Genomic DNA, 55,462 nt, shown 5'->3' on the forward strand with positions numbered 1-55,462 from the left:
GAAAGGTCAGCGAGAGCACGTCATAGTCGGGAATGTGGCGCAAAGTGGCGTCTCGAAATTGATAACGCTCGGAGCGAGCGGAGGGAGTGTGTTGCGCCATGCTCGGTGTGAGCGCGGCCAAAACGGCCGCGACCAACAGGCAGAGTTTGAGCAGCGATCGATAAAATGTCCGGGTTGTTTTCAAAAAGCATGTCCCGCGAGGTGATCCCGTAAACCCACGTTCATTGGATCACTCTCGCCGCCCACGATCAACGCTTCATGATCGCGGACATGATCGGAGCCGGATCGGCCAATCAGGCGGCGCGCTTTTCGCCCTTGGGGAAATATTGTTCTTCCATCCGTTGCGCATAGGCGATCAGGTTCGCGTGTTTCTTCACTTCGCCGCGGATGTCGCTGTCGAAAACTTCGCAGAGCGAGGCGGTAAGAAAGGCATAGACCGTTGCGTCTGCGCCACAGGGCTTGTCGCCCATGAGATAGCGCTTGTCGCCGAGCACCTGCGCCACCGCCGTGATGGCGCGGCTCGCCAAGTAGGTGCGCTGATCCTTCGTATGGCGGCCCATGCCATGGCCATGCGCGTTCTTGCGCACTTCCTTCACCACCATGTGACGGATGAGCGGGCGCAGCGGCGCGGGCATGCCGTCGAAGAAATGCGCCGGGCCACGGGCAAAATTTTCAGGTTCCAGCCAGCGTTCGTGCAACACCGTCCAATAGACATGGTCTTCGAGCATTTTCTCGACCGCCCAGGCGCAGCCGCGCTGTTCCGGCGTGAGGCCCGCGTCATAGTCGAAGCCATATTTCTTTTCGATATGGAGGCGGATGAAAGTCGAGTCGGCGATGATTTCGCCGTCGTCCTCGATCACCGGAAACTTGCCCTTCGGCGCCTTGCGCACATCGCCGCGCACCGGCTCGTAGGGGATGCCGGCGATCCGCAGCAGCATATGAGCCTTCATGACAAAGGGGCTCGGATCGACCAGTCCGAAACCGGGTCCAAACACCTGCAGTTTAACCATGACACCCCTCCGTTGCGTTTTAAGAGCATCGAGGCTCTACTGACACGCTCCTGACAAAGCCTGTCAGCAGCGCGTTGCATTCTAGCCCCCATGACCAGATCGTCTCGCCTTCTCGACATTGTGCAACTTTTGCGGCGCCACCGGCGGCCAGTAACCGCCGAAGCTGTGTCACGGGAGCTCGAAGTCTCCCTGCGCACCGTCTATCGCGATATTGCGACCCTCCAGTCCAACCGGGTGCCGATCCGGGGCGAGGCCGGCGTCGGCTATGTGCTGGAGCCGGGCTACGACCTGCCGCCGGTGATGTTCACCGCCGATGAGGTCGAGGCGATCCTGGTCGGTCTGCGTTGGCTGCGCGCCCGCGCCGACGCCTCGCTGGCGCGCGCCGCCGACGATGTCGAAGCCAAGATCGCCACTATCCTGCCCGATGCCCTTAAACCCGTGCTGATGGAATCCTCTTTGTTCGCGCCAGCGATGGAGGAGCGCATCGTCGCCGAGAACATCGACGTGGCGCCGGTGCGCGAGGCGATCCGCAAGGGCCTGCGCGTCACCATCGATTATGCCGATGCGGTGGGAGCCAAGACGAGCCGCACCATCTGGCCGTTCGGTCTGGCTTATTATGACTCGGTGCGTGTCGTCTTGGCCTGGTGCGAATGGCGGCAGGATTTCCGTTCCTTCCGCACCGATCGTATCGGCGGCTATGAGATCGGCCAGAAATATCCGGCCCGTCGCGCCGATCTCCTGAAGCGCTGGAAGGTGCTGACGGGCCATACTTTGCAAGTGTGAGATTGCGCAGGTGTGATCACGCGTGTGTGGCGAAGGGATCGTAGCTGCCGAAACTCCACACATTGCCTTCCGGGTCCACCACGTCATAGGCGCGGCCGGGATAGCCTTGGTTGTCGTAAGGCCCTCTGAGAATATGAGCGCCGACAGCTTTGGCCTGCGCCGCATGGGCATCCGGATCGTCGATCACCGCATAGACGCACATGGTGATGCAGCCGGCCTCTTTCACCGTCTTCCAGCGGTAGAGATCGGTGGTTTCATTCGGGCGATCGCTGCCGAGCATGATCATGTTGTCGTGCAGCGTCAGTTGCGCGTGGACGACGATCCTGGGATCGGCCTCGTCGCGATAGACAGCGTGTTCCTTGAAGCCGAAAGCACGGCAGAGGAAATCGATGGCCGCCGGAGCGTCTTTGTAGCGCAGGCAGGGGATGAGAGCGGGGCGAACCATGAATGCTCCTTGCTGGTTTCCGTTCTTATTGTGCCGTGCGTTCAACACGGCGTCTTGTACGGATGTAACCTGCGGCTCCTGTTCGGGTTCCGCGTTAAGGCGTTTTGCCGTTTGGCTTAGGCAAAAGGCACAAAGGCGCGTCAAAACAAAGATGTTAGGCAAATTGCGTTTCTATCGAAGTGCAATTTGCTCTAAGACGTCTTGGACGCTCGCAGAGGCGTTCAGGCAGGAGCCGGACCATGATCAAGATGAGTGTCTACTATCCGGCCGATGGCGGCTCGAAGTTCGATCACGATTACTACCGCACCCGTCACCTGCCACTGATCCAGGAACGGCTCGGCGATGCCTGCCTGCGCTACGAGATCGATAGGGGCCTTGCGGGTGGCGCACCTGGAAGCGCGCCGGAGTTCGTCGCAGCGTGCCACATCTACGCGCCGAGCCTGGAGACATTCCAGGAGGCGTTCGGTCCTCACCGCGCGGAGATCGTCGCTGACGTCGCCAACTATACGGACATCACACCCATCGTGCAGATCAGCGAAATCATTGGAGGGTAGGGGCTAGTCGTCGCGAAAGCCGCCGAGCCCCGGCAGCAGGCTGGCGCGCAATTCGCCCGGCGTCATGGCGCTCAGCGCCTGCACATCGCGCGTCAGATGCGACTGGTCATAATAGCCCGTCTCGGCGGCGAGTTCCGCCAAGCTGTCGTTGGGCATTGCCATCAAGCGCGTCGTGAACCGGGCGAACCGGGCCAGTCGCCTATAGGTCTGCGGCGAATGGCCGGTGAGGGTTGTGAAGCGCTGGCTCAGATGTTTGCGGCTCCAGCCGATCTCCTTGGCGATGTCGGCGACGGCGGCCGGTTCGGCGGCGCCGAATTGCTCCATCGCCCAATGCACCGTTTTGTCGAAGGCCGGCGCATCTGCGAACCAACGCATCAAGGCCCGATCGGCAAGATCGAACTGTTCGCCGGCATTTCGCGCTTCGACCAGCCGTGCGCCAAGATCACGCGCGGCGGTGCCGCGAAATACGCTCAAGGGGAGAACGCGATTGGCGATCTCGGCCAGGGGCGCCTTGCAGACGGCAGCGAGGCCCGCCGGTGAGAGAAAGACGTGCAGGCCGCGTTGCGGGCCAAGCGCACGGGAAATCGATGTGGCATCGGCGGCCCCACCGATGAAAGCTTCGCCCGCCTTGAGAATGATCTCCACGCCATCAGCGCCGATGATCGACAACGGTTCATCAAGCGTGAAGATCAGCACGCCCGATGTCGAGGCAAGTTCCCGTCGCGCCGCGAAGGACTGGGTTTTCTCGGTGTAGCTGCCGTAACTGCTGACGAGACCGGTCAAAGCTTTCGCGGCCGGGGCCGCGACGATGGACCAGCGATCCACGCCATCGTCATATTGGCGAACTGTACTGGGCCGCGGCGCGCTCATGGCGCCATGATAGCGCAGTTAAGCGGACGGATCAGCCGTCTTCGTCTTCGCGCTCGGGAACCACCAGCGCCGTGTGGTTGACGTTCCAGCAGGCGCCGACAACCCGGTTGTTCTCGATCCGCAGCCGGCCGGAGGCCGCCAGTTCCAGGGCGCGTGGATAGATGATGTGCTCTTGCGCCAACACGCGGGCGCCCAAGGTTTCCGGTGTATCGGTGTCGAGCACGGGCACCGCCGCCTGGGCGATGATCGGGCCGGCATCCATTTCCGGCACGACGAAATGCACCGTGCAGCCGTGGATCTTCACGCCATCGGCCAGCGCCCGCTCATGCGTGTGCAGGCCTTTGTAGGAGGGCAGCAGGGCGGGGTGAATGTTCAGCATCCGCCCGGCCCAATGGGTCGTAAACGACGGTGTCAGCAGCCGCATGAAGCCGGCGAGGCAGATGAACTCGATGCGATTGATCTCGAGTACTTGTTGCAGCGAGGCTTCGAAGGCTTCGCGGCCGGCATAGATTTTGTGATCGACGGCGGCGGTGGCGATGCCGCGCGCTTTGGCGGTGGCGAGCCCCGGCGCATCTGGGCGATTCGACAGGACGAGCGCGATTTCGGCGGGAAATTCCGGCACGCGTGCGGCCTCGATCAGCGAGGTCATGTTGGAACCACGCCCCGAGATGAAGATCGCCGTGCGCCGGCGCATCGTCATAGCGCCAGCCGTCCGCGTGTCGCGACGCGCTCGCCGCTCGCATATTGGGTGATCTCGCCGATGCGCACCGGCGCTTCGCCGGCGTCGCGCAACGCACGTTCGACGTCGGCGGCCTTGGCCGCTTCGGCGACGACGATCATGCCGATGCCACAGTTGAACGTGCGCAGCATTTCCGCTTCCGCCACGCCGCCGGCTTTCGCCAGCCATTGGAAGACAGGCAGAACGGGAATGGCGTCGAGATCGAGCATCACGCCGGTGCCATCGGGCAGCACGCGCGGAATGTTGTCGGGAAAGCCGCCGCCGGTGATATGCGCCAGGGCCTTGATGCCGTCGGTCGCCTTCAAAGCCTTCAGCAGCGGCTTCACGTAGATGCGTGTCGGCGTCAGCAGCGCTTGCGCCAGGGCCGTGCCCGGCTTGAAGGGCGCGTCGTCGGTCCATTTCAAACCGGCATGTTCGACGATACGGCGCACCAGCGAAAAGCCGTTCGAATGCACGCCCGAGGAGGGCAGGCCGAACAGAACGTCGCCGGCGGTCACGCCGGCCTTCGGCAACAGCGCGCCGCGTTCGGCCGCGCCCACGGAGAAGCCCGCGAGATCGTAGTCGCCCTTGGCATAGAGGCCGGGCATTTCGGCGGTCTCGCCGCCGATCAAGGCGCAGCCCGCATCGATACAGCCTTCGGCGATGCCCTTGACGACGGCGGCGCCGGCTTCCGTATCGAGTTTGCCGGTGGCGTAATAGTCGAGGAAGAACAGCGGTTCGGCGCCCTGGACGATGAGATCGTTGACGCACATGGCGACGAGGTCGATGCCGACCGTGTCGTGAATGCCGCTGTCGATGGCGATTTTCACCTTGGTGCCGACGCCGTCATTGGCGGCGACCAGGATCGGATCGCTGAAGCCTGCCGCTTTCAGGTCGAAAAGGCCGCCAAAGCCACCGATTTCCGCATCGGCGCCGCGCCGGCGCGTGGCACGCACCAGCGGCTTGATTTTGTCTACCATCGAATTGCCGGCGTCGATGTCGACGCCCGCCTGCGCATAGGTCAGGCCGGTTTTGGGGGGCTGGCTCATACAGGGGGGTTAGCGCCCGCCGCCGTCTGAGGCAAGGCCAAGAGAGGGTCACGAGAGGGTTTTGCAAGGGGTGCAGGGCCGGATCGCCGGCAGATCTCGGGAAAGCCTGGCCTAGCTTGCATTCCCAAAGCCCAAAGTTACACTTTCCAGTGCTGAAAGCTGATCGGGGGAGGGGACGATGCGAGCTTTACGGGCATTCGCGGCCGCGTGCGCGCTTTTGGGCGGCTGGGCAGGTTCCAGCGCCGTTTGGGCCCAGGGTTGGCCCTCCAAAAACATCACCATCGTTCTGCCGCTGGCGGCTGGCACCGGTATGGACACGATCGTCCGTCTGTATGGCGAAAAGCTGCAACAGGCGCTGGGGCGTCCCGTGGTTGTCGACAACAGGCCGGGCGCTTCCTTCATGCTGGCGGCGCAGGCCGTCGCCTCCGCCGCGCCTGATGGCCATACGCTGGGCGTGGTGACGGCGACGCCCGTGGCGGTCAATCCGGTGCTGTTCAAGCAGATGCCCTATGATCCCGAAAAGGATTTCGTGCCGCTGGCGCTCTATGCCAAATCGCCGTTCGTGCTGGTCATCGATCCGTCGCTGCCGCCCAAGACCGCGCCGGAACTGATCGCCTTCATGAAGGCGGGCGAGCGGCCGTTGAACTATTCGTCACCCGGCATCGGCACGTCGCAACATCTGGCGATGGAATATGTCAAACAGCGGTTCGCCTTGGCCGGCACACACGTGCCCTATCGCAACACTCCGCAGTCGATCATGGACATCGTCTCGGGCCACGTGAATCTCGGCTTCGCCGAGGCCGGTGCTTCGGTGCCGCTGATCAAGGACGGCAAGCTGCGCGCCATCGCCGTGTCATCGGCGCAGCGCCTCGATGCGATCAGCGATACGCCGACCTTCGCAGAGGCCGCCGGCGTCAAGGATTTCGAGGCGGTCTCCTGGCACATGCTGCTGGCGCCGGCCGCCACGCCGAAGGAGGTGACGGCGCGCCTGCATGGCGCCATGAAGACGATCATGGCCGACCCGGAGGTGAAGAGCCGCATCGCCGGCCTTGGCCTGATTCCCTTCGATACGCCCGACGAGGCGGGCATGCGCGCCTATATGCGCAGCGAGCGGGAAAAGTGGGGCGCATTGGTGCGCCATCTGGGCCTCGAAGGCACTCAGTAGATTCAAGGGGAAGGGCCCGCCGCCGTCGTCTGGTCTCGAAAAGACGGGGGCGGGCATGCTAAAACCGTTTGAATCGTCCATAACCGGCCTGTCCGGGTCCCGTTCCCGCATGTTATTCTGCCTGCAATGAGCGCCCATACACTTCTGGCGAACCTGCCAAACCTGATTACCCTGCTGCGCCTGGCGCTCGTCCCCGTGGTCATCACCTTGATCGTGCAGCCGAAGTGGGGGCTGGCCTTCGTTTTGTTCGTCATCGCCGGGGTGTCGGATGCCATCGACGGCTGGCTCGCCAAGCGCCTCGATCTGCGCTCGGAACTCGGCGCCTGGCTCGACCCCCTGGCCGACAAGGCGCTTCTGGTTTCGATCTACATCGCTTTGGCGATCACCGGCGTCATTCCCGCCTTCATCGCCATTCTCGTTGTTTCCCGCGATATCATGATCATCGCCGGCGTCCTGGTCGCCGTGCTGCTCGACCGGCCGCTGCCGATCAAGCCGCTCTGGGTGTCGAAAATTAACACCACCGTCCAAATCGCCTTTGCCAGCGCCGTGCTGGCAGCGAAAGCCTTCGACCTGCCACTCAGTCTGTGGTTTGAAGGATCGGTGTGGATCGTCGCGGCGCTGACGCTGCTTTCCGCCGGAGCCTATGTCAGGCAATGGCTCCGGCACATGGAATCGTAGAGGGCGCGGGAAACCGGCATGCGGATCGAACGGCAATTGGCCTTCTGGCTCGCGGCGCTTGCGGTCGCCGTGCTGGCGCTGTGGCTGTTCAGCGGCGTGCTGATGCCGTTCGTCGCCGGCATGGCGCTCGCCTATCTGCTGAATCCCGTGGCCAATCGCCTGCAGCGCATGGGCATCAACCGCCTCGTCGCCTGCATCGTCATTTTAGCGGTTTCGGTCATTTTCTTCGTCGTCGTGCTGGTGGCGATCGTGCCGCTGGTGGTGACGCAATTGTCGCATTTCGCCGAGAACGTGCCGGGCTACATCAACCGGCTGCAGGATCTGGCGCGCACGCTCGCCAGCGAACAGGGCAATCTTTTATCCAACTGGATCGGCATCGACATTTTCCAGAAGCTCGGATTGGGTGACGGCAAGCCGGCGGATGTGTCGGGGCCCGTGGGCAATCTCGTCGGCAAGGGAGTGAGCTGGCTGACGGGGCTTCTCGGCTCGATCATTTCGGGCGGTTCGACCTTGATCGGCATCGCCTCGCTCCTGGTCATCACCCCCGTCGTCGCCTTCTACATGCTGGTCGACTGGGAGCGGATGATCCGCACCCTCGATGGCCTGGTGCCGGTCGCCCATCGCGACACCGTCCATCGACTGGCGCGCCAGATCGACACCGCCATCGGTGGCTTCCTGCGCGGCCAGTCGTTGGTCTGTCTGTTCCTGGCCGCTTGGTATGGCTTCGGCCTGCTGTTGATCGGTCTCAATTTCGGCTTCGTCATCGGCCTGACCGGCGGGCTCCTCAGCTTCATTCCCTATGTCGGCTCGCTGACGGTTCTGGTGATTTCCGCCATCCTCGCCATCGTTCAGGGCTGGCCGAGTCCCTGGCTGCTGGTCATGGTTTTGGTCGTGGTCGGCACCGGGCAATTCTTGGAAGGCAATGTGCTGACGCCGCGCCTCGTCGGTGCGTCGATCGGCCTGCATCCGGTCTGGTTGATGTTCGCGCTGCTCGCCTTCGGCTCCCTATTCGGTTTCACCGGCCTGATTGTCGCCGTGCCCGTGGCCGCCGCCATCGGCGTACTGATCCGCTTCGGCATCGAGCGCTACCGTGAGAGCGCGCTCTACCGTGGGGTGGAGCCGTGAGTGGGCAACTGGCCTTCGACCTGCCGTTGGAGCCGAGTTTCAGCCGCGAGAATTTTCTCGTTTCTCCGTCCAACGAGGCGGCCTGGGCCCATTTCGAGGCCTGGCCGAACTGGCCGGGCCGTATGCTGCTCCTTCTGGGGCCGACCGGGGCGGGCAAGAGCCATCTCGGCGCCATTTGGGCCGAAACCGCCGGCGCCCGCATCCTGCCCGCCGCCGCCCTGGCCAACACCGACCTCCAGGCCTTGGCCCAAAATCCCGCCGTTCTGGTCGAGGATGCGGATCGTGCCGGCGGCGTGGAAAAAGAGCTGTTTCACCTGATCAATCTGGCCACCGAAAGCGGCACATCGCTCGCCGTGACGGCCCGCCAATGGCCGGATTCCTGGGGATTGAAGACCAAGGACCTGCTGTCCCGTCTGCGCCGCGCGCCGGCCGTGGAAATCGGCGAGCCGGACGATGCCCTGGTGCGGGCGGTTCTGGTGAAACTATTCATGGACCGGCAATTGCAGGTCGATGCCACCGTGATCGAATTTCTGGCCGCTCGGATCGAGCGCTCGCTCGCCGCCGCCCGTTCCGTCGTCGCCATTCTCGACCGGGAGGCGCTGGCGCGGGGCCGGGCGGTGACCCGTCCCATGGCCAGCGAAGTGTTGAAACGGCTGGAAGCCGACCATTGACGCAATTCTGTCATCGTACTGTCATCTGTTTGATGAAGGACCAGCATTTACCACACGCTAGAAAGGGCCTTTCCCGTGCCGAGTGAAATTGCCGCGAGCCTGACAAACGCCGCTCAGGATCAGATTGCGGACACCCAGCATCTCGGTCCTGTGCAGGTCGAACTGGCCGAAGGCGAAAGCCGTTTCATCAACCGGGAACTGTCCTGGCTCGAATTCAACAATCGGGTGCTGGCGGAAGCCTCGAACCGCAACCATCCGTTGCTCGAACAGCTCCGCTTCCTGTCGATCTCGGCCAACAATCTCGATGAATTCTTCATGGTCCGCGTGGCGGGCCTGCGCGGCCAGGTGCGCTCCGGCGTCACCACGCGCTCCGACGACGGCCTGCCTCCGGCCGAACAACTGGCGAAGCTGCGCGAACGGGTGATGACGCTCACCGATGCCCAGCAGAGGCGTTGGATCGAACTGCGCGAGGAATTGGCCGGTGTCGGCATTCGCATCGTCGAACCGGCAGATCTCGAAACTGGCGAAGCGCAGTGGCTCGACGACCATTTCAACCTGCATATTTTCCCGGTGTTGACGCCGCTGGCCGTCGATCCGGCGCATCCGTTTCCGTTCATTCCAAATTTCGGCTTCAGTGTCGTTCTGCAACTCTCTGGTGTGCGCGAGGGCAATCGCCTCAATGCGTTGGTGCGCTTGCCCAACAAGGTCGAACGCTTCGTGCGCATTCCGGCGGCGCTTGGTGGCAGCGAGACGAAATTCGTGCCGCTCGAAAGCGTTATCGCCGCGCAAGCGGCGCGGCTGTTCCCGGGCTATAAGATCATCGGCCGTGGCTATTTCCGCGTCATCCGCGACAGCGATATCGAAATCGAGGAAGAGGCCGAGGATCTCGTGCGCTTCTTCGAGACGGCGCTGAAGCGTCGCCGTCGCGGCCGCGTCATCCGTCTTGAATTCGATGCGATGACGCCAGACGATCTGCAACAATTCGTGGCCGACGAACTCGATGCGGCCGCCGATGAAGTGTTCATCAACTCAGGCATGCTGGCACTGAACGAACTCAGCGAAGTCGTTTCGCTCGACCGGCCGGAGCTGAAGTTCACGCCTTATAATCCGCGCTTCCCCGAACGCGTGCGCGAGAACGGCGGCGACTGCTTCGCCGCCATCAAGCAAAAGGATCTGGTGGTTCACCACCCGTATGAGTCCTTCGACGTGGTGGTGCAGTTCATCGCGCAGGCGGCGCGCGATCCCAATGTCATCGCCATCAAGCAGACGCTCTATCGCACCTCCGCTGACAGCCCGATCGTTCGCGCGCTCGTTGAAGCGGCGGAGGGCGGCAAGTCGGTGACGGCGCTCGTCGAGTTGAAAGCGCGCTTTGACGAAGAGGCGAATATCCGCTGGGCGCGCGATCTGGAGCGCGCCGGTGCGCAGGTCGTCTTCGGCTTCATCGAATTGAAGACCCACGGCAAGCTGTCGATGGTCGTGCGTCGCGAAGGCGCGGGGCTCACCACCTATTGCCATGTCGGCACCGGCAACTATCACCCGCAGACGGCCCGCATCTACACGGACGTGTCCTATTTCACCGCCGATCCGGTGATCGGCCGCGATGTCGGGCGCATCTTCAATTTCATCACCGGCTATGCCGAGCCCGACGATCTTGAGCGCATGGCGGTGTCGCCGATCAGTCTCAAGCGGCGGCTGCTGACCCATATCGACGAAGAGATAGAGCACGCCAAGAACGGTCGCCCGGCGGCGATCTGGGCCAAGTGCAATGCGCTGGTCGATCCGGTCATCATCGATGCCTTCTACCGGGCGAGCCAGGCGGGCGTGTCGATCGATCTGGTCGTGCGCGGCATCTGCTGCCTGCGGCCAGGTGTCCCAGGTCTGTCCGACAATATCCGCGTCAAGTCGATCATCGGCCGCTTCCTCGAACATGCGCGCATCTATGCGTTCGGCAACGGCCACGGCCTGCCGCACAAGAACGCCCATGTCTATATTTCCTCGGCCGATCTGATGCCGCGCAATCTGGACCGCCGCGTCGAGGTCATGACGCCGATGACCAATCCGACGGTGCACGAGCAGGTGCTTGACCAGATTCTGGTGGCTAACCTTATCGACAACCAGCAGAGCTACCGGGTCTTGCCCGATGGATCGAGCGAGCGCATAGTCCCGCGCGCTGGCGAGGAACCGTTCAACGCCCACAATTATTTCATGACCAACCCGTCGCTGTCGGGTCGTGGAAAGTCGTTGAGGGAGTCCAGCCCGCGTTCGCTTTCAAGACGCAAGGACACGCGCAAGTCGAATGGTTCCACCCGGTAATAAGGCTCCCGGCAGACTCGAAGCGCTCAAGCCCCTCGCGGTCGTCGATATCGGTTCAAATTCGGTCCGGCTGGTCGCCTATGAAGGGCTGACGCGCGCGCTGACGCCGATTTACAACGACAAAGTGTTGTGCGGCATCGGTCGCGGTGTCGCCACCACGGGAAAGCTTAACGAGGAGGGGGTCGAGCGGGCGCTGTCGGCATTGTCGCGCTTCCGCGTACTCTGCGACCTGCTGAAAATCAAAGATGTCCACGTGCTGGCGACCGCGGCCGCGCGGGACGCTAAGAACGGCCGTGAATTTCTTGCCGCGGCTGAAAAGACCCTCGGCGCGCCTGTGGATTTGCTGTCGGGCGAACGGGAATCGCGGCTGGCAGCCCTGGGAGTGGTGTCGGGATTCTATGCCCCCGATGGGGTGGTCGGCGACCTTGGCGGCGGCTCGCTGGAACTCAACGAAGTGCATGGCGGCCGGCTGGGCAAGGGCGTGTCCCTGCCGCTGGGCGGCCTCTCGCTGATGGACATGACCGGACGCTCGCCGAAAAAGGCGAGCAAGCTCGTGCGCGATGCCATCGCTCAGATCAAAGGCCTCGACCAGTTGAAGGGCCGCACTTTCTACGCCGTCGGCGGGACGTGGCGCGCTTTGGCGCGTTTGCACATGCATCAGCGCAACTATCCGCTGAACGTCATGCACGGCTATATCATTCCCCGCCGCGATGCCGAGGATTTCGTCTCGCTGGTCGAACGGGTCAATGCCGAGGCCCTGGTGGCGATCGAAAGCGTCGCGGCCGCCCGCCGTCCGCTGCTGGCTTATGGCGCCGTCGTGCTGGAAGAGATCATTCGTCGCGCCCGGCCGAACCAGATCGTCGTTTCCGCTTTGGGCTTGCGCGAAGGCCTGCTTTACGAACGTCTCGATGCGCAGGAGCGCAAGATCGATCCGCTGATCCAGGCGGCGAGCGATCTCAACATTCTGCGTTCGCGCGCGCCACGCCATGGCTGGGATCTCTGCGCCTGGACCGACGCCTTCATGCGCTCGACCCATATCGACGAGACCAAGAACGAACAGCGCCTGCGCCATGCCGCCTGTCTGCTCGCCGATATCGGCTGGCGTGCCCATCCTGATTATCGCGGCGAACAGTCGTTCAACATCATCGCCAACGCGGCTTTCGTGTCCATCGACCATAGCGGCCGCGCCTATCTGGCTTTGGCGACCTCGTATCGCCACATGGGCTTCGAACATGATGTCAGCCCGCAATTGCGCATGCTGGCGACGCCACGTCTGCTCGATCGCGCGCAGCTTCTCGGCGCCGCCATGCGCGTCGGCTATGCGGTCTCCGCCGCCATGCCTGATGTTCTGCCCAAGACGCCACTCGTCTGCCGGCGCGGCAAGGTGGTTTTGAAACTGCCGCGCGAATTCGCGCCATTGGCGAGCGAACGCTTGGCCAATCGTCTGCGCCAGCTCGGCCGCCTGATCGGCCGCGAGCCCGACATCATCATCGAATGAAGCGCAAATAAAAACGCCGCCGCTTCAAGGAAGCGACGGCGTCTGACGTGTTGCTATTTAGCTGTCAGTCGTCGTGCGACAGCAGGGCGTTGTGCAGGATGCCACCGATGGCAGCGCCAACGATCGGCGCGAGCCAGAACAGCCAGAGCTGCTGCAAGGCCCAGCCGCCCACGAAGATCGCCTGACCGGTCGAGCGCGCCGGATTGACCGACGTGTTGGTCACCGGGATCGAGATCAGATGGATCAGGGTCAGGCAGAGGCCGATGGCGATCGGCGCGAAACCCGGAGGGGCTTTCTTGCCGGTGGCGCCGAGGATGACGAGCAGGAACATCGCGGTCATCACCACTTCGCAGATGAGTGCCGACACCATCGTGTACTTGCCCGGCGAATGATCGTCATAGCCGTTGGCAGCGAAGCCGCCGGCGAGCGAGAAGTCGGATTTGCCGGAAGCGATGAGATAGAGCACGCCGGCGGCGGCGATGGCGCCGACAACCTGGGCGATGATGTAGGGGATGAGTTCGCCCCAGGAGAAGCGGCCGGCGACCGCGAGACCGACGGAAACAGCCGGATTGAAATGGCCGCCCGAGATCGGACCGACCGCATAGGCCATGGTCAGAACCGTGAGACCGAAGGCAAGTGCAACGCCCGCGAAGGCAATGCCGAGTTGTGGAAAGGCGGCGGCCAGGACGGCGCTACCGCAGCCCCCCAAGACCAGCCAGAACGTACCAAAGAATTCTGCTGCTAATTTCTTCTGCATCGGAGCCCCCAAGGCTTAAGCGATTTGCCAAGCTTAGTTATTCGGCTCGATTCGTCAAAGTGACTTTGGTCACTTGAAAGGCTTTTGCTTGTTAATTAGGCAACCGCTGGCTCGTCGGCGGGCGCATCCTGCCAGGCCAGGGTAATGACCCGGCCGCGTTCGATGGTCAGCGCCAGCTTCCCATGTTTCAGCTCGAGCGCGCGGACGCCGAACAACTCCCGCCGCCACCCGGTGAGGGCGGCAACCGGCGCATTGTCATCCGCTGATATGGCTTCGAGATCGTCCACGGTAGCGATCATCTTGGGCGCCACGCCGTGGCGTTCGCTCACCTGCCGCAGCAGCACTTTCAACAGTTCGACCGTTGCGCCATTGCCGCCGCTGCGCCGTTCGCGTTCGATCTTCGGCAAGGTCTTGGGATCGCGCGCCAGGCCGCGCTCGATGGCCGCCAGCAGTTCGGCGCCACCGCGCGAGCGTTCCATGCCGCGCGGGAAGGCCCGCAGGTTGCCAAGCGCCTCCGCCGTGCGCGGCGCCGCCAGCGCCACTTCGACCATGGCGTCATCTTTCAGGACGCGGGAGCGCGGCACGTCGCGCGTCTGCGCCTCGCGCTCGCGCCAGGCGGCCACTTCCATCAGCACGCCGATGTCGCGCGGCTTGCGCGCCCGGTGGCGGAAGCGTTCCCACGCATTCGCGGGGTCCTGCGCATAGGTCGCCGGATTGGTCAGCGATTGCATTTCATCGTCGAGCCAAGCCATGCGGCCGGAACGTTCGAGCTTCTCGCGCAAGGCGCGATAGATGTCGCGCAGATGGGTCACGTCGGCGAGGGCATATTGGATCTGCGCCTCGGTGAGCGGGCGACGCGACCAGTCGGTGAAGCGCGAGGACTTGTCGATCGCGACCTTGCAGATTGTCTGCGCCAGTTCGCCATAGGCGACCTGATCGCCGAAGCCGCAGACCATGGCCGCCACTTGCGTATCGAACAAAGGCGCTGGCACCAGCTTGCCGAGGTTCCAGACGATTTCGAGATCCTGCCGCGCGGCGTGGAACACTTTCACCACGTTCGGATTGGCCATCAGCTCGAGAAACGGCGTCAGGTCGATCCCCTCGGCTAGGGCATCGACGGCCACGGCTTCGTCGTCGCTGGCGAGCTGGATGACGCAGACCTTCGGCCAGAAGGTCGTCTCTCGCAGGAATTCGGTATCGACCGTCACGAAAGGATGCCTGGCAAGGCGGGCACAAGTTTCGGCGAGTTCGCTGGTGGTTGTGATAAGGCTCATTGGGCGCGCTATAGCGGAAACATCGGTGAGTGGCGAGCGGGTGTTGGCCGGAATTATGACGGAAATTTGCGGCTTTGGTCCAACTTGTGCCCGACCTTCCGGTCTGTGCACAATGGCCGCACGGCAAAATATAAAAAGCCGGGGAGGGGGAATGACGCCAGGAGACGGGCCGCTTGCGGCCGTGACGCGGCGTGGCGTGCTGGCCGGCGGCTTGGCTTGGGCCGCGATAAGCCACCCGGCTTTCGCCGATGTGATCGATGTCGATCTTGAGCTTGTCTTGGCGGTGGATGCCTCCGGTTCCGTCAGTCAGCAGCGATTTATTTTGCAAAAACAAGGATATGAGCGAGCATTTAGGGATCCGCGCGTGCTCCGGGCCGTGCGCTCAGGGGTGACCGCGCGCATTGCCGTGTCCATGTTTCAGTGGACCGGTCCGCATATGCAGGCCGAGGTGACGCCCTGGATGCTGGTTTCCGACGAGACCTCGGCGGCGGCGCTCGCCGATACCATCGCCGCCGTGCCGCGCAAGCTCTATGGCGGCGGCACCTCGATCAGCGGCGCGATCGACCATGCGGCCGGCCGGTTCGGCCAGGGGGCTTATAAAGGCGCCCGGCGGGTGATCGACATATCGGGGGATGGCGCCAACACCAGCGGTCGCCCGGTGGCCCAGGCCCGGGACGAAGCCCTGGGCCAGGGCATCACCATCAACGGCCTGCCCATTCTCTCGGTCGAGCCGATGCTCGATCTGCATTACCGGGACGAAGTCATCGGCGGTCCGGGCGCCTTCATGATCGCCATCAACGACTATGACCAGTTCGCCGAAGCGATCGTGCGCAAGCTGGTGGCGGAGATCGCCGGCCTGCTGCCACAAGCTGACAACGGCCGGGGATAGCCTTCTGTCATCAAGCAGGAGGCGGACATGAAATATTGGATCGGTGTCGTTTCGCGCGATCATATCGAAGTCGGCCGTGCCGGCGGTTTCATTCAGCTCTGTCACGGCAAGGAAGCGCCGCTGCGCCGCATCGCGGCGGGCGATCGGATCATCTTCTATTCGCCGCGCCAGAGCATGAATGCCGGTGCGCCGGTGCAGGCCTTCACGGCGGTGTGCGAGATGCGGCCGGAGCCCGTTTATCTCGCCGATATGGGCAACGGCTTCACGCCCTATCGGCGCAACACGCGCTTTCTGCCGAGCGGCATCGCGCCGATCGCACCGCTGTTGAACGTGCTGTCGTTCACGCGAGGCCAGCGCAATTGGGGCTATGCCTTTCGGCGCGGTTATTTTCAGATCACGCCGGCGGACTATGAAGCGATTGCCGCAGCGATGGGCGTTGTCAAAACGGATCGCGCTGCTGCTTGAGCTTCAATGTATAGGGTGTGCCTCAATCAGCCTTGCGATTGAACGTAGCCGCAATAATTGAATGGGCGGGATGATCCTCTTCGAACCAGACCAGGGCAATATGTTCCACGAATTGATCTGGATCGAGAGGAAGTCCTGCCGCGGAGATTGCGTTAACTTGTGCTTGTAAGAACTCTCTCAGTCTTGTCCGATCATAGATATAGAGGGCACCACTTTTGATACAGCATTTCTCGGGACCAAACTGTGCGGCTGCTAATCCCTGATTGGTGAAGGAGGTGGCAATCGTCTCAGGTACCATCTGAAGAAAATCTTTGATGGTATAGAGCGGTAAGTAGCCGATGAGCTTAGATGGGCCGACATCAGTCAAGCTACTTAGTAGTGCTTGTCGTTGTTGGACGGTTAGTGTCGGTTTTGTTGCCATTCGAGCCACCTGATCGTCAATTGTAGCGCGCGCGCAGCAACAGCGCTTGCGCGATGACGGCGGGAATGGCGATCAGCAAGACCGCTTGCAGCGGCAGGCCCGACCACAGCAATAAAGCCGCTGCGAGATTGGCCGAAATGCCGCCGACATCCCAGCCGCCTTCGGCGGCGATCTGATAGCGCAGCGGGCAGGGCGCCTGTTTGGCATCGTTGTAGATCGCGGTCATCATCGCGGGAATGTAGAGGCCGCCGAAGACAGCGCTCAAAATCGTGACGATGACGACGCGCGTCGCATCGAAGCCGGCGAGCGCCTGCGCCGAAAGCACGAGGCAGGTGACGATGCCGAACAGCGCCGCCGCCTTGCGGCCATTGCCGGCATCGATGAACCGGCCAAGCACGAAGCCGCCGGCGGCGCCGGCGAGCGCGGCGGCGGCGAGCACCGATCCAAAGACGTCATAGACCTGTCCAAGCGCCAGGAAGATCACCAGAGCCCAAGCCGTATTGGCGGTGGAGATGATCCAGCCGTCGACGAGGAAGATCACCGTGCCTTTGCGCGCCGCCGCATAAGCGCCTGGTGGTGCGAGCCGCGCCACAGGATCGTTCTGGATCATGAGCAGCGGCAGGATGGAAATCAGCGCAGCCAGCGCCGCCGTGCCGAAGGCCGCCCATGGTCCGACCAGGGCGAGCATGAAGCCGCCAGCAGCCGGGCCGATGATGCTGGCGACGGCGCCGAGAATTTGCCGAAAGGCCACTTGCCGGCCGCGCGCATGGGCATCGCCGAGCGAGGCGAAGACCGCGTGATAGGCGGTCCAGTAGAAGACATTGCCGATGCCGGAGATCAGAATGTAGATCGCCAGCGCCGCATCGAGCCCGCGCACTTGCGGAATGGCCAGATATTGCAGGGCGACCAGAGCGGTGCCGATGATCAAGGTGAATTTCAGCCCGATCGTCGGGCTGATCGCCAGCAGGATCGGCCGCAGCACGAAGCGCAGGGCCAGCACGGCCGCAAGCACCAGGAAGACATGTGGCAGATCGAGCCCGTTCTTCAGAAAAAAGGCGCCGGTGAAAGTGCCGCCGATCTGAAAGGAGAGCTGCACCAGCCCACTGTGCAGGTTGAGGCGGTTGACGTTGCGATTGGCGAAAGTGGCCATGGCCGGGAAGCGGAGAACCAGGGGAAGGACGGTGTGGTTCTGCCTATAGGGTTTTGAGCGAAGTGGACACCGGGCTTTAAAACTCGCCGCCGCGACAGCGGGCGGAGGGAACGTATGGAGAACAAAAATCCGCCACCCTTCCTTCCTATTTTCGAGCCGGATTTGAGCGCGGCAGGGGCCGCGGAGAGGAGGGAAAATGACCGTTGGGAGGGGGTGATGGGAGGCCATGGCAGGGGGTGCCGCGAGACTCTGAGGAACAACCCCATGCAAGGGCATTTTCCACGACGTTCTCACGAGCGGGGAAAGGGTGTGAGGCGGTTGGACAGGTGTCTTGTCCGTCAGGCGCAAAATCGCCGCTTTTGCAGGTGACCGGTGACGGATGCCGTTATGAGTTGATTAACCATAAGCCGCTGAAATGACCGGGCGGTGTTTCACGGCGCCTACCGCAATTTGGCGTTTCGGCAGAAACGCGATTTGGTTTCGATCGTCTGCGAGGGTTTGCGTTTGGGTTATTTGTCTCCGCCTCCGGCGCCTGCACCGGTCGTCGTCGTCAAGGACGTCGGCGGATTGGTGTCGGATTATCGTGCGCAGACGGCTGTCTATCGTGCCGAAGGCCGCGAAGTGCGGCTGCTCGAATGTCGCTCCGCCTGCACCTTGGCGTTGAGCCTGCCGAATGTCTGCGTCTATCCGTGGAGCGTGCTGAAGTTTCACACCGCCTATAACCAGAACACCAAGGAAATCGACCAGGGCATCACCGCCGAACTGTTCAATTCCTATCCGCAGCCGGTGCGCGAACGCCTCGGCTACCTCACCCGCAATTATCGCAATCTGCGCGGCGAGGAGCTGATCGACCTTGGCGTGCGCGATTGCCGCAAGGGAACGGACGTGCAGATCGCCCGAGCGAGAACGCAACCGCAACAGCGGACGGTGGTGGCCACCAACGCGCCGGAACAGAATACGGCCGCCGGGCAGGGTGTCGATCCGGTCTCCGGTCTGGTGCGCGGCGTCGCCTCGCTCTTCGGATCGCAGCAACAGCCTTCGGTCACGACGACGACGCAGCCTTGGCCGCAGGTGGAAGTGGCTTCGCTCAAACCGTCGCTCGAGATCCCGCTGCCGCCGCGCCGCCCGTCCGATCTGCAACCGCCGGCTGAAACGCCGGCCGATGCGGCCGCTCCCGAAACCACCAGCGAACAGCAGGGCGTGCAAGTGGCCAGCGTCCAAACTGATGTCCCGACGCCGCCACGCCGTCCCGCACACGTGGCGCTCGGCACCTATACGCGGCCGATCGAACTGCCGGCGGTCATCATCGGCGCCGCGCCCATTCTGCCGACGGGCCTGTCGGCCTACGCGCCGTTGCCCTCTCTGCTCGCCAACGTACAGCGTTAGCGATCAACAAAAAAGGCGGCACCTTGCGGGCCGCCTTTTTTGTTTGAAACCTGCGCTCACTCATCCCTTATGGGCGGCGACGAACCACAGATCCTTGTCGACGGCGCGTGAAATGCCGGTGAAGATATCGGCCGTGTCGGCATCGCCGGCTTCATCCGCATCGTCGATGGCTTTACGCACCGAACCGGCGAAAGCCGAGAGACGATCGCTCAGCGCCTTCACATGATCGGATGCGGCGGTGGCCTTCGTCGGATAGGCCGAAAGCGTCGTGCCTTCGGCGACGATCTGCGTCGTGCCCAGCGCCATGCCGCCGAGCTGCACGGCGCGTTCGGCGATTGTGTCGACGTGATCGTCGACGCGGGTCGCGATCTGATCGAACAGTTCATGCAAGGCGATGAAGTTCTCACCCTTGACGTTCCAATGGGCCTGTTTGACCGCGAGTTTGAGATCGATCGCATCGGCGAGCCGCGCGTTGAGCAGCTCGATCATCTGGTTGCGAACGTTGCTCTTGATGTCGGTCACGAAACTGTTCGTACTCATGCGCTCACCCCGCTGTGCGAAAACATGTGGTTCGAGAATATCCAGTCCAAGAATATTCGGTCCCAAGAATATTCGGTTAATGCGTTGGCGGACAAAGGGTTCCTGTGCCTGCCTCAGAGCATATATGGCGGCCGGCGACGCTTGCAACCCAAGCGCGCCCTTTGCGTGCTATTCAGCCGCAGTTTGATTGTCCCAGGCCGGAATGACGGTACTGCCCGCGATGGTCATCCGCCGCATCAGGCGATGCTGGTCCTTGGGAAAATCGGTGCGTGCGTGGATCGAACACAGATTGTCCCACATCAAAAGATCGCCCGGCTGCCAGACATGCTCGTAGGTCAATGCCGGATCTTCCGTAAAAGTGTAGAGTTCTTCGAGCAGATCGTCGCTCTCCGCGTCGCTCAGACCTTCGACGCGATGGCTCATCAGCCGGTTGACATAGAGCGCACGCCGGCCGGTCTCCGGGTGGCGCAGAACGATAGGCTGATGGCAATGTTTAATATCGGCGATATCTATTGAACTGAGATCGAGCCGCGAATCCTGAATTTCATCGAAGGCCTGCAGAACGGTGCGGCCTTCGATCCGGTCCTTCAGGCGTTGGGGTAGGTTGTCATAGGCCTGGTACATATTGGCGAATTTGGTGTTGCCGCCTTCGCTCGGCACCTTGATGGCATAGAGGAAGCTCGCCCGGTTCGGCTGCGCCGCGTAGCACATGTCGTGGTGAAACCACAGTTCGCCGTCTGGCAGCACGCCGATCGGCTTGCCGTTCTCGCGAATGTTGGAGACGAGCATCGCGGCCGCATTGTAGTCCGGCCCCTGCTGCTGGCGCGGCTTGTTGGCGGGCAGGCGGTTCGCCCGTCCACCGATCTCGCCCCACAGCGAGACGAAAGCGCGCTGCTGGTCAGGGTCGAGCGTCTGGCCGCGATAGATGAGGACGATGTGGTCGAGCCAGGCTTGGCGCAGGTCCGCCATCGTGTCCGGAGCGGGCGGTGTGGAGAGGTCGAGACCGCGAATTTCGGCGCCGATATGGGCGGAAAGCGGGCGAACGGAGAGAGGCACGGCAGTCTCCTAAGCGTTTCCTGTTTTTGTTAGGGTGCGAATATAGCCATGTCGGAGCCGGCCTGGAAAGCGTCCTGACAAGACATTCACGTGAGACATTCACTTGCCATTCAGCGGCGCTTTCCTAAATATGGGTCAGTCGTTCCGGGGCGGGAATCGACAGCCTTCGAGGCAAACCGTCCCCCGGGGTGCGAAACCGTCCGCCGCCAACGCGGCCGGATGCTCGTGACCGTGGGGAGTTTTTATGACCATGAAGATCAATCTGAACCGGCGTGGCTTCTTCGCCGCCGCCGCCGCTTCGCCTTTCGCCGCCAAGGAAGCCGCCAAGACCGTCGTCGAGGAGGCCGCCAAGATGCAGGCTGCCGCCATGCAGGCGGCCGGCATGTCGACCTATTCCGACACGATCTACACCGGCATCGCCTCGTCCCACATTTCGGCGCCGCAGCGCAGCCTGTGGGATGCGATCATGGACATCGGCGTGCCGGACTGGAAGGAGCAGGACCTGCGCATCGACGCCAAGCGCAGCCGCACGCTCGATCCCGATATCGCGGCGATGAAGAGCTTTTCGCTGCAGGCCAAACTGCGCCTGCAGTGGGAGCGCAACTACGAATTGCTGGTCGAGCGCGCCATGCAGCAGAAGCGGATGGAAAAGATGAAGCGCAGCTTCTTCGAAACCAATCCGGACATCTCGGAATATTGAGATCATGATCGATCCAACGCCAGGCTAAGTCCTGGCGTTGGTGCATCCCGTTATCAAGTCTCGCGCTTGGGAATGATCGGTACGAGCAGATGGGAGGGACTGTCTGGTCCTGTATGGATGGTCACATCTCCGCCAAAGATGGTCATCGGCCGATCAAACGCATCGTCGTGCAGCCAGGGTCCCGAGCCGCTGCGCAGCGGATCTCCGCTGGACGAAGGACGCATGAAATCGCTGCCACGGATATCGAGGACAAGATGATATCCAGCCGGCAACACAATACAGGTCGGCCAGATTTCGATGTCAATCTCGTAGATGTCACCGGGAACCAGCGGCTGCTTTTCATCGTGCGTGTGATAGGGCTGGTACGGCAGAGAGCGTTCGGCGCAAAGTTTTCGATGGGAAGCTCGCAACCAGCCCTGTGCCAGTGGCGTGTGCGGATCGACGGTCCCTTGAAATTCGACCTCGCGCCCATCTGGAGAGAAGGCTTGAAGCGTGACGAAGAAGTCGGCATCTGATGTCGATGACGAGATGAACAGTTTCAGCGACAATGGTCCGGTTATCTCCGTCTCTTCGTCCAACGGCGACGATAACCAGTGCGTGCTTTCACGCGCCGCGACGAATTTTTTTGTTCCATCTCGGGACGGGACGATCCGGCTCAGCGCGTCATCGTCGGCGTCGAGGAAAAGCTGCGTCCATTGCGTTTCCGACAGCGGCCACTCGTTCTCTTTGCGCAGCTCCACATCATCGGTGAAGGGACGCCGCAGATTGAGCCACACACGTGGCTCAGCTCCCCAGCCGTTCTGTTCGTCTTTTAGGAAATAATCGAAGAACCGCTTTTGCAGTTGCAGCCCGTAGTCGAGATAGAACCATTCCTCGTGGCGGCCGGGATGCCCTTCAAGCCACTTCTGCCGTGAGGCTGCGTGCATGAAGGCCGCAAAATTACCGCGAGGATGGAGGCCATAGCCCGCCCAGTTCGCGGCGCTCAGGAACGGTGTGATCACCTTTGACCAATCAGGCGAACGCTCCTGATACCAGCGATCGTCCATCTCGCGCGCACTGACGTTGGCGAGCGTGGCCAAGCGATTGGCTTCACGCTCTTTGTCAGAGAGGCTTTTGGAGCCTGTGGCGGATTCATTCAGCCACGGATCGCGCGGCCCAGCTCCATTGCCGTGCTGGACGGAGAGAACCTGACGCGGATACCAGGTCTCCAGGAATTTGTTGGAGAGTATGCCGCCGTGTCGGAAGAAGTCGCGATAGCAATCCGCGGCGCCTTCCCATGGAATCATCGCGGCAAGATGCGGTGGTTGCAGAGCCGCGACATGCCACTGATTGATCGCGTAATAAGAAATGCCGTTGAGGCCGACCTTGCCGTTTGACCAGTCGCGCGTACCTGCCCATTCGATCGCCTGGTAATAATCGAGCGTCTCACGCTTCGAAAGGATATCGAGAAAACCGGGGGAGCGGCCCGTACCCCGAGAATCGACACGCATGACCGCATAGCCCCATGCGACCCAGATCTCTGGATCGACCGTTTCCCAGGTCAGCCATTGATGATGTGATCCAGGCAGCAGGTCCGGATGGGCTTGGATCATCCAGTCCCAACTGTGCTTGTAGTGATCCTGATATCTGACGCCTTTGCCGTAAGGGCCCATGGTCATGATGACAGGCACGCGGGCTGGGCCATCCGGACGATAAAGGTCGGCGCGCAGTTCCAGCCCGTCGTCCATCGCAATGGCAACGTCGCGTTCGATGATCATGGCTTGCTTCCAAGGCTGGGATGTGGGTGTCCAGTCGCGCGGGTCGCTGCGTCAGTCCGTCGAGATGCCGGATTCTCGAACGATCGACCGCCATTGTTCGACAAGGGCGCGATACAGGGCCGGAAAATCCTTTGGTGTCTCGGTGGCCGGCGTGACGCCAAGATTAAGGAGTTGGCGACGAACCTCGGGATCGGCGACCGCCTTGGAAATGGCATTTGCGAGCTTATCGATCACGATTTGTGGCGTGCCGACAGGCGCCAAGAAAGCTTGGAAGCCGCGAGCTTGAGAAAAGCCTTCCACACCTTGGGAGGTCAGCGTCGGCCAGCTCGGATAAGCCTCGTTCGCATCGGGACTGGTTGTTCCTATGAGCTTCACCTGACCTTGATCGACATAAGGTTTGGCCGACACAAGCATCGCCAGCTCGATTTGTCCGGCCAGAATGGCCTGTACGGCATCTGCTTCGCTTTTAAACGGGACGTGGACCATGTCGATGCCGTTGCGCTTCTTCATGATCTCGCCGAACAGATGCCCAGCCGATCCGTGACCGAATGATCCGAAGCTTAATTTGCCTGGATGGGTTCGCGCATAAGTTAGGAATTCTTGTGCGTTTTTGACGGGCAATTTGTCGGATGCGACAAGCGCCAGTTGCGTTTCGCCCACACGTGCGATTGGGACAAAATCCGTGATCGGATCATAGGCCGGTGTTTTGCTTAGTGCCGTCAGCGCCCCGTGGGACGCACCGTTCGCTAAGAGAATAGTGTAGCCGTCCGGCAGAGCGCGCATGACATAGGTGCTACCGATCGCACCACTGGCACCCGGTTTGTCCTCGACGATGACCGTGCCCCGGAGCGTGTCGGCTACTTTCTTGCCGATGAGCCGCGCGAGAACGTCGGAAAGGGCGCCGGCGGCGCTGGGGGCCACGATGGTGATCGTACGGGTCGGATAGTCCTGCGCCGAGCAGGCGGTGGCGATCGCCCAGAGAAAAGCCGCAGCGGCAATCCGGTGAAACATCTAATCCCTCCCAATCGGTTCTGTGCGAAGCGGAACCGAAGAGACATGATCACCATTTCTACCATATTGAAAATGTTCATTTTTGATATAAGATATAGCAAAAAATGATGGCTGATAGCATGGACCTCATTTCTCTTCGTTATTTTGTCGAGATCGTTCGGCAGCGCAGCCTTTCGAAAGCGGCTGTATCGCTTGGCCTCGTTCAACCTGCCCTCTCACGGCGGATTAAGCTTTTGGAAGAACAACTCGGCGCGGAGCTTTTGATGCGGCATCGGCGCGGCGTCGAACCAACGGAAACTGGTTTTCTGGTTCTTGAGCGGGCGGAACTGATACTGCGCATGTCCGAACAGCTTGAAGACGAGGTGCGATCGCAGGCTGCAGAACTGATCGGGCAGGTCGGACTTGGCTTCCCGCCATCGATAGGCATTCTCTTCGTCGGGAGGATTTTATCCGATTGCATTGCGCGTTATCCGCATCTGAAACTCCTCCTTCAGGAGGATTTTTCTCCCGCGGTTCGCGATGCCTTGCTGTCTGGCCGCATTGATATCGGCATCATGAGTTCTGAGGCTCAACATCCCGATCTCGTCGGCGAGCCGCTTTTTACGGAATCCATGTGGCTCATCGGTCGGCCCGAGGATTGGCCTTTTAGGAGACGGCGGCTCGGCCTCGACAAGCTCGATCGCCTGCCTATCGTGATTGGTAGTTTTACGCGACTGCTGCTGGAGCGGCTTCACGCGCGTTCGAATTTTCAACTTCGTGTCGTCGCGGAGGTTGATTCCTTCACGACTGCGATCGGAGCCTTGCGTGCCGGCGCGGGATTCCTCATCGTTCCCTTCTCTTCGGTCGACCGCGAATTGCAGAAGGAGGAGTTTGTCGGCGCGCCCCTAGATGGATTTGAGATCACGCGAAGTTTGTTCCGCCACCGTGATCGGCCGCCAACCCGAGCTAGCACGGCCCTGACCGGCCTGATTCATGATGAGGTTTCACGACTGGTCTCTTCCCAGCCAGATGTCTTCCGCCGTTTCCGTGCGAGCTAACGGAGCGGGGAACCGGTGACGCCGGCTTCGATCCCGATGGTCACCTTGTCGCTGACCGCCCATTCAACGCCGACGCGCGCGTCGGGCCGCACGGTGAAGGCATTACGGTTGAACGGCGCCGTGAAATTGGTGGCGCCGAAATGCAGCGTCTCGTTGAACGCGGTCGCGCCGAGCTTGGTGTAGACAAGCACGTTGTTGGCGGCCAGGAAGCCGGCTTTGAGCTGAAAGCCGCCGGCGAAATCGCGCGAATAATAGCCTGAGCCGAGGCCCGGTGTCGGATAGCCGCCGATAACAGGCATATAGTCGAGTGCGCCGACCACCCCGTAAACGAACCGCCCCTCGCGCCACATTTTGCCGCCTTCAAGGCCAATCGTCGGCCCCGACAAGGTGCCGAAGCCCTTGGACGACGTCACCTGATAGCCCGCCGACATGCGTGCATAGGATCCCTCGAAGGGGCTGGCGTCGAGCGGTTCGTATTTTGGCCAGGCGAAAAAGGGCAAAGGGCTGTAACCCGTGAAGGTCTGCGCCTGGGCCGGGACGGCCAGGAGGCCGAAAAGGACGGCCAGCGATGCCGAACCCAATACGGCAGACAGACGCGAATGTGCGGGAATGCTCATGTCGATATTATACCGCGCCCAAGGGAAGGGGGAAAGCACCGTCATTTTCGCCATTTGACGGAAGTCAAACGGCGAAATCCTACGAAGCTCGCTTTGTCGCCGCTAACCGTGGCAGGATGGTGTCAAACGGGAGGCAACGAACCCATCATGCAGTTCGGCATATTCGACCATCTCGACAATGACCATCTGCCGGTCGGCGCGTTCTACGAAGAACGGCTGCGATTGCTGGAACTCTATGACCACGCCGGCTTCTATTGCTGGCATGTGGCTGAGCATCACGCCACGGCGCTCGGCATGGCACCATCCCCCAATCTGTTTCTGGCCGCCGCCTCGCAGCGCACCAAGCGGCTGCGCTTCGGTCCCATGGTCTACGCCCTGCCGCTGTATCACCCGCTGCGATTGGCCGAAGAAATCGCCATGCTCGACCAATTGTCGCGCGGCCGTCTCGATATGGGCTTCGGCCGTGGCTCTTCGCCGGTCGAGATCGAATATTTCGGCGTGCCGGCGCAGGAGACCGAGGCGATCTATCGGCGCAACCTGCCGCGCGTGCTCGAAGCGCTCGCCACCGGCCGCATGCACGTGCCCGAGCTCGACGAAGAATATCGCGACATCGATCTGCGCGTATTGTCGCTGCAAAAGCCGCATCCGCCGGTCTGGTATGGCGTCCATACGGAAGCCAGCGCCGAACGCGCCGCCCGCAACGGCTGGACCATCCTCAATCTCGATGTGAAAGCCGACGTGCAGGCCTGCAACCGCATCTTCCGCGAGGTCTGGGCGCGCGAACAGGCGGGCAAGCCGCTGCCGCTGATGGGTCTCGGCCGTTTCGTCGTCGTCGCCGAGACCGACGAACAGGCGCTGGCCACCGCCCGGCGCGCTTACCTGCGCTGGCATGACGGCTTCACCTTTCTCTTCCGCAAGCTCGGCCGCAGCATGAACCATGCCCGCCCGCCGACCTGGGACGGCCTGGTCGAGCAGGGCCGGGGCATTGCCGGCTCGCCGGCCACGGTGCGGGCCTATCTGGCGGAAGAATTACAGGCGACGGCCAGCAATTACTGCGTGCTCCAGTCGGCTTTCGGCGACCAGAGCTTCGCCGAGGTGGAGAGAACCATCGGGCTGTTTCAGGCCGAAATCATGCCGCACCTGCGCACCCTGGCCACGGTGCCGGCTTCGGCCTAGCTGTGGGGGCGGGCCTCGGTTTCGGCCGATGCCCTTTCCCCGGCAGGCTTTTTCCCCTAAACAGCCCGCTGATTTGCCGCCCGGCAGCCGTTGGGCGCTCCTTTTCGTGCTGAGATCCTTGAAAATGCATCGTTATCGCACGCATACCTGCGGCCAGCTCCGCGTCACCGACGATGGTGCCGAGGCCCGCGTTTCCGGCTGGTGCCACCGCATCCGCGACCATGGCGGCGTGCTGTTCGTCGACCTGCGCGACCATTACGGCATCACCCAATGCGTGGTCGACCCGGATTCCCCTGTTTTCAAACTGGTCGAAACCTTTCGGTCCGAATGGGTCGTGCGCCTCGACGGCAAGGTGCGCAAGCGCCCGGCCGGCACTGAAAATCCCGATATGCCGACGGGCCTCGTCGAGCTTTACGTGACCGCTGCCGAGGTTTTGGGCCAGGCGGCCGAACTGCCGCTGCCGGTGTTCGGCGATGTCGATTATCCGGAAGAGACGCGGCTGAAATACCGCTTCCTCGATCTGCGCCGCGAGCGCCTGCATCGCAACATCATGCTGCGCGGCCGGGTGATCGACAGCATCCGCCAGCGCATGAAGGGGCAGGGGTTCAACGAATTCCAGACGCCGATCCTCACCGCCTCGTCGCCGGAAGGTGCGCGCGACTTCCTGGTGCCCTCGCGCATCCATCCGGGCACGTTCTACGCGCTGCCGCAGGCGCCGCAGCAGTACAAGCAATTGCTGATGATGGCGGGCTTCGACCGCTACTTCCAGATCGCGCCCTGTTTCCGCGACGAGGATCCGCGCGCCGATCGTCTGCCGGGCGAGTTCTACCAGCTCGACATCGAGATGAGCTTCGTCACGCAGGAAGACGTGTTCGCGGCGATGGAGCCGGTGATCCGTGGCGTGTTCGAAGAGTTCGGCGAAGGCAAACCTGTGACGGCGAAATTCCCGCGCATTCCCTTCGCCGAGGCGATGCAGAAATACGGCTCCGACAAGCCGGACCTGCGCAACCCGATCATCATGCAGAACGTCAGCGAGCATTTCCGCGGTTCGAACTTCAAGGTCTTCGCGCGCATGCTCGAAGACGCGAAGAACGAAGTGCGTGCCATTCCGGCACCGGGCGGCGGCCAGCGCACCTTCTGCGACCGCATGAACTCCTGGGCGCAGAGCGAAGGCCAGCCGGGCCTCGGCTACATCTTCTGGCGCGACAACGAAGGCAAGACGGAGCCGGCCGGCCCGATCGCCAACAACATCGGTCCCGAACGCACCGAAGCGATCCGCCAGCAACTCGGCCTGAAGGCAGGCGATGCGGCCTTCTTCGTTGCGGGCGATCCCGCGAAATTTGTGCGCTTTGCCGGCGATGCGCGCACGCGCGTCGGCAAGGACCTCAACCTCATCGACGAAAACCGCTTCGAACTGGCGTGGATCGTCGACTTCCCGATGTATGAGTGGAATGAGGACGACAAGAAGGTCGACTTCTCGCACAACCCGTTCTCCATGCCGCAGGGCGGCCTCGAAGCGCTGCAGGGCCAGGATCCGCTGACCATCAAGGCGTTCCAATATGACATCGCCTGCAACGGCTATGAGCTGGCCTCCGGCGGCATCCGCAACCATCGCCCTGAAGCGATGGTGAAGGCGTTCGAAATCGCCGGCTACAGCGAGCAGACAGTGCTCGACCGCTTCGGCGGCATGTATCGCGCGTTCCAGTATGGCGCGCCGCCGCACGGTGGCATGGCGGCCGGTGTCGACCGCATCATCATGCTGCTCGCCGGCGAACAGAACTTGCGCGAAGTGGCGCTGTTCCCGATGAACCAGCGCGCCGAGGACATTCTCATGGGTGCGCCGTCGGAAGCGACGACCAAGCAATTGCGCGAATTGCACATCCGTCTCAACCTGCCGGAGAAGGGCGCGTGAGCGCGAAACCGCTCTCGTTCAAGGTCGCGACGCGTTATGCGATTGCGGCCTTGCGCGACTATCGCCAGTTCGGCTCGCGCCAGCTCGAGCGCGATTGCCCGATCTGCGGCTTCCATGGCATTTTCGTCGCCGCCGCGCGGCCACCGCGTTGGAACAGCCGCTGCCCGTCTTGCGATAGCCGCGAGCGCCATCGCCTAGCGCATCTGCTCTATCAGAAACTAGGCATCGGTCCTGGCCAAAAACTGTCGGTCCTGCATTTCGCGCCGGAAGTCTTCATGATCGAACGCATGAAGGACGATCCGGGCTATGTGACCAGCGATCCGAAAATGTCCTATGCCAAACTGAACGAGGACATTCAGGCGATCTCCTTCGGCGATGAAACTTTCGATCTCGTCATCGCCCATCACGTGCTGGAACACGTGCCCGATGATGCCAAGGCATTCTCGGAAATCCGCCGTGTGCTGAAGCCAAATGGACGTGCCATCCTGTCGGTGCCGCAGAACTGGGCGCGTGAGACGACGGTGCAGGAGCCTTCCATCACCGGCCGCCGTGAACGGGCCGCCGCTTATGGCGCCATCGATCATCTGCGCTATTATGGCCGCGACTTCGCCGACAAGCTGCGCCTTGCTGGCTTTGCGGTCGAGACCTACCGGCCGGAGCCCTTGGACGAGATGCGTATGTCGCTGGGCTTTGACGACGCCATCCACATCGCCACCAAGCCGGCTTGAGCCATGGCACCCTGGTCCCCGCCCGATGCCTCAATTCGGACGCGGGTTTCCTGCTGCATCATCGCCTTCAACGAGGCCGATCGCATCGCGCGCACCATTGAGTCCGTGCGCGGCCTCGTCGATGAAGTGATCGTCGTCGATTCCGGCTCGACCGACGGCACGCAGGCGCTGGCCGAAAGTCTCGGCGCGCGCGTGGTGCATCGCGATTGGGAAGGCTATGGGCCGCAGAAGCGCTTCGCAGAAGAACAGGCGCACAACGATTTCGTCTTGAATCTCGACGCCGACGAATGGCTGTCGGAAGCCTTGCGCGCCGAGCTGCGCGCCATTCTGAGCCAGGCGTCCATCCCGGCCTCGTCCTTCCGTATGCGCATGACCATGGTCTATCCGCATCACGACCGGCCGCATCTGATGGCCGACAGCCATAATTACATCCGCCTCTACGATCGCACCAAGACGCGTTTCGCTGCCTCCATGGTGCATGACACGGTCGAACCGACCGCTGACGTCATTCAGCTCAAGGCGCCGGCCTATCACCAGTCGTTCCGCTCCATCGCCCATCTGGTGCGCAAGGAAATCGGCTACTACGAATTGCAGAAGCAGGAGAAGACTAAGAACAAGGCGCTTCTGGTTCTGCGCGTCTTCACCGAAATTCCCTGGCAGTTCTTCAAATTCTATTTCGTGCGCGGCCATGTTTTCGGCGGCTTCTACGGCTTCATTCTCTCAGTGGCCGTGGCCTTCATGCGCTGGACGCGTATTCTCGTCCTGCTGGGATACTAACCGTCGCCGCAGATGACCTTCAGCCGGTGAGTGGTTTCATGGCGAAGAAGAAAGTCGACGATCCATCGACCGCGCAAGCCTTGGCTTTGGCCAATAAGGGCATTGCTTGCGATGCGCGCGGTGAAACGGTGCAGGCCCTTGAGCACTGGCAGGCGGCATCGGATTATGCCGATCAGCATCTACACGGCGCCGACATCTGGTATTGGATCAAGAGTGGATTGGGCGCGGCGCTCTTGGAAACAGGCGAGTTTCAGAAAAGCATTGCCGTTTCGCAACTGGCGCTGGAGTGGTGCGCCAAGATCAAGCAGCCGTTGCCATCGCTGACCATAGCCAAATGTTATTTCAAATTGGGCGATCCTGCGGCGGCCATGCCCTATGCGGAGCGGGCCTATCATCTAAAAGGCGATCGTATTTCGGATTGGTTCGAACAGGCTCAGTGGAGCCAGATCCAAAACTATTTGCACGAACGCCGGCCTTCCTAGGGCAACTGCCATAAATTGGCAGTCGCCGTCGGCTAGTCGTAACGTGCCGCCATAAGCTCGGAGGAGTGCCCTATGGATCGCAAAATCATCTTTTATCATTCGCCGCACACCCGTTCGGGCGGCACGCGCGTTCTGCTCGAAGAGCTTGGCGCGGACTACGACATGCATCTGCTGAGCCTGCGGGCCGGTGAAACACGCCAGGCCGACTATCTGGCGATCAATCCGATGGGGAAGGTGCCGGCCATCGCGCATAACGGCGCGCTGGTGACGGAGCAGGGCGCCGTCTTCCTCTATCTCGCCGATCTCTATCCGGAAGCCGGCCTTGCGCCGTCGATGGGCGATCCGCGGCGCGGACCTTATCTGCGCTGGCTGTTCTTCTATGGCTCCTGTTTCGAGCCGGCGGTCGTTGACCGCGCCATGCAGCGCGAACCGGCGCGGCCTTCGATGTGTCCCTATGGCGACTACGACACGATGATGAAGACCGTGACCGATCAATTGGACAAAGGGCCTTATCTGACGGGGGAGAAGATCACCGCGGCCGATCTGCTGTGGGGCACGGCCTTGCAGTGGACGACAGGGTTCAAGCTGGTGCCCGAAACGCCCGTCGTCATGTCCTATATCGAGCGGATCAAAAACCGTCCGGCGGTGCAACGTGCGACTGCCGCCGACAATGAACTCGCCGCCAAGCAGGAAGCCGCAGCGAAATCCGCCTCCTAAAATGTAAGTGGCGGATGGGCGATCGCCCGTCCGCCAAATTTCTGAATGCCGTTCTTGGCTTCCGCCGCGTCTCGCGGCATGCTCGCGTCATAACCCGAGCAACAGGGGGCAGGTCGGATGCACAAAATCGCCATTGATGCCGACGCATTGGCTTACGGCAGAAATTTGCGGGACGGGCGCGAACGGGTGTTCGATAGCCTCGATCTCCAGCGCACCGCTCACATCATCGTCGATCTGCAAAACGGTTTCGTCGAACCGGGCGCGCCGGTGGAAGTGCCGGCGGCGCGCGAGATCATCGACAACGTCAATGCCATCAGCCGCGCTGTGCGGGCAGGCGGCGGGCTCAACGTGTTCCTGCAGATGACGGTGACGCCGGAATCGCAGAAATCCTGGTCGAACTGGGCCTATCTGAACACCAAGGTCGGGGCGCCGGGAACAGGGCAGGCCTTCGCGACCGGCGCGCATTTCTGGGAGTTGTGGCCGAAGCTCGATGTGGCGGCGCAGGATCTCAAGGTCAGCAAGACCCGCTTCGGCGCTTTCGTGCCGGGCGCGTCCGACTTGCACGAGATCTTGCAGAAGCGCGGCATCGACACGCTGATCATCACCGGCACCTTGACCAATTGCTGCTGCGAGTCGACCGCCCGCGACGCCATGCAGATGAACTACAAGCTGGTCTTCGTGTCCGATGCCAATGCCGCTCTGACCGACGCGGCCCATAACGGTACCTTGTCGAACATGGCGATGCTGTTCGCCGAAGTGATCGACACGCAGGCGACCGTCGATCTCATCGCCAGCTCGCGCCGGCTTGCTGCTGAGTAGGACGGGAAGTTTAAAGCGCTTCGGCAAAATCACGTTTCTAGCGAAACGCGATTTGCCTTAGATCGAGAAGCTGACGCCGCAGCCGCAGCTGGCGCTGACGTTGGGGTTGTCGATCTTGAAGGACTGGCCGATCAGGTCGTCGACGAAATCGATCCGCGCGCCCTTGAGAAAGTCCACCGAGACCGGGTCGACCAACACGCGCACGCCATTTTTCTCGATGACCAGATCGTCGTCGGCCTTGGCAGTTTCGATTTCGAACGCATATTGGAAGCCGGAGCAGCCGCCGCCTTTGACCGCCACCCGCAGCATCGCGCCGTCGGGTTCCTTGCTGAGGATTTGCGAGACGCGTTTGGCCGCGCGGTCCGTCACAATGGGGAGCGCGGTGTCGGCTAGGGTAGATTCGGCGTTCTGTGTTGCGGACATGGGCCTGCTTTCAGCACGTTAGGCGGGCATACCGCCCCTTGCGCCTGATCGGACACAAGATATAGGTCCAGACTGATGGCGATTCAATGGACTGCGAACCGGATGGTGGATGTGGAACAGGAACGGGCCCCCTGGGCGGCCCTGTCGAGCCACAGCCGAGGCCGGCTTTTTCCCGAAAAAATGTCTCCGACGCGCAGCGAGTTCCAGCGCGACCGGGACCGGATCGTCCATTCCACGGCTTTCCGGCGCCTTGCCCATAAGACCCAGGTCTTCGTCCCGCACGAGGGCGACCACTATCGCACGCGCCTGACCCATACGATCGAGGTGGCCCAGATCGCCCGCGCCCTGGCGCGCGCGTTGGGCCTCGACGACGATCTCGCCGAGGCGCTGGCGCTGGCGCACGATCTGGGTCACACGCCTTTCGGCCATACGGGCGAGGACGCCCTTGAAGCCGCCATGGCCGACTTCAGCGGCTTCGATCACAACGCCCAGGCGTTGCGCATCGTCACCCGCCTGGAGCATCGCTACGCCGCGCACGATGGCCTCAACCTCACTTGGGAAACGCTTGAGGGCCTGGTCAAGCACAATGGCGCGTTGCTCGATGCGCAGGGCGCGCCGGTGCCGCGCTATGCCAAGCGCGGCGTGCCCCTGGCGATCCTCGAATTCGACCAGCAGTTTCCGCTCGATCTGTCGCACTACGCTTCGGCCGAGGCGCAGGCGGCGGCGGTTGCCGACGACATCGCCTACAATGCCCATGACATCGATGACGGCTTGCGTGCCGGCCTGTTCGATCTGACCGCATTGTCACAAGTGCCCTTCATCGCCGAGCTGCTGGCGGAGATCGAAGCGCTCCACCCAGGTCTCGAACGCGCCCGCCTCGTGCACGAACTGGTGCGCCGGGTGATCACGCGCTTCATCGAGGATGTGATCACCGAGAGCACGCGCCTGCTTGAATCTTCCGGCGCGGCGAGCAGCGAGGACGTGCGCCGGCAAGGCCGCACTCTGGTGCGTTTCTCCGCCGCGATGGCGGAAACCGAACGCGCCCTGAAAAAGTTTCTCTTCGCGCATATGTATCGCCACCCCAAGGTGATGAAGGTGCGCGACGAGGCGACGTCGGTGGTGCTGGCGTTGTTCCTGCGCTTCTTCAAAACACCCGCCGACATGCCGCCCGAATGGGCGCAGGCGGCGCAAGGCGTCAGCGAGGAGCGCCGGGCGCGCTTGGTCTGCGACTATATCGCCGGCATGACCGATCGCTACGCGGTGTCGGAACATATGCGGCTGTTCGGCCATGCGCCGACATTGCGTTAAAGTAAGTCGAGTCGCCATTGGGGCGATGACGGAGAGCGGATTTGGCGCTGGGCTTCAAGAAAGCGCTGGCGGGCGTAGCGGGGGCGGCGGCCACGGCGGGCGTGGTGGCCCTGGCGCGCGGCCGGGCTTTCGCCGGCCGCTGGCGCCGCGACGAGCCTTCCGATCCGGACGTCATTCCACTCCCGGCACCGCTGGCCCCCGATCCCGAGCGGATACATGTGGCCGAGCGGCCGCAGCAGCTCACGCGGCGCGGCTGGTGGGAGGTGGTGCAGGTCATCTATACCGACATCGGTCGTGACCGGCTGTTTCTGATCGCGGCCGGCGTCGCTTTCTACGCCTTGTTATCAATCTTTCCGGCGATCTCGGCTCTGGTCTCCGTCTACGGTCTGTTCGCCGACACCAAGACCATTATCGATCAGATGAGCGAACTGGCCTTCATCCTGCCGCCGGGCGCCGTTGACATCGTGCGCGGCCAGGCGGAGGCCATCGCTGGCGGGTCGAGCCGCAGTCTGAGCGTGGTGGCGATCGTCTCACTCTTGATTGCTTTTTGGAGCGCCAACGCCGGTATGAAGTCGATGTTCGACGCCATGAACCTGATCTATGGCGAGGACGAAAAGCGCAGTTTTCTACAGCTCAACCTGCAATCCTTTCTCTTCACCGTCGGCGTCTTGGGGCTGTTCGTCGCCATGATGGTCATTCTGCTGGTCGTGCCCTTCATCCTCAGCTTCGTCGAACTGCAGGACAAGTTTTCGGCGAGCTTCCAGATCTTGCGATGGCCGGTGCTGTTCGTGGTGACGGCGGTCTTTCTGACTTTGCTCAATCGCTACGGGCCGAGCCGCTCGCCGGACGCGGCGCGCTGGGCCATCTGGGGCAGTGTGTTCGGCGCGGCCACCTGGATCGCCATGTCGATCCTGTTTGCCTATTACCTCGGCCATTTCGCCAATTACGCTGCCACCTACGGCTCGCTCGCTACCATCGCCGGCCTGATGATGTGGCTTTGGCTGTCAGCGCTGGTCGTGCTGATCGGTATCGAACTCAACGCCGAGCTGGAACAGCGTACTTTACGTTGGGAGCGCGAACGCGATTATGCGGCGGCGACAGAGGATGTCATGCGCCGCCGGCAGGAATTGGTGCAATCGCGAAAAAAGAAATAGTCCGGAATCAGACGATCCGGGATCAGACTCGGCCGAGACCACCGCGCAGGAACGGAATGACGTTTTCGAGCACGGCATAGATCGCCGAAAAGCCCAGCGTGCCAACAATGGCGATGCCGACGAACGTCATTTCACGGTAAAGATCAAACTGCGGCATGGACAAAGCCTCCCTATGGTTTTGTCCCCTGATAGACCATGGGGCGGCCCGAGCCAAGCCCAGAATAGGGGCCGGGCGGGCTTCAACCCCGCCTTTTTGCCCGCCTTTTTTGACCCTGCCGGTGATTTGCGATAGGCCGCCCGCCAGAGAGACATTCGGATTGAATTGATGAACATTTTTGCTGATTTCCAGGCACGGGTCGCCGGCGCGTTGCAGGCGCTGGTCCGGCAGGGGCGGTTGCCACAGGATCTTGACCTGACCCGTTTCGTGGTCGAGCCGCCGCGCGATCCCTCGCACGGCGATCTGGCGACCAATGCCGCCATGGTCTACGCCCGCGAGGCCAAGGAGCATTTCGGCAATCCGCGCGCGCTTGCGGCTGCTCTGGCGGAAGCCATCGGCGCCATGCCGGGTGTGGCGGCGGTCGAGATCGCCGGACCCGGTTTCATCAATATCCGCCTCGATCCGGCGATCTTTGCCGATGTGGTGCGCGCCGTCCTCACCGACGCCAGCTTTGGCCGTGGTCGGGCGAGCGGCGGCAAGGTCAATGTCGAATATGTCTCGGCCAATCCGACCGGGCCGATGCATGTCGGCCATGGCCGTGGCGCCGTATTTGGCGACGCGCTCGCCAATCTCATCGCCTTCTCCGGCCGTGACGTCACGCGCGAATATTACATCAACGATGCCGGCGTTCAGGTCGACGTCTTGGCCCGCTCGGCTTTTCTGCGCTACCGCGAGGCGCTCGGCGAAAACATCGGCGAGATCCCCGAGGGGCTTTACCCGGGCGACTATCTCAAGCCGGTTGGCGAGAAGCTGAAGCAGCAGTTCGGCGACACGCTTCTCGGCAAGCCCGAGAGCGAATGGCTGCCGCAGGTGCGTCAGGCGACGATCGACGCGATGATGGACATGATCCGCGCCGATCTCGCGGCCATGAACATCAGCCACGAAGTCTTCTTCTCCGAGCGTACTTTGCACGGTGGCGCGGACTCGCCCATCGCCAAGGCGGTGGCGGATTTGCGCGCGCGCGGCCTGATCTATGAAGGCCGCTTGCCGCCGCCGAAGGGGCAGTTGCCGGACGATTGGGAAGACCGCGAACAGACTTTGTTTCGCGCCACTGAATTTGGCGACGATGTCGATCGCCCGCTGGTCAAGTCGGACGGGGCCTATACCTATTTCGCCGCCGATATCGCCTATCATAAGTCGAAGGTCGATCGCGGCTTCCTCGACATGATCGATGTGTGGGGCGCCGATCACGGCGGCTACGTCAAGCGTATGCAGGCGGCGGTGAAGGCGGTCTCGCAAGGCAAGGCGGTGCTCGACGTGCGCCTGTGCCAGCTCGTCAAGCTGATGCGCGATGGCCAGCCGGTCACCATGTCGAAGCGGGCAGGGACGTTCGTCACCTTGCGCGAAGTCGTCGACGAGGTCGGCGTCGATGCGGTGCGCTTCATGATGCTCTTCCGCAAGAACGACGCGCCGCTCGAATTCGATCTGGCCAAGGTGCTGGAACAATCGAAGGACAATCCGGTCTTCTATGTCCAGTATGCCCATGCGCGCGGATCGTCGGTGCTGCGCCAGGCCAAGGCGGCTTTCCCGGATCTGGCGCTTGAGGGCGCGGCCCTGGCGCAGGCACCTTTAGCTTTGCTGCAGGATGAGGGCGAGCAAGGCTTGATGCGGCTGATCGCCCAGTTCCCCCGTCAGGTGGAAGCGGCGGCTGCGGCGCATGAGCCGCACCGGATCGCTTTTTACCTGCACGACTTAGCTTCGGCGTTCCATTCTCACTGGAACAGCGGCAAAGATAAGCCGCAATTACGCTTTGTTAATGAAGAAACGCGAGATTTAACCATAGCACGCGTTGCGCTGGTTGCTTCGTTAACCAGGGTTATCGCCGCGGGGCTCGCTCTTCTCGGCGTGAGCGCTCCGCAGGAAATGCGCTGAAAGGCACCGCCATTCTCGCGGTACGGGTCTTTCGGCGAGTGTCAAATCGTCGAGGCGTCCGTCCGCGTTGACGTGTGAGGTGTGCCTATGAGTCAAGCTGCTGTCCGACTTCGCGACCCTGTCGATCTCGAAGAGTTTGAGCGCAAGCTCAGGAGTGCGGCCCCCGACCCGAAGCAGGGCGGCGACCCACTGCAGGAGCTGTCTCGCCTCATCGGGGTCCAGAAGGACTCGCTCGATCAGATCTTCGCCGCCGAAGCGAAGGCGCCCGCCGCGCCTGCCGCCAAACCCGCTGCTGCGCCGCGTATCGATGTCGCGCATATCGATGAGCGCCTGTTCCGTCCGGCCGCGCCGCAAGCGCCCGCACCCCAGGCGCCGCTGGAAGATCCCGCCGACATTTCGGCGCTGCTCAGCCAGTTTCCCGATGCCGCCGCGCGTTTCGCCGCGGCGCCACCGCCGGTCGCACCTGTGCCGCAGGATCATTATCAAGAGCCGTCCTTTGCTCCCGAATATGACGAGCCGTCGCTCGGGGAGCCCGGCTATCGTCCGTCCTACGAAGAGCCGCAAAAGTCGCGCCGTCCGCTGTTGCTGATGGGTGCCGCTCTGGTGGTGTTGATCGGTGGCGTCGGTGCGGTTGTCGTCAGCCGCAACAGCCACGGCCCCTCCGGCACACCGACCATTCAGGCGTCCAACGCGCCGGTGAAGGTTGCGCCGGCCGCACCCGACACGCCCGATCAGACGCAACAGGTGTCGGTGCTCGACAAGGCCAATACGGAGCGTTTGGCCGCGAGCCGCGTCGTCACCCGTGAGGAACAGCCCGTCGACATTCGCGCGCAAACGCGTGCCAACGGCACTTCGACGCCCGGTGTCGTCGCTCTGCCGGCTGCGCCGTCCTCGGGCGCGACGTCCGGCAATGGCCTCTTCCCCGATCCGCGTCCGGTCAAGACCGTTTCCGTCCGCCCGGACGGCAGCGTCATCACCGGCGATCCGGCCGCTGCCCGGCCGGCTGCCGCACCGATCGCTTCGGTGACGCCGTCGCTTGCCAACAATCCGCCGCCGATGCCCGCCACGCGCCCGTCAGCGCCTGCCGCTGCTGCGCCAGCTCCCGCCGCGCCGAAAACCACGGCGCGCGCCACCGCTGCGGCTCCGGCCGCGCCGGCGCCCGCCGCAGAGCGGCCGCAAGCCGAGGCGGCTGCGCCACGGCCGCAGGCCGAACGCACAGCGTCGGCTACTGCTAGCGGTGACTACGCGGTTCAGCTCGCCGCGCCCGGTTCGGAAGCGGAAGCCCGGCAGGTGATGAGCCGTCTGACACAGCGCTTTGGCGGTGAACTCGGTGGCCGCAAACTGACCTTCAAGAAGGCGACGGTCGGTGACAAGTCGGTCTATCGGGTGCGGGTCTCCGGCCTGTCGCACGAAAATGCCACGGGCCTCTGCACGAAGCTCCAGGCCAAGGGCGGCAATTGCTTCGTTGCTAAAAACTGACGAGCCAGGATTTCAGGTCAGGATTTCGAGTAAAGTGTGGAGCGCGCGGATTCGGTGTCCGCGCGCTTTTCGTTTGTTGAAGAGGATCGAATGAGCAACGAGGCACGCGCCTTCATCTGTGGCTGCGCCGGCACGGAATTGTCCGCCGATGAGCGGACCTTGTTCGCCAAGACGCGGCCCTGGGGCCTCATCCTCTTCAAGCGCAACGTTGAGGACCGCGCACAACTGACTCGACTGACTCAGCAATTCCGCGAAATCGTCGGCCGCGCCGATGCGCCGGTGCTGATCGATCAGGAAGGCGGCCGCGTGCAGCGTATGGGGCCGCCCGTGTGGCGCAAATATCCGCCGGCCGGCGCCTTCGCCGCGGCCGGGCACGATGCGACCGAGACGGCCAATCTGATCCGCACCAGCACGCGCGTCTTGGCGGCCGATCTGCGCGAGGTCGGCATCACCGTCGATTGCCTGCCGGTTGTCGACGTGCCGGGCGAGGGCGCCCATAACGTCATCGGCGATCGCGCCTATGCCGCCGATCCTGCCACCGTCGCCGCCTATGGTCGGGCTGCCTGCGAGGGCCTGCTGACGGCTGGCGTCCTGCCGGTGATCAAACATATGCCCGGCCACGGCCGCGCCCGTGCCGACAGCCATCTTGAACTGCCGGTGGTGGAGGCTTCGCTCGCCGAATTGGAAAAGTCGGACTTCGTGCCATTCCAGGCTCTGGCAGATATGCCGCTCGCCATGTCGGCCCATGTCGTCTACACGGCCATCGATCCCGACCAGCCCGCCACCGTCTCGGCCAAGGTCGTGTCGCGGATCATGCGCGGGGTGCTCGGCTTCGACGGGCTGATCATGAGCGACGATTTGTCGATGAAAGCACTCAAAGGCTCGTTTTCGGAAAAAACCCGGGCATTATTCGCGGCCGGCCTCGATATGGCGCTGCATTGCCAGGGCGAGATCGCCGACGGCTATGCGGTGGCCGAAGCCTCCCCGATCCTCGACGGAATCCGCCTGGATCGGGCGGAGCGGGCCTTGGCGGCCATTGCGGAAGCCCCGCAGGCGTTTGATCCTGTGGACGCATGGGCAAGGGTCCAATCCGGACTTGCGATGACCGCCTAGAGCGATCAAATTCCGCGCCGGCCAAGTTGTTTTGCGGCCGAAACGGAGTGATTCGCGGTGGCCGATCTGCCATTCGAAGACAGCGTACAACTCGATAAGGGCGACACTGAACCGTCGTTCCTCGTCGACGTGGACGGGTTCGAGGGTCCGCTCGACCTGCTGCTCGAACTGGCGCGCCGCCAAAAAGTCGATCTCGCCAAGATTTCCGTTCTGGCTTTGGCCGAACAATATCTGGAATTCATCGACGAAGCTCGTAAAGTCAGGCTTGAGCTTGCCGCCGACTATCTGGTCATGGCCGCCTGGCTCGCCTATCTGAAGTCGCGCCTGCTGCTGCCCGAACAGCCGAAGGGTGAGGAACCAGCCGCCGCCGATCTCGCCGCCGCGCTGGCCTACCGCCTGAAGCGCCTCGAGGCTATTCGCGATGCCGCCGAAAAGCTGGTCAATCGCCCCCGTCTTGGTCGCGATCTTTTCACGCGCGGCTCGCCGGAAGGGGTGACGATCCTCAAAACATCGGAATTTCAGGCCAATCTCTACGATCTACTGTCGGCCTATGCGCGCCAGCGGCAGAAACATGTTCTGTCACGGGTGACCCTGAAACAACGGGTCGTCTGGTCGCTCGCCGAAGCACGCGAGGCGTTGGAGCGCCTAGCCGGGCGTGCGATCGACTGGACGTCCATGGATTCCTATCTCGGGCAGTATTTCACGACGCCTGAAACCCGCCGCACCGTGCGCGCCTCGACCTTTTCGGCGTCGCTGGAACTGGTGCGCGAAGGCAAGTTGGAATTGCGCCAGGAACGCGCCTTTGCACCGATCTGGGTTCGCGCCAGCAATCATGATCCGTTGGCGCCAAAGCTCAGCGTGGTCGAAAACTGATCTCGCCCAAAATACCGGTGTCGAGATCTTGCCATTGAGTTTGTAGCCGAGTTGAAGCATTCGAGAGGACGTCGTGGGAGAAGCAGCCGAACAACTGCCGTTTGAAGGCGAGGATGCCATGAACGCCGCTGCGGAAGCGCACCGGGAAGCCATGCGTATCGCGGAGGCGTTGCTGTTCGCCGCCACCGAGCCCATGGAGGAGGCGGAAATCGCCCGCCGTCTGCCGGAAGGCGCCGACGTCGAAGCGGTCATGCAGCAACTGCGCGAGGAATATTCCCAGCGCGGCGTCAATCTCGTGCGCGTCGCCCGCAAATGGCTGTTTCGCACCGCCACCGATCTCGGCTGGCTGTTGTCGCGCGACGTCAGCGAGCAGAAAAAGCTTTCGAAGGCCGCTCTCGAAACTCTTGCGATCGTTGCCTATCACCAGCCGGTGACCCGCGCCGAGGTGGAAGACATTCGTGGCGTCGCCATTTCCAAGGGCACGCTCGACGTGCTGCTGGAAACCGGCTGGGTGCGTCTGCGCGGCCGTCGCAAGGCGCCGGGCCGTCCGGTCACTTACGGTACGACGGAAGCCTTCCTGCTTCAGTTCGGCCTCGAACAGATCTCTGATCTGCCGGGCCTCGAGGATCTGCGTTCGGCCGGCCTGTTCGATGGCCGCCTGCCGGAAGGTTTTGGCGTGCCCAAGCCGAGCGACGACAGTGCGCTCACCGAGGACGAGGACCCGCTGGAAGGCGGCGAGAGCGATCTCTTCACCGAGCCGGCCCCGGCCGAAGGTGCTGGCGAAGCGGACACCGAAGCGCGGGCCGAAACCGAGACCGAAGCTTCGGCTGAGGTCGTCGAGACGGGCGATGTCGTCGAGGCGACCGTGGTGGAGCCCGTCGGCGAAGTCGAGGAAATCGGCGCCGAAGTGGTCGAGGTCGACGAGATCACGGAGCAGACAGCCGAGGCCGAGCTTGAAGAGCCGGTTGCGGAGAGTTCAGAGCACGAATCCGAACAGGAATCCGAAGAAGAGGCCGACGAGGCCTTGCTGGAGGAACCGGCCGAGGAAGCCGACGACGAGAGCGGCGACGAAACCGGCGAAGAGCTGGATTCCAGCGATTCCGACGAGGAACCCGCTCCCGATGCGGTGTCCGAGGACAAAAATCCGTCCTCCGACAAAACATGACGGAAAATTAATCGCATCGCGGCCTGGAATTCCGCTGGCCGCGCCGATTCTACGCACCATATTCCAAAAGGGTGGGGCTAAATCCTTGTATTTGGAGGCCGCCTTGCCTAACTTCGGCCAATTCGGCGGCGGACCATACGGATCGTCGTCAACTGGAGGCAATTATGGGAAGCATGTCTCTCTGGCATTGGCTTATCGTCGGTGCTCTCGCGCTGCTGCTGTTCGGCGGCAAGGGCAAGATTTCCGATCTGATGGGCGATGTCGCTAAGGGCATTAAGTCCTTCAAGAAGGGCATGGCTGAGGAAGACGCCGAGAAACCGGCGACAGAGCAGCCGCGCACGATCGACCACGCTCCGGCTCAGCCGGCGCCGAACGCGACGACGGCGCAGCCCGCCGCCACCGCGCAGCCGGGCTCGACCTCGGCCAATAACGAGCCCGCGAAGGTGGGCTGAGCCATTCGCTGAATGACTCACCCCGGGCGATCGTGTCCCGGGGCGGCAATCGTCTGATGCGATCTTGCGTTTGCAATCTTGCCTTTGCTCGCGCCTGATCGTAAGGCCGCTCCTGAAAATCCCCGGCGGACGCCATGTTCGATTTCGACGCCACTAAACTAATTATCATCGGTATCGCCGCGCTGGTTTTCATCGGCCCGAAGGACTTGCCGCGTGTCATGCGCCAGGTCGGCGGTTTCGTCGCCAAAATGCGCCGTATGGCTTCTGAGTTTCAGGGCCAGTTCATGGAGGCGATGAAAGAATCCGAGATGGAGGAATTGAAGAAGGACATGCAGAAGATCGCCGACCAGGCGAAGACTGACATTGCCTTCGACCCCGGCCGCGAGACCGAACGCGAATTGCGCGAAGCGCTCGAGAAAAAGCCGGACGCGCCGCAGACCGCCGCATCCTCCGTGCCGGTGCCCATCGATCCCGATAGCCCGACGTTCAACGTCGATGTGCCGCCACCGCCGGAAACACCGGACGTCGCCAAATCGGTGGCTGCGGTCGAAACGACAGATAAGCCCGCTATTGAAACGCAGCCCCAAAAAGTGGCGCAAGGATCATGACCAACACCCAGGTCGTCGCCCATGATGAGAAGGAGCTGACACCGGACGAGGCCGCCATTGAGGCGACCAAAGCGCCGTTGATGGAGCATCTTATCGAGCTGCGCTCACGCATCATCAAGGCCTTGCTCGCCTTCATCGTGATGTTCGTGGTGTTCTTCTATTTCGCCAAGGACATCTACAACCTGCTTGTCATCCCGTTCGAGCATGCGGCAGGGCCCGATGGCGTCAAACTGATCTATACGGCGCCGCAGGAATTCTTCTTCACCCAGATCAAGGTGGCGATGTTCGCTGCTGCCTTCGCCGCCTGTCCGGTGATCTTCGGTCAGATCTATGCCTTCGTCGCGCCGGGGCTCTATCGCCACGAGCGCGCGGCCTTTGCGCCTTATCTCGTCGCCACGCCGGTCTTCTTCCTGCTCGGCGCGCTCGTCGTCTATTTTCTCGTCATGCCGAACTTGCTGCATTTCTTCTTGGCCATGCAGCAGGCGAAGGAACCGGGGCGGGCGCAGATCGAACTGTTGCCGCGCGTCAGCGAATATCTGTCGCTGATCATGACGCTGATCTTCGCCTTCGGCATCACCTTCCAGATGCCTGTCATCCTCACCTTGCTTGGGCGCATCGGCATCGTCACGTCGGGATTCTTGCGCGACAAGCGCCGTATCGCCTGGTTTCTGGTTTTCGTGATGGCTGCGGTGCTGACGCCCCCCGATGTATTCAGCATGCTGGCCTTGGCGGTGCCGGGCTGCGCGCTCTACGAACTGTCGATCTATTCGGTGCAGATGATCGAGAAGCGCCGGACGGAAGACGACGAGAAGCAAGAAGCATAGTTACTTCTTGTCGCGCAAAGCTTTCGCTTCTTGCAGATATTGGGCATAGGCCTTGTTGTCGGGCTCTAGTCTGACGGCTTCAGTAAGATTGGCCACGGACTGATCGAGCTTGTCGTTGCGTGCCTGGGCAAGGCCGCGGCTGGCCCAGGCGATGGCGAGTTTCGGATCAAGTTCGATCGCGCGGCTGTAATCCGCGATCGCTTGGGCATCGTCGCCTTTGCGGCTATAGGCGCCGCCACGGCTTTGCCAGATGATGGCGCGCTGGGGCGCGATGATGCCGGCGCGTGTGAAATCGGCAATCGCCTGATCGAAGCGGCCGAGGCTGGTTTTGGCAAGCCCGCGATTGAACCAGGCGGGGGCCAGAGTCGCATCGGTTTTGATGGCCTCGTCGAGATCGGCGATGGCGCGCGTGCTATCTCCCGCTTTGTGAAACAGTAAGCCGCGATCGTTGAGCAGAACCGCGTATTCGCGGCCGCTGGCCCGCTTGGCGTCGATGAGCCGCGTGCAGGCCTCGATGGCCGGCTGCCCCGCGCCTTTATGGCAGGTGTCGTCGTCTGCCGACTGTCCGAAAGCCGGAAGACAGGATGTGGCCAGAGCCGCGACAAGGCCAAAGCTCTGAACGGTGCGAAGAGCGGAACCGCATGGCATGCCGCACCTTAACATCCATCAGGATGAAAGCCAGTTCCGCGCCGTTCAGTAGGCATTTTTGGTCGTGATCAGCGACAGCGGCGTCTGCAGCAGGATGCGCAGATCGAACATCAGAGACCAGTTCTCGATGTAGAACAGATCGTGCGCGACGCGCTGTTCGATCTTCTCCACCGTATCGGTTTCGCCGCGCCAGCCGCTGATCTGTGCCCAGCCGGTGATGCCGGGCTTCACCTTGTGACGGGCGAAATAGCCTTCGACCACCTGATCGTAGATCTGTCCTTCGGCCTGGGCCTGCAATGCATGCGGGCGCGGGCCGACGAGCGAGAGATCGCCAAGCAGCACGTTGAACAGTTGCGGCAATTCGTCGAGCGAGGAGCGGCGCAGGAAACGGCCGACGCGGGTGACACGCGGATCGTCGCGCGTCGCCTGCTTGATGCCGGCCGCATCCGCCATATCGACATACATGGAGCGGAATTTGTAGACGTCGATACGCTCGTTGTTGAAGCCATAGCGCACTTGGCGGAAGAACACCGGCCCGCGGGAGTCGAGTTTCACCGCCAAGGCGATGAGGGCCAGCAGAGGCGAGAGGACGACGAGCGCCAGGCCCGAGATCACGCGGTCCTCGATCACTTTCATGGCCACCGCCACATCCGACATGGGCTTGTCGAACAGCGGCAGGAACGGCACGTCGCCGATGTAGTTATAGGCGCGGCCGCGCAGCTTCAGCTTGCTGGAGAGCGCGCTGATGCGCACGTCGACCGGCAACACCCAGAGCATTTTCAGCAGTTGCAGAATGCGGGTTTCGGCGGTCAGGGGCAGGGCGATGATCAGCAGGTCGACCCGCTGCTCGCGGCAGAAGCTGACGAGATCGTCGAAGCGGCCGAGTTTGACATAAGCGCCAATCCGCTCCGGCGAGCGCTCCTTGTCGCGGTCGTCGAACAGGCCGAGAATCTGGATGGTGTCGCCGGCCGAACGGTCGAGACGGGCGATGAGCTCTTCGGCCGCGTCACCGCCTCCGACGATGACGGTGCGGCGGGCCAGCCGCCCGGCCTTGCGCCAGGCCGACAGAACAAGCCCGGCGCCGATGCGCAGCGCCGCGCAGCCAAGCCAGCCGAATAGCCACCAATGGCCGGCGAAATCGCGCACCGGCGTGATCGGCGTGTCGGCGATGACGCAGCCCACCAGGAGGGCGGCGAGCGCCAAAAACAGTGCGAAGGCGCAGTTCACCACCTGGCGCAGCGGGCGTGATAGGGCCGGGATCGTATAGCCCCAGCGCTGGCGCAAGATGAGGATGGCCAACAGGGCCACGGCGCAGAGCACCAACGCCAGATGCGGCGGCTCGGCGAAGGCTTCGACCGGCGCCGCCCGAAATGCGACCAGGCCGGCGCCGATCAGGGCGGCGGCATCGAGGGCCAGCACGGTGGCGATGACCGTCGGCTGGGAAACGATCTGGTCCGGGGCGACCACGGGAACGGATCTGAGGCGGGTCTGCGCTTCGGCCAGCTTGCGAAGAGGGGAGCTCATTGAATGGTCCAATTGAAGACTGGCTGGACTGTGGGGCGCGGCGGTAAATGAAGACCCTGAAAATTGCGCGCAAAATCCGTTAATGTCCGGTAATCTGGTATTATGATACCAGATAATAAAAACCATTGCTGCGTAAGGTTTTCCGGCGATTAACGATTGACGACGCGTGATCGCCCACCTATAAGCCCGCATCCATCCGGCGCAGACGCATCGGCTCTGCCGGCGCGCCGCCAATTTACGGATCAAGTCACATGTACGCAAAAACGACCACGACGAAGGTGGCCGAAGTCGAGAAGAAATGGGTGTTGATCGACGCCAAGGGCCTGGTTGTCGGCCGCCTTGCGTCGCTCATTGCCATGCGTCTTCGCGGCAAGCACAAGCCGTCCTTCACGCCCCATGTTGACGACGGCGACAATGTCATCGTCATCAACGCCGACAAGGTGGTGCTCACCGGCCGCAAGCGCGACCAGAAGATGTACTACCATCACACCGGCTTCATCGGTGGCATCAAGGAGCGCTCGGCGCGCTTCATCCTGGAAGGCCGCTTCCCTGAGCGTATCGTCGAGAAGGCCGTGGAGCGTATGCTGCCGCGTGGTCCGCTCGGCCGCAAGCAGCTCGGCAACCTGCGTGTCTATAAGGGCGAGGAGCATCCGCATGCCGCCCAGACTCCGGCGACCCTCGATATCGCCAGCCTGAACCGCAAGAACGCAAGGAGCGCCTGATCATGGCCGAGACCCTTTCATCGCTCCAGGACCTGAAGGCCGCCACTGGCGTCCCGTCCGATGCGCCTGTGCATGTCCAGAAGCTCGACAAGTACGGCCGCGCCTATGCCACCGGCAAGCGCAAGGACGCGGTCGCCCGCGTCTGGATCAAGCCGGGCTCCGGCAAGATCACCGTCAACGGCCGTGAGTTCGAAGTTTACTTCGCGCGTCCCGTGCTGCGCATGATCGTCAACCAGCCGATGGGCGTCGCCAACCGCGTCGACCAGTACGACATGGTCATCACCTGCTCGGGTGGCGGTCTGTCGGGCCAGGCAGGTGCCGTGCGCAACGGCGTGTCGAAGGCGCTGACCTATTACGAGCCGGAACTGCGTTCCGCCCTTAAGAAGGCCGGCTTCCTGACCCGCGACTCCCGCACGGTCGAACGTAAGAAATACGGCCACAAGAAAGCCCGTAAGAGCTTCCAGTTCTCGAAGCGCTAAGTCGCTTTCGGCTTTCCATGCTTTCAAACCCGATCGGTTTGCGCCGGTCGGGTTTTTCTTTTTGCGATAGCATTTCAGCGTTTGATGGGCACATCAAACGCCATGAAGACGCATCAAATCAAAAACTCTAAGTGATGCGGATGTCGTGATCGGCCTGGCCCACATGCGCAAGCTTGTCGGGATTATAGACCTGATAGATCGCTGTGATGCGTTCGCCACGCGTCTCGAAGGACAAGGTGGCGATCAATGCCTTGTCGACGAAGGCGAGGATGCCGGACTCGCCGTTGATCACGCCAAGCCGGCGATCGACGATCGTGTCGTCCTTCATCGAACCGCGCGGGATCAGTCCACGCGACAGTATCAGCCGGACGATTTTCTCGGCGCCGAAAATACCCGAGGTCGACACGCGCACCTTGCCGCCGCCGTCGGACTTAAGCACCGCATCGTCGGCGAGCAGGGAGAGCAGCGCCGTCTTGTCGCCGGCCTCTATGGCGGTGAGAAAGCGGCGCACCAGGCTTTCCTGCATATGCGCCGTCACCTGAAACTTCGGCCGCCCCTCCCGCACCTTGGCGCGGGCACGGCTGGCGATCTGCCGGCAGGCGACCTCGCTCTTGTTGAGGATGGCCGCGATCTCGGAAAAGCCGGCATCGAAGACATCGCGCAAAACGAAGACGGTGCGCTCGTCCGGCGACAGCCGCTCCAGCACGATCATGAAAGCGACCGAGAGATCGGAAGAGAGATCCATGCGCCGCTCGACGTCGCGGTCGACCGGCTCGACGATCGGCTCCGGCAGCCAGACGCCGGGGTAGGCGGCCCGCTCCACCTCCAGATGGCGCAGCCGGTCGATGCAGATCCGCGTCGTCACCGACGTGAGCCAGGCTTTCGGGGATCGGATTTCCGCTACGTCGGATTGCAGCCAGCGCAGGAACACATCCTGCACGACATCCTCGGCTTCCGTCAGTGTGCCCAGCATGCGATAGGCCAAACCCCTCACATGCCTGCGATATTGCTCGAAGATGGCGACCAGATCCGGCATCTTGGTTTTCTCCCACCTCCCTAAGACGGCCGGCCCTGTCTTTTGTGACAGCAGCCTATCATTTTTATTTTTATCGCCGAAATGCACCGCCGTTTTGTCACGAACGGCGAGTCTCCCCGTCTTGAGAGCAGCCGGATGTTTGATCCCGGCAAGACAATCGCAAGACAATCAAGGAGGGGGATATGTCGAACTTGGTCGAAACCGGCGATGCGGTGGCGCTGGACACCGCCAAAAGCCTGCCGAGCAAATCCTATGAGCGGCGAACAATCGTCGCTTCGTCGTTCGGCGCGCTTCTCGAATGGTATGATCTCTATATCTACGCCGCGCTGACGGCGACCTTCGCCGAACTGTTCTTTCCGCCCGGCAATGAAGTCGCGGCCATGCTGGCGAGCCTCGCCATCTTCGGCGCAGCTTTCATCCTGCGGCCCATCGGGGCGCTGCTGTTTGGCTATTTCGGCGATCGCTACGGTCGCAAGCGCACTTTCTTGGCCACGATCTGGCTCATGGGTGTGGCCACCATTGGCATCGGCCTGCTGCCGACCTATGCGCAGATCGGTGTGCTGGCACCCGTGCTGCTGGTGACGCTTCGCCTGGCACAAGGTCTGGCGCTGGGTGGCGAAGTCGGCGGCGCCGCCACTTATCTCACCGAGAATGCGGCGCCCGGCCGGCGCGGCTTTGCCACAAGCTGGTTGCAGACGACGGCGACGATCGGCCTTCTGCTCTCCATCGTCGTGGTGACGGTCGTTCGTCTGTCCATGGACAATGCGACGTTCATCGCCTGGGGCTGGCGCATTCCCTTCGTGCTCTCCATCGTTCTTCTGGCCGTGTCGGTCTATCTGCGGCGGGGGCTCGCGGAATCGCCGGTCTTTACGCGCATGAAGTCGAAAGGCCGCATTTCCGAAAATCCCATTTCCGCCAGCCTCTCCAACGGCCGCAACGTCAGGAACATGTTCATCCTGCTGTTCAGCGTCGCCTCCGGCGTCGGTATTCTCTATGGCACCGGCCATTTCTATTCGGCCTATTTCCTCGCCAACGTGCTGAAGGTCGAGCCGACGACATCGAACATCCTGATGTCTTGCGCGCTGGTGCTGGCGACGCCGTTCTATGTTCTCTTCGGCTGGCTGTCGGACAAGATCGGCCGCAAGTGGATCATGGTGTCGGCCTGTCTTCTCGCAGCGGTGACGACGCAGCCGGTGTTCAAGGCACTCACCCATTTCGCCAATCCGGCCCTGGAGAAGTTCCAGAGCGAGAACACGATTGTCGTCGAGGGCAGTGATTGCAGCTTCCGGCTATTCTCGCCAGCGGTGACGGCCTGCGACAAGACCCGCAATTTCCTCAACGGTGTCGGTGTCACCTACACGTTCAAGGAGACGCCGGTCGGCAGCTCCGTGCGTATTGAAGTCGCGGGAGCGAAGATCGATGGCTTCGATCCGGTCGCGATGAAAGCGGCGATGAAACAGGCCGGTTGGCCGGAGGCGGCGGACTTGTCGCAAGTGAACAAGCCGGTTGTCGTTGTGCTGCTGTGGTATCTCGTCGTGCTGCTGACGATGGTTTATGGGCCGATCGTCTCCTTCATGGTGGAACTGTTTCCGGCGCACCTGCGTTACACGTCGCTGTCGCTGCCGTTTCACATCGGCTCGGGCTGGTTCGGCGGCATGCTGCCCTTCGTGTTGACCAGCATCAACGCTGCTTACGGCAGCATCTACGCCGGCCTCTGGTATCCGGTGATCGTTCTGTTCGTGTCCTTCACCATCGGCGCGCTGTTCATCCGCGAGACGCGTCAAAATTCCATCGATTAACGTCAACCAGGAACGGAGAGATCCATGAAACGAATTGTTGTTCTGGGTGCGGGCTTCGCCGGATTGTGGAGCGCCATCGGTGCTGCACGTAAGCTCGAGGAGTTGCATGTCTCCCGCGATGATGTGGAGGTCGTGGTCATCAACAAATACCCCTTCCATAATATTCGCGTGCGCAACTATGAAGAGCACCTGGAGGAAACGATCGTGCCTCTGTCGGAGGTGTTCGATCCAGTTGGGGTGCGCTGGATCGAGGGCGATGTTTCGGACATCGATCTCGATGGCAAGGCGGTCGTCATCGAAACGCCGACTGGCCGGACATGGCAGTCCTATGATCGCCTGGTGTTCGCGCTGGGCAGCAAGCTGGTGCGCCCGCCGATCAAAGGGCTCGGCAGCTATGCTTTCGATGTCGACACCTATCAGGGTGCCAAGCGGCTCGAAGCACATCTCGCCGGGCTCGCGTCGAGCCACGCACCTGGGCGTTTCACGGCTTTGGTGATTGGCGCGGGCCTGACCGGCGTCGAGATCGCCGCCGAACTTCCCGCGCGCCTACGGAAGTTGGCCGGCGGCGGCGCGGCCGACGTCAAAGTCATCCTCGCCGATCGAACGCCGCGCATCGCCCAGGAGATGGGCGAGGCCCGGCCGGTCATCGAACATGCGATGGCGGCGCTTGATGTGGAGCTGCGGGCGTCGTTCTTTCTGCGCGAGGTCGACGAGCAGGGCGCGATCCTCACGTCGGGCGAACGCATCTTCGCCTCGACGGTGATCTGGTGTGGCGGCATGCAGGCGCATCCGATGACCGAGCTGTTTCCTGTCGTCCATGACAAGCACGGCCGCTTGCCGGTCGATTCCTTCCTGCGTGTCAAAGGCGTGGCGGACGTCTTTGCTGCCGGCGATGCCGCGAGCCTTTTGATCGATGGCCGGCACGAGACGATGATGTCGTGTCAGCACGGCCGCCCGATGGGCCGCTTCGCTGGCCACAATGTCGTCTGCGATCTCTTGGGGCTGGAGATGTTGCCGTTGCAGATCGATTGGTACACGACCGTTCTCGATCTGGGTCCCTGGGGCGCCGTCTACACCTGGGGGTGGGAACGCCAGCTTGCCGCCGAGGGCATGAGCGCCAAGCGGGTCAAACAGCGGATCAATTGCGAGCGAATCTATCCCCCGCGCAACGGCTCCAAGGCGGACATTCTCGAGGCGGCCCGGGCTGAGATCGACGCGCCGCCGAAACTCGCGGGCCTGGGCAAATCGCGACGGGCACAAACGGATACCGCGGTCGAATCCGTCGAATAGCGGCCCAATTCACAACGCGAGAGGCGAGACGGCGATCGGCGGCGTCTCGCTAATTTATTTATAAAACAATGGTTTGATTGGATCGCTTTGCAGGGCGAGGCGACGCGCCGTCTTGGGCGTGTGGCTCCTGTCACATGGAATATGCTAACGCTCTGCAGCCGGTATAGGTGCGCTATCGCACAGGTCAGGTCGTTCAAATCTGACAAATTTTTCGGCCGATGGCTTGGCCTCCACAATTTTGGCCGAAGTGCCATGCCATCGACATGCTGCCATTTTCAAAGGAGCTGACTGTGATCCGATCCAACCTGCGGCCCGTTGCCATATCCTTCGCGATCGTGCTGGCCGCGCCCATCAGCGCCTTTGCCCTCGAAAGCTACGTCTTGGAAGACGTGCGGCTCGAAACGCCGGCGAACAAGACGTCGATCCTGCTGAAGCGCGTCGAATTCGTCGACACCAATCTGACCCGCGCCGAGGCGCAGAAATTGTTCAGCCTCGACGCCGAGCGCGGCGAGCAGACGGCGCTCGTCGCCAAGGCGCAGGCCAAGCGCGTGCTCGTGCCCGAGATCGTCATCGAGCCGAAAGGCGAGCGCACCGGCCTGATCACCCTGCGTGGCTATGAGGTGAACGATCTTGATCGCGGCCGCTTCGCCAAAGTGTCTCTCACCTCCGTTGACGGCGCGGCCACCGACAAGGCGGGCGCGGGCACGATCAAATCGGGACCGATCGTCCTGGAGCAGGGCGACTTCGGCCGCATCATCAATGCGGTGAAGGACGGCGATTTCACCAATGGCGTGGCGCAGCTCGGCAAGTTCTCCTGGACGGGTTTCGAACTGGTCGTTCCCGATCCAAAGGCGCCTCCCGGCGGTCAAATGAAGTTCACCCTTGCCTCGCTCGTCGGTAGCAACACCTATGATGGCGATCTGCCGGTGACCATGAAGGCCGAAGCGAAGAACTTCACGTTCGAGCCCGCCAAGAACTCCGAGATGGGGCAGAACCTCGTCAAGTTTGGGTACGACAAGCTCGACATGGGCATGACGATCTCCGGTTCCTATGACGTGGCGAAGAAGGCCTATACGCTGACCGACTATTCGATGACAGGAGTCGATGCTGGCGCGCTCACCTTGAGCGGCCTGTTCGGCAATATCGATCGCAACGCTTTGCTTGGCGATCGTATGACCCGCATCAGCGGCCTCATGCAGGGTGACGTCAGCGAATTCACCATTCGCTTCGTCAACCAGGGCCTGTTCGACAAGGCGCTGGCTTACTATGCCGCCTCGGTGAACCGCCCGCCGGCCGACATCAAGGGCGAGTGGTCGGTGGCCGCCACCGGCATGCTGCCGATGCTGCTCGGCGGCGACCCGTCCGCGCTGAAGCTGGCCGAAGCGATCACCACCTTCCTGCGCGACCCCAAAAGTCTGACTGTCACATTAAAGGGTAAGAATGGCCCGGTACGCTTCATGGAAGCGGCGCAGATCCGGGACCCGGCGACCTTCATGCAGAAGGTCAATGTGACGGCGACGGCCAACCAGTAGGCCGCTGCCAGGCATTTGAGGCCAGGCATTTGAGCTGGCGTGTCTTTTCTTGACACGCCGGTCCTCTTGGCCGATGGCTGCGCCGCGCCTATCTGAGGCGGGACTGAACAGCAAAGGAATGGGCGCCATGGCGGCGAAGGTTTTCATCGACGGCGAAGCCGGAACGACGGGTCTCCTGATCAGGGATCTGCTCGGCGCGCGCCGCGACGTCGACATCGTCTCCATCGATCCGGCCAAGCGCAAGGACGTGGATGCCAAGCGCAAGCTGCTCGAAGGCGTCGACCTGACGATCCTGTGTCTGCCCGATGACGCGGCCAAGGAATCGGCCGCGCTTGCCACGTCGCTCGGCGGCAATGGCCCGAAAGTGCTCGACGCTTCGACGGCGCATCGTGTGGCGCCCAATTGGGTGTACGGCTTTCCGGAACTGGCGGAAGGGCAGGCGGCGGCGATCGCCGGCGGCCGGCTCGTCGCCAATCCCGGCTGCTATGCCACCGGCGCCATCGCGCTGCTGCGCCCGCTCGTCGATGCGCAATTGCTGCCATCGGATCATCCGATCACCATCAACGCGGTCTCCGGCTATAGCGGCGGTGGCAAGTCGATGATCGCCGAATATGAGGCGCGCACCGCGCCTGACTTCGAGCTTTACGGTCTCGGCTTGCAGCACAAGCACATGCCGGAAATCCAGGCCTATAGCCGGCTGTCGCGGCGCGCCATCTTCGTGCCCTCAGTGGCCGATTTCCGCCAGGGCATGCTGGTGTCGATCCCGCTGCATCTCGACACGCTGCCGGGCAAGCCGAAGTCGGGTGATCTCGAAGCGGCTTTGACCAAGCACTATGCCGGCGCGTGCTTCGTCAAGGTGGTGCCAGCGGCGGCTGTCGCCAAAGAGGGCGGCAAGCTGGAAGCCGAAGCCCTCAACGACACCAACGATATGGAACTGCGCGTCATCTCCAACGAGCAACACGGCCAGGTGGTGCTGATCGCCAAGCTCGACAATCTCGGCAAGGGCGCTTCGCGCGCCGCCGTTCAGAACATGGAATTGATGCTGGGGCTGTGAAGCCTTGCGCCGCAGCGATTTCTTGAAATGAAAAGGCCGGGCAATCGCCCGGCCTTCGTGTTTGTGGGCAGTGGGTCAGCCCTTGAATGCCACCACTTTGCTCTTCTGCTCACCCAGGCCGTCGATGCCGAGCGTGACCACGTCGCCGGCCTTCAGCCAGTTCGGCGGCTTGCGGCCGAGCGCCACGCCGGCCGGCGTGCCGGTGGTGATTATGTCGCCGGGATCGAGCGTCATGTAACGGCTGACCCAACTGACGATCGAGTTGACGTTGAAGACGAGATTCTTGGTGTTGCCCGATTGCTGCCGCTGGCCGTTGACGTCGAGCCAGATCGCCAGATTGCCGACGTCCTTGATCTCGTCCCGCGTCACCAGCCAGGGGCCGATCGGGCCGAAGGTCGGCGCGCTTTTGCCCTTGGTCCACTGGCCCGCACGCTCGATCTGGAATTCGCGTTCCGACACGTCGTTGCAGATGAAATAGCCGGCGATATGTTTGCCGGCGTCGGCCTCGCTGACATAGGAAGCGGTCTTGCCGATGACGAAGGCGATCTCCGCTTCCCAGTCGAGCTTCACGCTGTCGCGCGGGAACATGATGTCGTCGTTGGCGCCGACGATGCAGTTCGGCGCCTTGTTGAACAGCACTGGCTCAGGGGGAACTTTTGCGCCGGCTTCGGCCGCATGGTCAGAATAGTTGAGGCCGATGGCGACGAAATTGCCGGGCTTGCCGACGCAGGGGCCCAGGCGCGGATTGCCTGAAACGAGCGGCAGCTGATCGACATTGGCGGCGGCGATCTTGGCGATGGAACTTGGCGCCAGGTGGTCGCCGATCAGATCGGGGACAATGCTGCTGATGTCGCGAATTTTGCCGGCGGCATCGATCAGACCGGGCTTCTCCTGGCCGGGCTGGCCGTAGCGAACGAGTTTCATAGCCTCTCCTTGCGGTGATTCGTCGGGGCGGTTTCCTCAGCCATGATCATGGCCATAAGCGGCGTGAACGCCTGCTTTTGGGATACGGAAATGTTGCCGAAAAGCAACTGCGGATCGAATTAGCGCCATTCTAAGCGGCGGTTTGCCCATTCTGGCGCCGATCGCATTGAGCCGCCGGCAAAATACGACATAATTGTGATTACTGCCTTATGTGTGACGGACAGGTTGAGCAGCGGGGGCTGCGGGCCTTGGAGGGACGTTGATGATCAAGAGTTACCGGAAAGCCCTACAGATCACGGTTGCTGCAACCGCGCTTTTGGGTGCCGCCTCGGCCGCGCAGGCCGGCGGTTTCGCCCTGCGCGAGCAGAGCGCAGCCGGGCAGGGCATGTCCTTTGCGGGCGTTGGCGCGGGCGCGG

Annotated in this window: 58 protein-coding genes (2 of these 58 only partly in view); 37 read left to right on the top strand and 21 right to left on the bottom strand. The window is 62.3% G+C overall.

From position 1 onward, the window contains the following. Together OIM99_RS12235 and OIM99_RS12240 are read right to left on the bottom strand one after the other, a co-directional pair. Positions 1-43 carry the 5' end (the start) of a DUF4375 domain-containing protein gene (locus tag OIM99_RS12235; RefSeq protein ID WP_311850689.1) on the bottom strand. It extends 938 nt beyond the left edge of the window, so only the first 43 of its 981 coding nucleotides appear in the window; it begins with the start codon at positions 41-43; its stop codon lies beyond the left edge, outside the window. A 250-nt stretch (positions 44-293) separates the two neighbouring features. Further along, positions 294-1,010 (bottom strand): glutathione S-transferase family protein, encoded by a 717-nt coding sequence (locus tag OIM99_RS12240; protein ID WP_311850690.1) that lies wholly within the window; start codon positions 1,008-1,010, stop codon positions 294-296. 90 nt (positions 1,011-1,100) lie between these two features. Between OIM99_RS12240 and OIM99_RS12245 the strand changes: the two genes are divergently transcribed. After that, a complete protein-coding gene (locus OIM99_RS12245) occupies positions 1,101-1,793 on the top strand; it encodes a YafY family protein (protein ID WP_311850691.1) in 693 nt (230 codons plus the stop codon). 16 nt (positions 1,794-1,809) lie between these two features. Here the strand turns inward: OIM99_RS12245 and OIM99_RS12250 are convergent, their stop codons facing one another. After that, a complete protein-coding gene (locus OIM99_RS12250) occupies positions 1,810-2,238 on the bottom strand; it encodes a VOC family protein (RefSeq protein ID WP_311850692.1) in 429 nt (142 codons plus the stop codon). Positions 2,239-2,477: 239 nt separating this feature from the next. Here OIM99_RS12250 and OIM99_RS12255 point away from each other — a divergent pair, with 239 nt between their 5' ends. Further along, entirely contained in the window at positions 2,478-2,792 is a 315-nt protein-coding gene (locus tag OIM99_RS12255) for an EthD family reductase (protein WP_311850693.1), read from the top strand. Between the two features lie 3 nt (positions 2,793-2,795). Here the strand turns inward: OIM99_RS12255 and OIM99_RS12260 are convergent, their stop codons facing one another. From OIM99_RS12260 to purM, 3 genes are all read right to left on the bottom strand, one after another. Then, a complete protein-coding gene (locus tag OIM99_RS12260; RefSeq protein WP_311850694.1) occupies positions 2,796-3,617 on the bottom strand; it encodes a helix-turn-helix domain-containing protein in 822 nt (273 codons plus the stop codon). 76 nt (positions 3,618-3,693) lie between these two features. Further along, positions 3,694-4,362 carry a phosphoribosylglycinamide formyltransferase gene (purN, locus tag OIM99_RS12265; RefSeq protein ID WP_311850695.1) on the bottom strand — a complete coding sequence of 223 codons (669 nt, stop codon included), beginning with the start codon at positions 4,360-4,362 and terminating at the stop codon, positions 3,694-3,696. After that, on the bottom strand, positions 4,359-5,429 hold the full coding sequence (gene purM / locus OIM99_RS12270) for a phosphoribosylformylglycinamidine cyclo-ligase (RefSeq protein ID WP_311850696.1): 1,071 nt from the start codon (positions 5,427-5,429) through the stop codon (positions 4,359-4,361). Before purM ends, purN begins: the two co-directional genes overlap by 4 nt. 178 nt (positions 5,430-5,607) lie before the next feature. Between purM and OIM99_RS12275 the strand changes: the two genes are divergently transcribed. The 6 genes from OIM99_RS12275 to ppx all read left to right on the top strand — a co-directional run bounded on the left by OIM99_RS12275 (position 5,608) and on the right by ppx (position 12,879). Next, complete coding sequence (locus OIM99_RS12275) at positions 5,608-6,594, top strand: tripartite tricarboxylate transporter substrate-binding protein (protein ID WP_311850697.1); 987 nt, start codon at positions 5,608-5,610, stop codon at positions 6,592-6,594. Positions 6,595-6,720: 126 nt separating this feature from the next. Further along, on the top strand, positions 6,721-7,272 hold the full coding sequence (locus OIM99_RS12280; RefSeq protein WP_311850698.1) for a CDP-alcohol phosphatidyltransferase family protein: 552 nt from the start codon (positions 6,721-6,723) through the stop codon (positions 7,270-7,272). Positions 7,273-7,290: 18 nt separating this feature from the next. After that, complete coding sequence (locus OIM99_RS12285) at positions 7,291-8,397, top strand: AI-2E family transporter (RefSeq protein ID WP_311850699.1); 1,107 nt, start codon at positions 7,291-7,293, stop codon at positions 8,395-8,397. Then, positions 8,394-9,068, top strand: a complete 675-nt coding sequence (locus tag OIM99_RS12290) for a DnaA ATPase domain-containing protein (protein ID WP_311850700.1) — start codon at positions 8,394-8,396, stop codon at positions 9,066-9,068. Before OIM99_RS12285 ends, OIM99_RS12290 begins: the two co-directional genes overlap by 4 nt. Positions 9,069-9,191: 123 nt before the next feature. Then, the gene (locus tag OIM99_RS12295) at positions 9,192-11,381 is read left to right on the top strand and encodes an RNA degradosome polyphosphate kinase (protein WP_311852259.1); all 2,190 of its coding nucleotides are present in this window, start codon (positions 9,192-9,194) and stop codon (positions 11,379-11,381) included. Continuing rightward, positions 11,365-12,879, top strand: a complete 1,515-nt coding sequence (ppx, locus tag OIM99_RS12300; protein WP_311850701.1) for an exopolyphosphatase — start codon at positions 11,365-11,367, stop codon at positions 12,877-12,879. Before OIM99_RS12295 ends, ppx begins: the two co-directional genes overlap by 17 nt. 64 nt (positions 12,880-12,943) lie before the next feature. On the opposite strand, the gene aqpZ is transcribed toward ppx, so the two are convergent. Both aqpZ and rnd read right to left on the bottom strand, forming a co-directional pair. Next, complete coding sequence (gene aqpZ, locus OIM99_RS12305; RefSeq protein WP_311850702.1) at positions 12,944-13,636, bottom strand: aquaporin Z; 693 nt, start codon at positions 13,634-13,636, stop codon at positions 12,944-12,946. A gap of 95 nt (positions 13,637-13,731) precedes the next feature. Further along, the gene (gene rnd / locus OIM99_RS12310; RefSeq protein ID WP_311850703.1) at positions 13,732-14,910 is read right to left on the bottom strand and encodes a ribonuclease D; all 1,179 of its coding nucleotides are present in this window, start codon (positions 14,908-14,910) and stop codon (positions 13,732-13,734) included. A gap of 151 nt (positions 14,911-15,061) precedes the next feature. On the opposite strand from rnd, the gene OIM99_RS12315 reads away from it, so the two are divergent. Continuing rightward, entirely contained in the window at positions 15,062-15,799 is a 738-nt protein-coding gene (locus tag OIM99_RS12315) for a DUF1194 domain-containing protein (RefSeq protein WP_311850704.1), read from the top strand. Positions 15,800-15,826: 27 nt separating this feature from the next. Beyond that, the gene (locus OIM99_RS12320; protein ID WP_311850705.1) at positions 15,827-16,264 is read left to right on the top strand and encodes an EVE domain-containing protein; all 438 of its coding nucleotides are present in this window, start codon (positions 15,827-15,829) and stop codon (positions 16,262-16,264) included. Positions 16,265-16,286: 22 nt separating this feature from the next. On the opposite strand, the gene OIM99_RS12325 is transcribed toward OIM99_RS12320, so the two are convergent. Together OIM99_RS12325 and OIM99_RS12330 are read right to left on the bottom strand one after the other, a co-directional pair. After that, entirely contained in the window at positions 16,287-16,685 is a 399-nt protein-coding gene (locus OIM99_RS12325) for a hypothetical protein (RefSeq protein ID WP_311850706.1), read from the bottom strand. 16 nt (positions 16,686-16,701) lie between these two features. Then, complete coding sequence (locus OIM99_RS12330) at positions 16,702-17,835, bottom strand: hypothetical protein (RefSeq protein WP_311850707.1); 1,134 nt, start codon at positions 17,833-17,835, stop codon at positions 16,702-16,704. A 504-nt stretch (positions 17,836-18,339) separates the two neighbouring features. Here OIM99_RS12330 and OIM99_RS12335 point away from each other — a divergent pair. Beyond that, positions 18,340-19,221: a hypothetical protein gene (locus tag OIM99_RS12335; protein WP_311850708.1), complete on the top strand. Its 882-nt coding sequence runs from the start codon at positions 18,340-18,342 to the stop codon at positions 19,219-19,221. A 60-nt stretch (positions 19,222-19,281) separates the two neighbouring features. Here OIM99_RS12335 and dps read toward each other — a convergent pair whose 3' ends face one another. Both dps and OIM99_RS12345 read right to left on the bottom strand, forming a co-directional pair. Continuing rightward, positions 19,282-19,761, bottom strand: a complete 480-nt coding sequence (gene dps, locus OIM99_RS12340) for a DNA starvation/stationary phase protection protein Dps (protein WP_311850709.1) — start codon at positions 19,759-19,761, stop codon at positions 19,282-19,284. A gap of 168 nt (positions 19,762-19,929) precedes the next feature. Further along, positions 19,930-20,817, bottom strand: a complete 888-nt coding sequence (locus OIM99_RS12345) for a TauD/TfdA family dioxygenase (protein WP_311850710.1) — start codon at positions 20,815-20,817, stop codon at positions 19,930-19,932. Between the two features lie 244 nt (positions 20,818-21,061). On the opposite strand from OIM99_RS12345, the gene OIM99_RS12350 reads away from it, so the two are divergent. Then, complete coding sequence (locus OIM99_RS12350; protein WP_311850711.1) at positions 21,062-21,517, top strand: hypothetical protein; 456 nt, start codon at positions 21,062-21,064, stop codon at positions 21,515-21,517. A 53-nt stretch (positions 21,518-21,570) separates the two neighbouring features. On the opposite strand, the gene OIM99_RS12355 is transcribed toward OIM99_RS12350, so the two are convergent. Both OIM99_RS12355 and OIM99_RS12360 read right to left on the bottom strand, forming a co-directional pair. Beyond that, positions 21,571-23,274 carry a CocE/NonD family hydrolase gene (locus OIM99_RS12355; protein ID WP_311850712.1) on the bottom strand — a complete coding sequence of 568 codons (1,704 nt, stop codon included), beginning with the start codon at positions 23,272-23,274 and terminating at the stop codon, positions 21,571-21,573. 51 nt (positions 23,275-23,325) lie between these two features. Continuing rightward, complete coding sequence (locus OIM99_RS12360) at positions 23,326-24,195, bottom strand: tripartite tricarboxylate transporter substrate binding protein (RefSeq protein ID WP_311850713.1); 870 nt, start codon at positions 24,193-24,195, stop codon at positions 23,326-23,328. A 209-nt stretch (positions 24,196-24,404) separates the two neighbouring features. Here OIM99_RS12360 and OIM99_RS12365 point away from each other — a divergent pair, with 209 nt between their 5' ends. After that, positions 24,405-25,322, top strand: coding sequence for a LysR family transcriptional regulator (locus tag OIM99_RS12365; protein ID WP_311850714.1), 918 nt, complete (start codon positions 24,405-24,407; stop codon positions 25,320-25,322). Here the strand turns inward: OIM99_RS12365 and OIM99_RS12370 are convergent. Continuing rightward, on the bottom strand, positions 25,319-25,939 hold the full coding sequence (locus tag OIM99_RS12370) for a hypothetical protein (protein ID WP_311850715.1): 621 nt from the start codon (positions 25,937-25,939) through the stop codon (positions 25,319-25,321). The two genes, OIM99_RS12365 and OIM99_RS12370, sit on opposite strands and share 4 nt — an antisense overlap. A gap of 147 nt (positions 25,940-26,086) precedes the next feature. Between OIM99_RS12370 and OIM99_RS12375 the strand changes: the two genes are divergently transcribed. The 7 genes from OIM99_RS12375 (at position 26,087) to OIM99_RS12405 (ending at position 32,550) form a co-directional block, all read left to right on the top strand. Then, a complete protein-coding gene (locus OIM99_RS12375) occupies positions 26,087-27,115 on the top strand; it encodes an LLM class flavin-dependent oxidoreductase (RefSeq protein WP_311850716.1) in 1,029 nt (342 codons plus the stop codon). Between the two features lie 124 nt (positions 27,116-27,239). Then, complete coding sequence (aspS, locus tag OIM99_RS12380) at positions 27,240-29,027, top strand: aspartate--tRNA ligase (RefSeq protein ID WP_311850717.1); 1,788 nt, start codon at positions 27,240-27,242, stop codon at positions 29,025-29,027. Beyond that, the gene (locus OIM99_RS12385) at positions 29,024-29,755 is read left to right on the top strand and encodes a methyltransferase domain-containing protein (protein ID WP_311850718.1); all 732 of its coding nucleotides are present in this window, start codon (positions 29,024-29,026) and stop codon (positions 29,753-29,755) included. Before aspS ends, OIM99_RS12385 begins: the two co-directional genes overlap by 4 nt. Positions 29,756-29,758: 3 nt before the next feature. Then, the gene (locus OIM99_RS12390) at positions 29,759-30,532 is read left to right on the top strand and encodes a glycosyltransferase family 2 protein (RefSeq protein ID WP_311850719.1); all 774 of its coding nucleotides are present in this window, start codon (positions 29,759-29,761) and stop codon (positions 30,530-30,532) included. Between the two features lie 38 nt (positions 30,533-30,570). After that, a complete protein-coding gene (locus OIM99_RS12395) occupies positions 30,571-31,014 on the top strand; it encodes a hypothetical protein (RefSeq protein ID WP_311850720.1) in 444 nt (147 codons plus the stop codon). Positions 31,015-31,086: 72 nt separating this feature from the next. Then, positions 31,087-31,731 (top strand): glutathione S-transferase family protein, encoded by a 645-nt coding sequence (locus OIM99_RS12400; RefSeq protein ID WP_311850721.1) that lies wholly within the window; start codon positions 31,087-31,089, stop codon positions 31,729-31,731. Between the two features lie 117 nt (positions 31,732-31,848). After that, a complete protein-coding gene (locus tag OIM99_RS12405) occupies positions 31,849-32,550 on the top strand; it encodes an isochorismatase family cysteine hydrolase (protein ID WP_311850722.1) in 702 nt (233 codons plus the stop codon). A 57-nt stretch (positions 32,551-32,607) separates the two neighbouring features. On the opposite strand, the gene erpA is transcribed toward OIM99_RS12405, so the two are convergent. Beyond that, positions 32,608-32,973 (bottom strand): iron-sulfur cluster insertion protein ErpA, encoded by a 366-nt coding sequence (erpA, locus tag OIM99_RS12410; protein ID WP_311850723.1) that lies wholly within the window; start codon positions 32,971-32,973, stop codon positions 32,608-32,610. A gap of 102 nt (positions 32,974-33,075) precedes the next feature. Here erpA and OIM99_RS12415 point away from each other — a divergent pair, with 102 nt between their 5' ends. Continuing rightward, complete coding sequence (locus OIM99_RS12415) at positions 33,076-34,281, top strand: deoxyguanosinetriphosphate triphosphohydrolase (protein WP_311852260.1); 1,206 nt, start codon at positions 33,076-33,078, stop codon at positions 34,279-34,281. A gap of 41 nt (positions 34,282-34,322) precedes the next feature. After that, positions 34,323-35,435 (top strand): YihY/virulence factor BrkB family protein, encoded by a 1,113-nt coding sequence (locus OIM99_RS12420; protein WP_311850724.1) that lies wholly within the window; start codon positions 34,323-34,325, stop codon positions 35,433-35,435. 22 nt (positions 35,436-35,457) lie between these two features. Here OIM99_RS12420 and OIM99_RS12425 read toward each other — a convergent pair whose 3' ends face one another. Then, positions 35,458-35,592, bottom strand: a complete 135-nt coding sequence (locus tag OIM99_RS12425; protein ID WP_311850725.1) for a hypothetical protein — start codon at positions 35,590-35,592, stop codon at positions 35,458-35,460. A 168-nt stretch (positions 35,593-35,760) separates the two neighbouring features. Here OIM99_RS12425 and argS point away from each other — a divergent pair, with 168 nt between their 5' ends. The 8 genes from argS (at position 35,761) to tatC (ending at position 44,038) form a co-directional block, all read left to right on the top strand. After that, positions 35,761-37,524, top strand: coding sequence for an arginine--tRNA ligase (gene argS / locus OIM99_RS12430; RefSeq protein WP_311850726.1), 1,764 nt, complete (start codon positions 35,761-35,763; stop codon positions 37,522-37,524). A gap of 87 nt (positions 37,525-37,611) precedes the next feature. Beyond that, positions 37,612-39,003 (top strand): SPOR domain-containing protein, encoded by a 1,392-nt coding sequence (locus tag OIM99_RS12435; protein ID WP_311850727.1) that lies wholly within the window; start codon positions 37,612-37,614, stop codon positions 39,001-39,003. A 90-nt stretch (positions 39,004-39,093) separates the two neighbouring features. Continuing rightward, positions 39,094-40,116, top strand: coding sequence for a beta-N-acetylhexosaminidase (gene nagZ / locus OIM99_RS12440; protein ID WP_311850728.1), 1,023 nt, complete (start codon positions 39,094-39,096; stop codon positions 40,114-40,116). Positions 40,117-40,182: 66 nt separating this feature from the next. Beyond that, the gene (locus OIM99_RS12445; RefSeq protein WP_409371530.1) at positions 40,183-40,989 is read left to right on the top strand and encodes a segregation and condensation protein A; all 807 of its coding nucleotides are present in this window, start codon (positions 40,183-40,185) and stop codon (positions 40,987-40,989) included. A 73-nt stretch (positions 40,990-41,062) separates the two neighbouring features. After that, positions 41,063-42,154: an SMC-Scp complex subunit ScpB gene (gene scpB, locus OIM99_RS12450; protein WP_311850730.1), complete on the top strand. Its 1,092-nt coding sequence runs from the start codon at positions 41,063-41,065 to the stop codon at positions 42,152-42,154. 164 nt (positions 42,155-42,318) lie between these two features. Beyond that, on the top strand, positions 42,319-42,606 hold the full coding sequence (locus OIM99_RS12455; RefSeq protein WP_311850731.1) for a twin-arginine translocase TatA/TatE family subunit: 288 nt from the start codon (positions 42,319-42,321) through the stop codon (positions 42,604-42,606). A 134-nt stretch (positions 42,607-42,740) separates the two neighbouring features. Then, positions 42,741-43,214 carry a Sec-independent protein translocase protein TatB gene (gene tatB / locus OIM99_RS12460; protein ID WP_311850732.1) on the top strand — a complete coding sequence of 158 codons (474 nt, stop codon included), beginning with the start codon at positions 42,741-42,743 and terminating at the stop codon, positions 43,212-43,214. Continuing rightward, positions 43,211-44,038, top strand: a complete 828-nt coding sequence (tatC, locus tag OIM99_RS12465; RefSeq protein WP_311850733.1) for a twin-arginine translocase subunit TatC — start codon at positions 43,211-43,213, stop codon at positions 44,036-44,038. Before tatB ends, tatC begins: the two co-directional genes overlap by 4 nt. On the opposite strand, the gene OIM99_RS12470 is transcribed toward tatC, so the two are convergent. Further along, complete coding sequence (locus OIM99_RS12470; protein WP_311850734.1) at positions 44,039-44,686, bottom strand: tetratricopeptide repeat protein; 648 nt, start codon at positions 44,684-44,686, stop codon at positions 44,039-44,041. 45 nt (positions 44,687-44,731) lie between these two features. Further along, positions 44,732-46,210 (bottom strand): undecaprenyl-phosphate glucose phosphotransferase, encoded by a 1,479-nt coding sequence (locus OIM99_RS12475; protein ID WP_311850735.1) that lies wholly within the window; start codon positions 46,208-46,210, stop codon positions 44,732-44,734. A gap of 251 nt (positions 46,211-46,461) precedes the next feature. Here OIM99_RS12475 and rplM point away from each other — a divergent pair, with 251 nt between their 5' ends. Continuing rightward, positions 46,462-46,932 carry a 50S ribosomal protein L13 gene (rplM, locus tag OIM99_RS12480; protein ID WP_311850736.1) on the top strand — a complete coding sequence of 157 codons (471 nt, stop codon included), beginning with the start codon at positions 46,462-46,464 and terminating at the stop codon, positions 46,930-46,932. Between the two features lie 2 nt (positions 46,933-46,934). Next, positions 46,935-47,411, top strand: coding sequence for a 30S ribosomal protein S9 (gene rpsI / locus OIM99_RS12485; protein WP_311850737.1), 477 nt, complete (start codon positions 46,935-46,937; stop codon positions 47,409-47,411). Positions 47,412-47,538: 127 nt separating this feature from the next. Here the strand turns inward: rpsI and sigJ are convergent, their stop codons facing one another. Continuing rightward, positions 47,539-48,447 (bottom strand): RNA polymerase sigma factor SigJ, encoded by a 909-nt coding sequence (gene sigJ / locus OIM99_RS12490; RefSeq protein WP_311850738.1) that lies wholly within the window; start codon positions 48,445-48,447, stop codon positions 47,539-47,541. A 182-nt stretch (positions 48,448-48,629) separates the two neighbouring features. On the opposite strand from sigJ, the gene OIM99_RS12495 reads away from it, so the two are divergent. The 4 genes from OIM99_RS12495 to argC all read left to right on the top strand — a co-directional run bounded on the left by OIM99_RS12495 (position 48,630) and on the right by argC (position 54,122). Continuing rightward, entirely contained in the window at positions 48,630-50,246 is a 1,617-nt protein-coding gene (locus tag OIM99_RS12495; RefSeq protein WP_311850739.1) for an MFS transporter, read from the top strand. A gap of 24 nt (positions 50,247-50,270) precedes the next feature. Continuing rightward, entirely contained in the window at positions 50,271-51,536 is a 1,266-nt protein-coding gene (locus OIM99_RS12500; RefSeq protein ID WP_311850740.1) for an FAD-dependent oxidoreductase, read from the top strand. A gap of 290 nt (positions 51,537-51,826) precedes the next feature. After that, positions 51,827-53,068, top strand: coding sequence for a hypothetical protein (locus OIM99_RS12505; RefSeq protein WP_311850741.1), 1,242 nt, complete (start codon positions 51,827-51,829; stop codon positions 53,066-53,068). Between the two features lie 127 nt (positions 53,069-53,195). Further along, entirely contained in the window at positions 53,196-54,122 is a 927-nt protein-coding gene (argC, locus tag OIM99_RS12510; protein ID WP_311850742.1) for an N-acetyl-gamma-glutamyl-phosphate reductase, read from the top strand. A 75-nt stretch (positions 54,123-54,197) separates the two neighbouring features. Here argC and OIM99_RS12515 read toward each other — a convergent pair whose 3' ends face one another. Further along, positions 54,198-55,046 carry a fumarylacetoacetate hydrolase family protein gene (locus OIM99_RS12515; RefSeq protein ID WP_311850743.1) on the bottom strand — a complete coding sequence of 283 codons (849 nt, stop codon included), beginning with the start codon at positions 55,044-55,046 and terminating at the stop codon, positions 54,198-54,200. Positions 55,047-55,308: 262 nt separating this feature from the next. Here OIM99_RS12515 and OIM99_RS12520 point away from each other — a divergent pair, with 262 nt between their 5' ends. Beyond that, a protein-coding gene (locus tag OIM99_RS12520; protein ID WP_311850744.1) for an outer membrane protein transport protein crosses the window boundary here: on the top strand, positions 55,309-55,462 show its beginning. The gene runs 1,121 nt beyond the window's last position; 154 of the gene's 1,275 nt are visible here — the first part of the coding sequence; it begins with the start codon at positions 55,309-55,311; its stop codon lies off the right edge, out of view.

This window comes from Methylocella sp. CPCC 101449 (assembly GCF_031921685.1).
Lineage (GTDB): Bacteria > Pseudomonadota > Alphaproteobacteria > Rhizobiales > Beijerinckiaceae > Terripilifer.

Excerpts from the sequence above, each read along its gene's own strand:
- OIM99_RS12375 (WP_311850716.1), top strand. The coding sequence starts at position 26,087 with ATGCAGTTCGGCATATTCGACCATCTCGACAATGACCATCTGCCGGTC.
- OIM99_RS12245 (WP_311850691.1), top strand. The coding sequence starts at position 1,101 with ATGACCAGATCGTCTCGCCTTCTCGACATTGTGCAACTTTTGCGGCGC.
- aqpZ (WP_311850702.1), bottom strand. The coding sequence starts at position 13,636 with ATGCAGAAGAAATTAGCAGCAGAATTCTTTGGTACGTTCTGGCTGGTC.
- OIM99_RS12455 (WP_311850731.1), top strand. The coding sequence starts at position 42,319 with ATGGGAAGCATGTCTCTCTGGCATTGGCTTATCGTCGGTGCTCTCGCG.
- OIM99_RS12405 (WP_311850722.1), top strand. The coding sequence starts at position 31,849 with ATGCACAAAATCGCCATTGATGCCGACGCATTGGCTTACGGCAGAAAT.
- OIM99_RS12325 (WP_311850706.1), bottom strand. The coding sequence starts at position 16,685 with ATGGCAACAAAACCGACACTAACCGTCCAACAACGACAAGCACTACTA.
- OIM99_RS12390 (WP_311850719.1), top strand. The coding sequence starts at position 29,759 with ATGGCACCCTGGTCCCCGCCCGATGCCTCAATTCGGACGCGGGTTTCC.
- OIM99_RS12315 (WP_311850704.1), top strand. The coding sequence starts at position 15,062 with ATGACGCCAGGAGACGGGCCGCTTGCGGCCGTGACGCGGCGTGGCGTG.
- rpsI (WP_311850737.1), top strand. The coding sequence starts at position 46,935 with ATGGCCGAGACCCTTTCATCGCTCCAGGACCTGAAGGCCGCCACTGGC.
- rnd (WP_311850703.1), bottom strand. The coding sequence starts at position 14,910 with ATGAGCCTTATCACAACCACCAGCGAACTCGCCGAAACTTGTGCCCGC.
- OIM99_RS12475 (WP_311850735.1), bottom strand. The coding sequence starts at position 46,210 with ATGAGCTCCCCTCTTCGCAAGCTGGCCGAAGCGCAGACCCGCCTCAGA.
- purM (WP_311850696.1), bottom strand. The coding sequence starts at position 5,429 with ATGAGCCAGCCCCCCAAAACCGGCCTGACCTATGCGCAGGCGGGCGTC.
- OIM99_RS12250 (WP_311850692.1), bottom strand. The coding sequence starts at position 2,238 with ATGGTTCGCCCCGCTCTCATCCCCTGCCTGCGCTACAAAGACGCTCCG.
- OIM99_RS12365 (WP_311850714.1), top strand. The coding sequence starts at position 24,405 with ATGGACCTCATTTCTCTTCGTTATTTTGTCGAGATCGTTCGGCAGCGC.
- OIM99_RS12470 (WP_311850734.1), bottom strand. The coding sequence starts at position 44,686 with ATGCCATGCGGTTCCGCTCTTCGCACCGTTCAGAGCTTTGGCCTTGTC.
- aspS (WP_311850717.1), top strand. The coding sequence starts at position 27,240 with ATGCATCGTTATCGCACGCATACCTGCGGCCAGCTCCGCGTCACCGAC.
- OIM99_RS12500 (WP_311850740.1), top strand. The coding sequence starts at position 50,271 with ATGAAACGAATTGTTGTTCTGGGTGCGGGCTTCGCCGGATTGTGGAGC.
- OIM99_RS12330 (WP_311850707.1), bottom strand. The coding sequence starts at position 17,835 with ATGGCCACTTTCGCCAATCGCAACGTCAACCGCCTCAACCTGCACAGT.
- OIM99_RS12400 (WP_311850721.1), top strand. The coding sequence starts at position 31,087 with ATGGATCGCAAAATCATCTTTTATCATTCGCCGCACACCCGTTCGGGC.
- nagZ (WP_311850728.1), top strand. The coding sequence starts at position 39,094 with ATGAGCAACGAGGCACGCGCCTTCATCTGTGGCTGCGCCGGCACGGAA.
- OIM99_RS12240 (WP_311850690.1), bottom strand. The coding sequence starts at position 1,010 with ATGGTTAAACTGCAGGTGTTTGGACCCGGTTTCGGACTGGTCGATCCG.
- ppx (WP_311850701.1), top strand. The coding sequence starts at position 11,365 with ATGGTTCCACCCGGTAATAAGGCTCCCGGCAGACTCGAAGCGCTCAAG.
- OIM99_RS12435 (WP_311850727.1), top strand. The coding sequence starts at position 37,612 with ATGAGTCAAGCTGCTGTCCGACTTCGCGACCCTGTCGATCTCGAAGAG.
- tatC (WP_311850733.1), top strand. The coding sequence starts at position 43,211 with ATGACCAACACCCAGGTCGTCGCCCATGATGAGAAGGAGCTGACACCG.
- OIM99_RS12355 (WP_311850712.1), bottom strand. The coding sequence starts at position 23,274 with ATGATCATCGAACGCGACGTTGCCATTGCGATGGACGACGGGCTGGAA.
- argC (WP_311850742.1), top strand. The coding sequence starts at position 53,196 with ATGGCGGCGAAGGTTTTCATCGACGGCGAAGCCGGAACGACGGGTCTC.
- OIM99_RS12425 (WP_311850725.1), bottom strand. The coding sequence starts at position 35,592 with ATGCCGCAGTTTGATCTTTACCGTGAAATGACGTTCGTCGGCATCGCC.
- rplM (WP_311850736.1), top strand. The coding sequence starts at position 46,462 with ATGTACGCAAAAACGACCACGACGAAGGTGGCCGAAGTCGAGAAGAAA.
- OIM99_RS12495 (WP_311850739.1), top strand. The coding sequence starts at position 48,630 with ATGTCGAACTTGGTCGAAACCGGCGATGCGGTGGCGCTGGACACCGCC.
- OIM99_RS12255 (WP_311850693.1), top strand. The coding sequence starts at position 2,478 with ATGATCAAGATGAGTGTCTACTATCCGGCCGATGGCGGCTCGAAGTTC.
- purN (WP_311850695.1), bottom strand. The coding sequence starts at position 4,362 with ATGACGATGCGCCGGCGCACGGCGATCTTCATCTCGGGGCGTGGTTCC.
- sigJ (WP_311850738.1), bottom strand. The coding sequence starts at position 48,447 with ATGCCGGATCTGGTCGCCATCTTCGAGCAATATCGCAGGCATGTGAGG.
- OIM99_RS12280 (WP_311850698.1), top strand. The coding sequence starts at position 6,721 with ATGAGCGCCCATACACTTCTGGCGAACCTGCCAAACCTGATTACCCTG.
- OIM99_RS12395 (WP_311850720.1), top strand. The coding sequence starts at position 30,571 with ATGGCGAAGAAGAAAGTCGACGATCCATCGACCGCGCAAGCCTTGGCT.
- erpA (WP_311850723.1), bottom strand. The coding sequence starts at position 32,973 with ATGTCCGCAACACAGAACGCCGAATCTACCCTAGCCGACACCGCGCTC.
- OIM99_RS12370 (WP_311850715.1), bottom strand. The coding sequence starts at position 25,939 with ATGAGCATTCCCGCACATTCGCGTCTGTCTGCCGTATTGGGTTCGGCA.
- OIM99_RS12415 (WP_311852260.1), top strand. The coding sequence starts at position 33,076 with ATGGTGGATGTGGAACAGGAACGGGCCCCCTGGGCGGCCCTGTCGAGC.
- dps (WP_311850709.1), bottom strand. The coding sequence starts at position 19,761 with ATGAGTACGAACAGTTTCGTGACCGACATCAAGAGCAACGTTCGCAAC.
- OIM99_RS12275 (WP_311850697.1), top strand. The coding sequence starts at position 5,608 with ATGCGAGCTTTACGGGCATTCGCGGCCGCGTGCGCGCTTTTGGGCGGC.
- argS (WP_311850726.1), top strand. The coding sequence starts at position 35,761 with ATGAACATTTTTGCTGATTTCCAGGCACGGGTCGCCGGCGCGTTGCAG.
- OIM99_RS12350 (WP_311850711.1), top strand. The coding sequence starts at position 21,062 with ATGACCATGAAGATCAATCTGAACCGGCGTGGCTTCTTCGCCGCCGCC.
- OIM99_RS12320 (WP_311850705.1), top strand. The coding sequence starts at position 15,827 with ATGAAATATTGGATCGGTGTCGTTTCGCGCGATCATATCGAAGTCGGC.
- OIM99_RS12285 (WP_311850699.1), top strand. The coding sequence starts at position 7,291 with ATGCGGATCGAACGGCAATTGGCCTTCTGGCTCGCGGCGCTTGCGGTC.
- OIM99_RS12515 (WP_311850743.1), bottom strand. The coding sequence starts at position 55,046 with ATGAAACTCGTTCGCTACGGCCAGCCCGGCCAGGAGAAGCCCGGTCTG.
- tatB (WP_311850732.1), top strand. The coding sequence starts at position 42,741 with ATGTTCGATTTCGACGCCACTAAACTAATTATCATCGGTATCGCCGCG.